Source organism: Vagococcus fluvialis (assembly GCF_048815235.1).
GTDB lineage: Bacteria > Bacillota > Bacilli > Lactobacillales > Vagococcaceae > Vagococcus.
The window spans coordinates 115,344-158,148 of record NZ_JBMEAO010000005.1 but is presented as its reverse complement, the minus strand read 5'-3'; the positions used below and the strand labels follow the sequence as shown (position 1 = coordinate 158,148).

The following is a 42,805-nucleotide window of genomic DNA, read 5'->3' as shown; positions in this document are numbered from 1 at the left end:
ATATAATAAAATTGGCTGTAAATCAGAAAAATAAACCAATAGATAACAAAAAAGAATCGGAATCCAAAAATCTTTTTAAGATTTTCGAATTTCGATTCTTTTATTTAAGAACTGTAACTACTTATGTCACAGCCTCTTTTTGTTAATAGTTCTAGAAAGTAGCGCCTAAATCATAAGCCCAAGGATTATTTGTGTCCATTAAATTAGTTAACGTATCTGCTTCTTTAATAAATGATTCAGGAGTCTTTTCATACTCTTCAAAGTAAATAGACTCAATTTTATGTTCTTCATTTAACCCTATAAAAAGATATTCGTTATCAAAATTAGTTAGTAAGATAACTGGTTGTGTCTGATTTTTTAGAAGGACTGGTTTAGAGTAGCTAAACTCAATTAATGTTAAAAACTGTTCATCTGTTAGTTGACTAAGCCTTTCATAGAGCTCATCTGTTAAATAATCTGAATAAAGTTTTTCTAAATCTGATAAATATTGGTTGAAATCTTCACCATATGATAATAAATCATTTGTGAAAAAAAGTGTGGCATCAAGTGTCCCTAAGGATGAATTAAAAGGTGACTCATCTAGTGTTACTTTCTCTAAATTGATAATTTCATTTTGATTGTTTGTAACAGTCTTTAAGTACCAATCTTGATTGCCATTAAACTCAGAATAGGTAATGACAGTATCTTGTTCTGTCAGGTTGTGAATTTCCTTAATATCTTCAAACATGTCTACAATCAGTAATGAGTCTAAGGATTCTTGTTCAGTTGATTTTAAGGCATCTAGTGACTGGATACTTTTTTCAGAAAATGCACCGTATTCAGTATCAAGTTCTTCATCATAAAATAACCAAGCGTAGACAGTTGGATTTACTTTAATATGATTCTCTCGAGTCGTTAATTTGTATTCAACTTCATCAAAATCAAATGATTCCTCATCAAATTCAGTTAAGTCGTTAAAATTATCGAAAAAAGATTGGTCAGAACGGTCACTGTAAGAAACAAAACCAATAACAGCCGAAATAAAAGTAAAAAATAGAATAGCACCAGCGATTAATTTCCACCATTCTATCGGTTTATAACCAGTTTTAGGAATAGGAGCCACTTGTCTTTTTCTTTGAGAAGGTTGTTTCGTGTTGACTAAATGGCGTCTTATCTCTTTAAGTCTACTCATTAACATCTCTTTAGTTGAGTCAGATACCCAACTGAGTCCGATAATATCAATATTAGAGACCATTGGAGCAGTAGAATCTTCTAGTAAGTGTAAAAGATTATTAAAGACTTTGATATCATGTTGGTATTTTTCATTTTCGATAGCTGCAAATAGTTTATAGGTTTCTTTATTTTCTAAGAAGTTAGGTGTGATTAATGAATATACCCCAAGTAAATAACGTAAATCATCATCCTTAAAGGTGAGTTCCATTAAACTAGTAAGAAAAGGCTTATCAAGATTCTTTTCTTTTTCTGAATGAGTTAAATAAGAAAATAAAAGATATCGATTGTAAAAATAATCATTTCTTTCAGTTGATGGAAGAGTTTTGTAAAAAGAATAGTCCAAAAAGTTTTTTACTTTTACTTGTTGATTGAACAAATCTTGCTTTTCTACAGTGGAGAAGTCACTCTCTTTAATTTTTAACAGATTAATCAGTTTTATTCTGACGTCATCTTGCAACAACATATAATGGTCTATTAAAAAAGATTCAATCTCTTTTTTTATCATATCTGCTTTTGTAGCATCCGTTAAAAAGGGGGATAACAAATGTTGCCAAGTTTCAAAATCAGTGTAAAAATGAAATTGATTTAAAAACATGCTAAATGAGTTTTCCCAGTTATTTTCTAAAGAAGGTGTTGAACTTTTCTCGACAGGAAAAATTTCAATAGATTGTTTATTTGGAATTTCCTCAATAATACTATCTTGTTCTAAATTAATTGGTATTTGTTGATTGTTATGATAGTTTTTAACAGCTTGATTATAGGCATCTCTTAATTTTTGGTAATCTTCCATGTGACGAAGCATATCAATTTCTTTTAATCGTTCTTGATAGGCTGTTCTAATTTCGTCAATATGAGCATCGGGTTTAATGTTTAATAAGTCATAGATTGTCATATTTATCTCCCCTAATTCATCTTTAAACTCCTAGGATAATTATATCACAGCCAGATAAACTATTTGATAGTATGTTTTTTTTAATAAATCAGTTACAATACAAGTAATGACAAGGTTAGGGTGATAAATGATGGGAAAAAAAGTGACGATTAAGGATGTTGCAAAAGCTTCTGGTGTATCAATAGCGACTGTATCCCAAATATTAAATGGTAATACTAAAAACTTTAATATTAAGACCATTGAAAAGGTCCAAAGAATAAAAGAAGAAATGAACTATGAAGCAGATTATTTTGCTAGAAGAATGGTTGTAAAAGAAAGTAAAACGATTGGTGTTATGGTACCTGATATCACTAATCCTTTTTTCTCAACATTTGTAAGAGGAGTAGAGGATGTTCTTTATCAGCAAAATTTTATTCCTATGTTTTATAATGTAGATCGTGATGATGAAAAAGAAAGTGATGCTTTAGAAGAATTGAGTCGTAGAGGTGTAGATGGCTTTATTATTGCTAGTTCAGCCATTAGTAATGAGGAAATAGACCGAGTTCTTAGAAATAAAAAACATCCATTCATTATATTAGATCAAAAAAACTTTGATGAAATGAGTGACACTATTGGTACTGATGATTTTTTAGGTGGACAATTAGCAGGAAAACATTTCACAGAATTAGAGCATCAAGAAGTGTCGGTTGTTGTACCAAAAAGAATGACACTAAATATTGAAAACAGATTAAAAGGATTCAAAACAACTTTTAATGGGCAAATAAATGTGATTTCAACAACTCTTTCTAAAGAAGGAGGAAAAGAAGCTGTTGCACATATTTTAAAGACTGAGTCGACAGGTATTTTTGCTTTAAATGATGAAATGGCTTTTGGTTTGTACTATGGATTAAAAAAAGCTAACAAAAAAATACCAGAGGATTATAGCATTATTGGTTATGATAATGTTGAGATGGCTGAATATGTGACGCCTGAGTTGACAACTATCGGACAACCTATTTTTGAATTAGGTCAAGAAACAGCTCATATGCTGTTAAGCCGAATTGACATGCCAGACCAAGAGTGGCAACATAAAAAACTGCCAGTAACATTAATAAAAAGATTTTCTACGACACATGCTTGAAATTGCTTTCAACATGTGTTATATTTTGGTCAAGTTATTAAAACGTTTTAATAAAAAACGGTTTAATTTAAAAAATAATAATTAATAAGCTGGAGGGACTAAAATGAATACGATTACAGTTATTGGAAGTATTAACTTAGACACAACTCTTAGAGTGAAAGAAATGCCAAAACCAGGTGAAACGCTACATGCAAAAGAACATTTTACAGCTGGTGGTGGTAAAGGTGCTAACCAAGCTGTTGCCGCAAAACGTTCAGGAGCAGACACTTATTTTATTGGAGCAGTAGGAAATGATGGCGCTGGGATGATGATGAATGAGCTACTAACTCATGAAGAAATAGACATTACAGGTGTTAGTACATTAGACAATCAATCAACAGGCCAAGCCTTTATCACGGTAGATGATTCAGGGGAGAATAGTATTATGATTTTCTCAGGAGCCAATAACAGCTTTACACCAGAACAAGTAAAAAAATCTTCAGAAACAATTATTAAAAGTGATTTTTTAATTTCTCAATTTGAAAGCGCTATGGATAGTACAGTAGTAGCTTTTAATATTGCAAGAGATAACCAAGTTAAAACGATATTAAACCCAGCTCCTGCAATAAGTGAAATGCCAAAAGACTTATTATCTGTAACAGATATGATTATTCCTAACGAAACAGAAACAGAAATTTTAACAGGCATTAAAGTAACAGATGAAGCTAGTTTAAAAGAAGCAGCTAAAGCTCTTCATGAATTAGGAATTGAAGCAGTCATTATTACAATTGGAAGTAAAGGTGCTTTTTATGATGTGAATGGTAAATCAGGAATTATTCCAGCCTTTAAAGTGAAAGCAGTAGATACAACAGCTGCAGGAGATACCTTTATTGGTGCATTAAGTAGTGTATTAAAACCTGATTTTAGTAACATTGAAGAAGCTATCACTTATGGAAATAAAGCATCATCATTAACTGTTCAACGTTTTGGAGCACAACCCTCAATTCCATATAAAAATGAATTAGTTTAAGAAAGGACTACTAATAATGAAAAAATCAAAAGTTATTAATTCAGATATTTCAAGAGTTATTTCTCAGATGGGACATTTCGATAAGCTAAGTATTGGAGACGCTGGTATGCCAGTTCCAATGACGACTGAAAAAATTGATTTAGCTGTGGATAATGGTATTCCAAGTTTTATGGAAGTTCTAAACAATGTATTGGAAGAATTAGAAGTCCAAAAAGTTTATTTAGCGGAAGAAATTAAAGAAATGAATCCAGAAGTTCTTAAACAAATTCAAGAACGTTTACCTGATACAGAAATTGAATTTATTCCTCACAATGAGATGAAACAAGAACTAAACAATTGTCATGCTTTTATTAGAACAGGAGAAATGTCTCCATATGCCAATATTTTATTAGAAAGTGGCGTCGTATTTTAATTAGAAAATAAAAGGAGAAGTTAACATGAATACAACAGCTTTATTAATCGGTTTAGGACCATTACTCGGTTGGGGACTTTATCCAACAGTTGCCTCAAAAATTGGAGGAAAACCAGTTAATCAAATTCTCGGATCTACTTTAGGAACTCTAATTTTTGCCATTGTGTTTTCGATGACTCAAGGAATTAGTTTAGCAACAGGATCAGATTTATTATTAGGAATGTTATCTGGTATTGGTTGGGCATCAGCACAAATCATTACGTTTTATTGTTTCGGACTGATTGGCTCATCTAAAGCAATGCCTGTTACAACAGCCTTCCAATTATTAGGAGCTTCACTTTGGGGAGTTATCGCTTTAGGTAACTGGCCTGGAGCTAGTGCGAAATTATTTGGTGGTTTAGCATTGATTCTTATTATTGTAGGAGCAAGTTTAACTGTTTGGACTGAAGAAAAATCAGCTGAAAATTCAAGTGTTCTCAAAAAAGCTGTCCTAATGTTAGCTGTGGGTGAAATTGGTTATTGGGGATATTCTGCAGCTCCTCAAGCAACAAATTTAAGCGGACAAGAAGCATTTTTACCTCAAGCAATAGGAATGGTTTTAGTCGCTGTTGTATATAGTCTTGTGTTAACTATAAAAAACAAAGAAAAATCAGCTTTCACAGAAGTAGTTTCTTACAAACATATTTTCTCTGGTTTCTTTTTTGCCTTTGCAGCTTTAACCTACTTAATTTCAGCACAACCTGATATGAACGGGTTAGCAACTGGTTTTATTTTATCTCAAACTTCAGTTGTCTTAGCTACTTTAACTGGTATTTGGTTCTTAGGTCAAAAGAGAACGAAAAAAGAAATGACTATGACTGTTATTGGTTTAGCATTAATCATTATTGCTGCGACAGTTACAGTTATGCTATAAAAAAGAAAAACTGTTCTTCTAAAAATGGAAGAACAGTTTTTTTATATTATTCTGCTTGGTCGTAGTCATTCCAAACTTTATTGGCATAGATACTATTAAATAATAGAGCCGCTTGTAGAGCTACTTGCGATAAACTGCCGCCTAAAGTCCCAAAGTCAGATGTACCAGTGAAAATACGATAAGTTAATAAAGACCAGTAAAATAGATTGGCAATATTAACAAAAATCCATAAAGACCAATTTTCTTTGTATTTAAAAATATAAAGAGTTTGAGCAATTAAAGAAATAACAAGATTGACGCTATCAATATAAGGTAATTGTCCTCCTAAATTTGCTAGCACTAACCAACCAATTCCCCAAGCAATGAAAGCTCCAGCAAATATTTTTTTCTTCACACCGGGACTAAAACTATTTACAGCTTCGTCATTTCCCCATAAAAACCAGCCAATAGGTTGAGAAATAACGTAAACAATATTCATTGCAAAAGAACCGTAAGCATGTGATTTATAGGCAATATAAGTCATAGCTAAACATTGTACTAATCCAAAAATAAAGGTGATTTTTCTGCCTTTCATACCATAAACAAGACAGATGACACCTGCTAAACCACTAACCATACCAATAATAGAGTCAGGTGCTATTAGATAGACACCAACTTGGAGAGCTAATAAAGCAATGATGTAACTTATTTCAAATTTTTTCCATCCAGTAAAGAGTTGCTCATAGAGCCAAGATTTTTTTTCAGTTGTCATTTAGTTATCTCCTTTTAATAGTTTTAGAGCAAGTTCAATAGAGTCACGTTCCCCTTTTGATACAATTGTATCTTCGTTAACTAAACTGTTAACTCCTTCATTCAAATCTGCTTCATAAAGGACAACATTATTTAAAATAGATAAGGTACTTATTCCTTTTAGAGAGCCTAAAACATATAAAGTACTGGTTTCCATGTCGCCACCTAAAATACCAAATTCAGACCAAAAAGCTTCAGTTTCAGTATTTTTTGGCATATAAAAGCCATCATGAGAACGGGTAATGCCAAAATAAGCATTAGGAACTAAGCTTTTAGCCTTACTAATTAAATCAGGATTAGGGATAGCCGGAAAATCAGCAGGAACATATTTTTTAGTTAAGCCTTCATCTCGAACAGTTCCTGTTGAAATAACTAATTTACCTAGTTGAATGCCTTTTTGCATAGCACCACAACTACCAACACGAATAATAGTAGTGATGCCAATATTAGTAAGCTCCTCTATGGCAATTGCTGTAGAAGGGGCACCGATGCCTGTAGAAATAACAAGGATTTTTTCTCCTTCAAATTCTCCTGTAATTGACTTATACTCTCGGTTAAAAGCAAGATCTGAAGTGTTGCTTAAAAATAATTTGATTGTATCAACTCTTTTGTGGTCTCCGACAATAATAGCTTTAGTCACATCTGCTAGTGGAGCAAGTTGAATATGTGCTTGAATTTCCATTAAAGTTTCTTCCTTTCGATTAATAATTTTTCTTTGTTTAATATGGTAATTGTTTTTGGATTAACACTAATCAGTTGTGAATGTTCCAATTCATTTAAAATGCGATAAACACTACGAGATGTAGCTGAAATAGATTCTAATAACATCTTTTTATCAATATCATTATTAGTTAAGTTTAAATCAATAATGGTACTAATCACTTGTTCTTTAACAGTTGCTAAACTATATTTGGCAGCTCGATTGGTTAATTCATCCATTTGTTCACACAAAGAATGAATAAGAAAATAATTGAAAGAAGCGTCTTTTTGAGCCCATTCTATAAAGATTGTATTAGGTATTTTTATCAGTAAACAATCAGTTATATTCTCAATAGAGGCGCTGTACGGTTTATTAATAAATGCTTCTTGTTCTCCAATCAAATTACCCTCTGTATAGATGTCTAAAAGAATTTGTCGGCCATTTTTTTCAGAAACGAAGACTTTAATGTCTCCGCTTACAATAATGTATACATATTGATAAGAAGAACCTTGAGACAAATGTAGTCTCTTAGATTTCATATGAACCAGTTGCATTTGGGATAAAATATAATAAGGGCAATTTTGGAGCATTTTATTAATTGTGTTATTAGATTTCACAACTGCTAAGAGTTCATCCATTGTTAAAACCTCCTACTTTATTAGTCTAACTTTTTTTAAGATGAAACAAAATGACAAATGTCTGATAACGATAAGAAAAGGTTTTCAAAATATAAATATTTACTGACATTTGTCCCAATAAGTTATTTTAGCTTGTCTCAAGATGAAAAGTAAATATCTTGTTTATTGATTGAATAAAAAAGGAATTGTGAAAAAACGAACTAAATGAAAATCCTATTTATTATTTTTAATAAATAATAGCCAATAGACGTAAGTTTGTTTGTAATAAATATCACTTTCAATGTAATTTTCATTTGTGAAAGTTGTTTTTAAAGGTGTTTTAATTGTAAAAAACATCACAATGTATTGAAAAAACAAAGGTTTTGAATTATAGTAGTTACTGTAGTAGCTACTAATTAAATAAGGGTGAGAAGAATGGATACGATAATACAGATAATGAAAAAATACGATTTTTCTGAAATGGAAACATTGGTGTATACAACTTTACTTGAAAAAGGCGTGATGACTGGTTATGAAGTTAGTAAACAATCAGGCGTTGCAAGATCAAAGGTTTATAACGTTTTGGAAAAACTAATTAAAAAAAATCTAGTAGTTGTCAATAAGTCAGAGCCCAAATTATATTACGCAATATCATCAGAAGAGTTTTTAGAGCGTTTAGAAAAAAATGTTAGTCATGATTTAGAAGTACTAGAAAATCATTTGGGAACAATTAAAACCAAAGAGGAAGAAGACCTATTATGGAAATTAGATGATTTTGATTCTGCCTTAGACAAAACAACTCATTTAATCAATCATGCTAAGGATTCTCTACTTATACAAATTTGGGAAGATGAACTAACGCCCAAGATGATTGACATTTTACAAAAAGCTGAAAAGAGAGTTGAAAGGTTTGTCTTAGTTTTATTCAGTAATGAACATCGTTATGATATCCCATTAAAAAAATATTATATCCATGGTTTTGAAGAAGAAAAGTTGAAAGATTTTGGTTCTAAATGGATTAATGTAGTAGCAGATGAAAAGGAAGTTGTTTTTGGAACTTTAGATAAACAAAATCATATAATTGATGTAACTTGGACTAAGAATAAAGCGATGGTTAATTTAGCTAAAGAGTACATTAAACATGATGCCTACACATTAAAAATTATTCAAGAAAATTCTGAGGTATTGAGAGAACAGTATGGTCAAGAATTTGAAAAAATCAGATTGATTTATCAGGAGGATTAAACTAATGGTTAAGACAATTTTATTAAGTTTGATTGTTATCGTAAATGGTTATTTTTTATTTGTATTTGTGAAAGATTTATTAAGTCATAAAGAAGAGTTTAAAGCAGAAAAAGCTGATACTAAGTGGTTACCTTTTACATCGTTTTTTATGTTTTTCTTATCGACATTTGGTATTTCTGACTTTGCAATTGGAACAGTCTTATATCCTAAGTTAGAATGGACAACGATGAAAAAATTACCTGGAACACTTAACACTCAATGTGTTATTCCAGTAGCAGCAATGGCATTATCATATATTTCTTCAGTAAATGTTGGGATTAAAACATTAGGTGTTTGTATTATTGCTCAAGTGATTGGTGCTTATATTGGCCCTCGCTTTGTTGTTAAATTACCTGAAGATACTATTAAGAAATTTGTTGGTGTTGGTTTAATTATTGCAGCCTTTTTAATTTTTGCAGGGCAAGTTAACTGGATTCCTTCAAACGGAACAGCAACAGAACTTTATGGAGGGAAATTAGTAATAGCTGCTGCATTACTTTTCTTGTATGGTGCATTAAACAACATTGGAATCGGATCATACGCTTTAACAATGGTAACTGTTTATCTATTAGGAATGGATCCAATCGCAGCATTTCCAATTATGATGGGTGCTTGTACATTCTCAGTACCAATTGGTAGTGTTCAATTTATTAAATTGGACCAATATAGTCGTAAAATAACACTATTCACAGCTACATTTGGTGTTTTAGGTGTACTAGTAGCAGTCTTTTTAGTGAAATCATTAAATACTTATTTATTAAAATGGTTAGTTATTATTGTGTTACTTTACAGTGCATACACAATGTTAGCAGCTCAAGTAAAACAAGCTAGACAAAATGCTTAAATAGGAAAGGTTGAGATGATATGTTAGTACTGACAAAAGAACAAATTATGGAAAGTTTTTCAATGAGAGAAGCAATAGATGCTTGTAAAGAATCTTTAAAATTGTATTCAGAAAAAAAAGCTTCAGTGCCTTTAAGAACTAATATCAACATTGCTAAACAAGAAGGACAAAGTTTATACATGCCAGCTTATGTTGAGGGTAATGAAGAAGCACTTGGAGTTAAAATAGTTTCTGTTTATCCTAAAAACATTGAAAAAAATATACCTAGTGTTCCAGCTACCATGGTAACGTTGGATGCTGAGACTGGAATGGTGTCAGCTATTCTTGACGGTACGTACTTAACTCAATTAAGAACAGGAGCTGTTCAAGGAGCTGCTACAGAATTATTATCTCGTAAGGACTCAAAAGTTGGTGCCCTGATAGGAACAGGTGGACAAGCAGAGTGTCAATTATGGGCGATGTTAACAGCTAGAGAACTTGAAGAAGTTAGAATTTTTGATATCGATTTTGAGAGAGCAACAGGATTTGCTAAAGAGATGGAAGCTAAGTATAGAGTTACAATGGTTCCAACAAAAACTTCAGAAGAGTGTGTGACAGGGGCTGATATTATTACAAGTGTAACAACTTCTAAACGTCCTACATTCTCTGCTGAGTGGGTGAAAGAAGGAGCTCATATTAATGGAGTAGGAGCTTATACAAAAGAAATGTGTGAGATTCCACAAGAAATTATTAAACAAGCAGAAACAGTTATTTTTGATACTGTCGATGGCGTGATGCAAGAAGCAGGTGATTTTATTCAACCTATTGAATCAGGTTATCTAACAGAAAGCCATTATAAAGGTGAACTAGGTCAACTAGTATTAGGAGATATAACAGGTAGAGAATTGGAAGAAGAAATTACGATTTTCAAAACTGTTGGCTCAGCTGTATTAGATGTTTTTGTCGCTGATCAAATTGTGAGAAGAGCAAGAGTTAAACAAATTGGAAATGAAATAAATATATAATGAAAAAGATTGAGCGATTGGTATCCAATACAATGGCTCAATCTTTTTGCTAATTAATGGCTCTTAATTACTATTTTTGTTAAGAACATAATCTAAAAAAATATGAAATGGTATAGAGGCTGTTTTATAAAAAAAGAGCCAATAAAACACAACGAAAAACTGTTCGAAAATATCCCTGTTTTTTTAATTAAAGACAGAAGAAAAAAAGAGCTGTAAACACAGTGATAAAGCGCTTTTATACCAGTTTGTAGAAACGGTTCGATGTTATATTAGATAAACACATGTAAAAAGTATGTTGAAAACGATTTATTTATATGTTATTATCTGTTTGTCGAAACGTTTCACCAAAAACTGGAAGGAGGCTTTATTTTGGCTAAATCAAAGTTTCATCGCTTTTTATCGCAATGGCAATTGCAATGGATGATCTTACCAGGAATTGCATTTATGATTGTTTTTAACTACATTCCTATATATGGTATAATCATCGCTTTTAAAAACTATACGGTTGTAGATAGTATTCAAACTGCTGATTGGGTAGGATTAGAGAATTTTCGAATTATTTTTGAAGATGCTTTTTTCTGGGAGGCTGTAAGAAATACATTAGCAATTAGTTTGTTAAAACTAACTTTAGGATTCTTCTTACCGATTGCTTTAGCTATTATGATTTTTGAAATGAAAGACGGGAGATTAAAGAAAACGATTCAAACTATTTCTTATGTACCCCATTTCTTTTCATGGATTGTACTAGGAGGTATGTTGATTAGTTGGTTATCAACTTCAGGATTCCTAAATCAAATTTTAATGTCCCTAGGTGTCATGGACAAAGGGGTAAACCACCTGTTAGAAGCAGATAAATACTGGTGGATTGCTGTATTCTCAGATCTTTGGAAAGAAGTAGGTTGGGGAACAATCCTCTACCTTGCAGGGATGTCAAAAATTGATCCAACTTATTATGAGGCAGCTCGTATGGACGGAGCTACTAAGTTAACACAAATTAAAAAAATAACCTTGCCATTATTAACACCAATTATTTCTCTGAATTTAATCTTGGCAGTAAGTGGTATTTTAGGGTCTAACTTAGATCAAACTTTAGTTTTAATGAACACACAAAATCAAAATAAATCTGAAGTTATTAACTCATTTGTTTACCGTATGGGTATTACTCAAGGAGACTTCTCATATGCAACAGCAGTTGGTTTAGGCGTATCAGTTATCTCAATTATTCTATTGTTAATTACTAATAAAGTAACTAAGAAAATGAATAATGGTCGATCAGTCATTCTATAAAAGCGGAGGTGAAATTTGTGCAAAAGGAAAATAAAGTCTTTAACATTATTAATACAACCTTACTAATCTTGTTTGCATTAATAATTGTCGTTCCTATTTGGAACATCTTAGTTACTTCTGTGAGTGGCACATCGGGAATGAGTTCTTCAGGAATGGTATTAGTTCCTCATGACTTTACCTTAGAGAACTATAAAAAAGTTTTAACAGATGAAAGTATTCCAAGAGCTCTTTTAATATCAGTTCTTAAAACGGTCATTGGAGCTTTTACTCACGTAGCTTTTTGTTCGATGGTAGCTTATGCATTAAGTAAAACAAACTTAATGGGACGAAGTGTTTACACTATGATGGGTGTTATTACAATGTACTTTAGTGGTGGGATGATTCCTACTTACCTATTGATTAAATCTTTAGGTTTACTAGATACATTTTGGGTATATATTATCCCAGCTTTATTTAGTTACTATGATGTAGTTATATTAATGAACTTCTTTAGAGATGTTCCTGTTTCATTAGAAGAGTCGGCTAAAATTGATGGAGCAACTGAATTTACGATATTTAGAAAAATTTATGTGCCACTATCAAAACCGGCTTTAGCAACAATTCTTCTATTTAATGGGGTAGCTCAATGGAATGATTTCATGACAACTAAACTTTATGTAACAAATGAAAAATTATATCCATTACAAATGAAGATTTACGAGATTATTGTTCAATCAAATATGAACTCAATGGCTAACAGTGGTAGTACAGATATCATTGTAGAATCAAGTACTAAAGGGATTCAGTTAGCAACTATTGTTATTACAACAATACCTATCCTGATTATCTATCCTTTATTACAAAAATACTTTATTGGTGGCATGATGGCGGGAGCCGTAAAAGAATAATCTGAAAAAAGAAAGGTGAAAATATAAATGAAAAAAGTGGCTTTAGGTCTTTTAACAGCAGGTTTAGCAGTTGGATTAGTAGCATGTGGTGGCGGAGATAAAAAAGATGCTAGTAAAGATTTTAGCATTAAAGATCGTTATGAATTAGATAAAAATACACCAGCTTGGAAATTAGACAAAAAAGAAGAAACAACAGAGTTAACTTGGTATATCAATGCTGATTGGAAAATGAATCCATTTGGAGATGATGTAACAACAGCAAAAATCAAAGAAGATTTAAACATTGATGTTAAATTTATTACTGGAGATGACGCGAAGTTAAACGCTCTAATTTCAAGTGGAGATATGCCTGACATCGTTACTTTAATGCAAAAAGATACACCTGCAGGAAATAAAGCTGATAAATGGGCTTATTCATTAAATGAGTTAGCAGAAAAATATGATCCTTACTTTAACGAAGTTGTAACGGAAGATACATTTAATTGGTTTGCATTAGAAGATGGTAAAACTTATGGTTACCCTAACTACTCAAATACACAAGCTGATTACGATAACAATGTGATTCCAGCAAATGATGCATTTATTATTAGAGAAGATGTTTACAACAAATTAGGTAAACCATCTCTATCTACTCCTGCTGATTTTGAAAAATTAATGAATGATATTAAAAAAGAATACCCTGAAATGACACCATTTGGCTTTGGTCCAGTTAAAGACGATAGCTATGCATTCCAAAGAATTTTACAAGACTACATTGGTGTTCCTTTAGAAACTGAAAACGGTGAATTCTATGACCGTAATTTAGATCCAGAATACAAAGAATGGTTAAAAACAATTAACAATGTTTATCAAGATGGTAACATCAACGATGATAGCTTTACTGATGATGGCGATACTTACAAAGATAAACTTAAAAAAGGTCAATACGCAGTTGTTTTCGCAGCAGGATTTAACGGTTCTGTAGGTGAATTACAAGAGTTCAAAAACAACAGTGATTCTCAATACATTGCTGTAGATGGTCCTCAAAGTACAAGTGGTCGCGAAATCACATTAAACCAAACAGGTATCTCTGGTTGGTTAGTTAACCACATTTCTAAAAATGCAAAAGACCCTGCAAAAGCAATTCAATTATTCACTTACTTAATTAGTGAAGAAGGTCAAATGTTAACTAAATTTGGTGTTGAAGATGTAACTTATAAATTTAATGATGATAAAAAAGTTGAAATTTTACCAGAAGTTAAAGAGTTAGAACAAACAAAACCAGAAGAATACCGTAAAAAATATGGTTTATCAGCATTTAACTTCTTTAACAATGACCGTATGAACTTATACAAACAACCAGAAGAAAGCTCAGTAACTCAATTACAAGCTTGGGGTAAAGGTAAATTAGTTCCTCACTTTGTTATTGAAAATATTGCTCCTGATGCAGGAACTAAAGAAGCTCGTGCTGAAGATGGTATGAAAACTAAATTTGATACAGCTGTAATTTCTCTAATCCGTGCTAAATCAGATGATGAATTTGAAAAAACATATAAAGAATATGTAGATTTCACTGAGAAAAATAATGCTGAAGATGTTTATAAAGCTAAAACTGAAAAAATGAAAGTCAACAAAGAAAAGTTAGGCCTAAAAGACTAGAAAGGAGAGGTGAGGAAGTCTAAGCTTTCTCACCTTTTAGTATATTATGAAAAATTTATTATCAGTAGATGGTTGGTACTTTAGAGTATTTTCTAAACTAGCCAATCTAATCATCCTTAATTTAATATTTATTGTCTCACTTGTTCCAATTTTTACATTAGGTGCATCTTTAAGTGCATTGATTTTGTCATTAAATGATTTAAAAGTTGATGGAACTTTATCAGCTGTTAGAGTTTTTACCACTCATTTTAAACAAAATTTTAAAAAAGGCATGATTTTATTAGGTGTTGAATTAGTTGGGTGGATCGTTCCTGCTGGAGTGATTTACGTGAGTTTAAGATTTATTCCTCTATTAAGTACGTTATTGATGATTATTTTTTCATTCTTTTTACTAGCGCTAATTGTTTTTCCTTTTGTGTTTACTCTAAAGGATTTGACTTTGAAAGAAGCTATTAAACAATCATTTGGATTTGTGACATTGAGAATTCCTTATGCTATTGCTAGTTTTGTGTGTTTAGTAATGATTGTCTTTTTAAGTTTAAAATATTCGATTATTTTCTTGTTTTTATTAGGTATCTCTCTTGTGTTTTATTTACAACTAGACTTAATGTACAAAGGTGGCATGTTAAATGAAAACTAAAAATTACTGGTTAAAAGAGATCATAAAATCAAATGAATTATCACTTGATTTGAAGATGGAACAAGTAAGTTTCCCAAGTGAAAAAATAACTTTGTATGAGGTTAGTTATAAAAGTCTTTATGATGAAGTGATTCATGGGTGGTTTATTGAGCCTAAGGGAGAAAAAAATTATCCCCTAGTTATAGATTTTATTGGCTATATGAATCATTTAGTTTCACCATTACAATTTTCAGAATGGTTGCACGCTGGATGTGCTGTACTAGTAACAGACTCAAGAGGTCAAGGTGGCAAAACACTAGACAGTCATCCTTATGAAACGGTTGAAGAAGAAAGATTAATGGCGTGTGGCATATTAGATAAAGATGATTTTTATTTACGTCGTTTATATTGGGACGCTCTACGTTTAATTGATGTATCTCAAGAGCTCCCCTTAGTGGATAAAGAAAAAGTATTTATTCATGGAACTAGTCAAGGTGGCGGTGTGGGGATTTTCGCCAATAGTATGACACCACATCAAATTAAGTATGGCTTTTACGATGTCCCTAGCCATAGTAACTTATCTCACCGAGTAGAAAAAGGAACTGGTTCCTATAGAGGGATACATGATTATTTAGAAATAAATCCTGATAAAAAAGAAATGATAGAAGAATTATTAAGTTACTTTGATGTGAAGGAAGTAGTTGATCAAATAAAAAACCCCATTTTAGTCTCAGTAGGAGAAGCCGATCCTATTTGTCCTAAAGAAGATTTTTATCCTGCTTATGAAAGAGTTGAATCATTTAAAGAAATTGATGTGTATGAAGAAGCTGGCCATGGTGGTGGTGGACATAAGCACATTGAAAAAATTCTGACGTATTTATTAAAGGAAGTTGATGGTGAATAACATGAGAGAAGTACAAATTGCCACTTACAATGTTCGTGTCGATACAGATGCTGATAAAAATTGGGCTTGGGATTACCGAAAACAAGAAGTTCTTGATTTAATTCGTTACCATAGTTGGGACGTTTTTGGTGTTCAAGAAATTAGACCTAATCAAGTAAAAGATTTATCTATTTTAACTGAATTTGATAGCTATACAGAAGAACGCGAAGGAGATAATCAGGGAGAAGGTTTAGGCATTTACTATAAACCAGATTTGTTTGATTGTCTTGATAAAGGGTATTTTTGGCTTTCAAAAACACCAGATGTACCAAGTATTCATCCTGAAGCTGGGTGTAAACGAATTGCTTTATGGGTGATATTAAAAGATAAGCTGACTCAAAAAGAGTTTTTAGTTATTAATACTCATTTAGATCATATTTCAGAAGCAGCTAGACAAGAAGGTATGTCTGTATTATTAGAAGAATTAAAGGATAAAATTGAACAATTTAATACCGTGATTTTAGGTGATTTTAATTCAGAAAAAACAGAGATTTTACATCACGAGTTAAAGAAACAATTTAGTTATCCAGAGGAAGACGAGACTGTATTTAATTACGGTCCAAAAGGGACTTTCCAAGATTTTAATTACGATATTAGTTGGAATGAACTAGAACAAATTGATTATGTTTTGTTTAAAGGAATAGAGTGTCTAAAATATGGCGTTTTAACAGATTCTTGTGACAAACGATTTCCATCAGACCACTTTCCAGTTGTAGCAACAGTTAAAATTTAAGAAGAGTAAGGGAGATATTAAAATGAAACAAACTGAATTATTAGCGATTATAGAAAAAATGTCACCAAAAGAAAAAGTGGATCAACTATTACAATTAGCAGCTGATTTTTATACAGAAAATGCTGAAGATCGTACAGGTCCAATGGAAAATTTAGATATTACGGAAACAACAATTGATAATGCTGGTAGTATTTTAGGCGTTTCAGGTGCTCAAAAAGCAATTGATATTCAAAAGAATTATATTGAAAATAACCCACATAATCTACCAACTATTTTAATGGCAGATATTATTCATGGATTTAGAACTATTTTCCCAATTCCTTTAGCTTTAGGATGTACATGGAACAAAGAAGCAGTTGAAGAAATGGCTTCTGTATCAGCTTTAGAATCTTCTGTATCAGGTCTTCATTTAACGTTTTCACCAATGCTTGATTTAGTACGTGACCCAAGATGGGGACGTGTTTTAGAATCAACAGGGGAAGATCCATATTTAAACAGTGAATACGCACGTGCCATGGTTCATGGTTACCAAGGTGATAACTTAAAAGAAGACACAACTAAAGTAGCAGCTTGTGTGAAACACTTTGCAGCTTACGGTGGAGCAATCGGTGGTCGTGATTATAATACAGTAGACGTTTCAGAAACAACTTTACGAGAAAAATATTTACCAAGTTACCATGCTGCTATTGAAGCAGGTGCAAAACTGGTTATGACGGCTTTCAATACCATTGAAGGAGTTCCGGCAAGTGGTAACAAAAAATTATTCAGAGATGTTTTAAGAGATGAATTTAAATTCACAGGTCCTGTTATTTCTGACTGGGCAGCGATTAAAGAGATGATTAATCATGGTGTTGCAGCAAACGAAAAAGATGCAGCTAGACTTGCGATTGAAGCAGGTGTTGATATTGAAATGATGACAACTTGCTATGACAAACATTTACTTGAATTAGTTGAAGAAGATGCGCGTTACATGGATTTATTAGATGAGTCAGTTCTTAGAATTTTAGAGTTAAAAAATGATTTAGGCTTATTTGAAAATCCATACCGCGGAGCAGATGTAGAAAAAGAAAAAGAAGTTATTTTATCTGATAGTCACCGTGAATCGGCAAGAAAAATCGCTGAAAAATCAATGGTTCTTTTAGAAAATAATGGCGTTTTACCATTAGCTAAAGAAACAAAAGTTGCTGTGTTTGGACCAAAAGCGACTACAGGGGATTTAATGGGAGCTTGGTCATGGCAAGGAAAATTTGATGAAGTGATTACGATTGCTGAAGGTTTATCAGCTAAAGGTTCTAATGTAACAACTTCAACAGTTGAATATGATTTATTTGAAAATTCTACAGAGAGTTTAGCTGATGCAGCTTTACTAGCAACTGAGAATGATGTTGTTATTTTAGCATTAGGTGAAGCAGATTGGATGAGTGGTGAAGCTGCAAGTCGTAGCGATATTAAATTACCACAAAGTCAAATTGAATTATTCAACGAAGTTAGAAAAGTAGCTAAAAAAGTAGTCGTTGTATTAATCAATGGTCGTCCATTAGATTTAAATGATATCAACGAAGCGGATGCTGTTCTTGAAGCCTGGTTCCCAGGAACTGAAGGAGGAAATGCGATTGCTAATATTCTGTTTGGAGAAGTTAATCCAAGTGGACGTTTAAGTATGTCATTCCCTGAAAGTGTTGGACAAGTACCAGTTTATTACAATACTGAAAATACAGGTCGTCCTTATGAATCTGCACCAGATGAAAAATATGTTTCTAAATATTTAGACGTATCTAACTACGCTAAATACCCATTTGGTTATGGTTTATCATATAGCGAAGTTTCTTATGATGAAATGACTTTAAACAAAGAGCATGGAGCTTTGGAAGATACAATTGAAGTAAATGTGACAGTAAGTAACAAATCAGAAGTAGCAGTTACTGAAACTGTTCAACTTTATATTCGTGATTTAGTTGGTGAAACAGCTCGCCCACTTAAAGAATTAAAAGGATTTGAGCAAGTTGAATTACAACCAAATGAAACGAAAGATGTAACGATTGTTCTTGAAACGAAAAAATTAGCTTATGTTCATCAAGATTTATCATGGGCAGTAGACGCTGGTGAGTTTGACTTAATGGTTGGACCAAATAGTCGTGAATTAAAATTAGTTAAAAAATTAATTCTTGGATAATGGAGTGAAATCAATGGTAGGTAAATTATATACAGGTAAAAATGTGAACTTCACATTTTTACCTCATGGTGATGTAAAAGAAATTTCAGCAGGTAATATTATTATCAATCAATTTGTAGCAAATGAATTCGATGTAAGTGTTAATAATTTATTTTTAAGAATTCATTCTGAAGGAACAATTACTTCATATCCTTTAGTCGGAAAAAAATCAAAGAGTACAGTTGAATTTTTCGAGAATGGAATTCGTTTTGAAGGAAATATCGAAGGAATTAGTTATCAAGTTGACTTCAAGTTAACAGACCAAGATGTTTGGTTCTGGGAGACACGTCTTTCTGGTCAAGGTCAATTAGTTGATGTGGTTTACGGTCAAGATTTAGGACTTGCTAATTACGGAGTTGTATTAACAAATGAAGCGTATAACTCTCAATACTTAGATCATTCAACTTACAAAGGGAAAAACGGCCATGTGATTTGTACAAGACAAAATATGCCACAAGGAACAGTATTTCCTTATTTACAACAAGGGTCATTAACGAAAAATCGTCATTTTTCAACTGATGGCTATCAATTTTTCAGTAAAAATGATCAAAACGATATAACAGATTACTTGAATAACAATTCTGAATTAGAAAGCGTTGTTTATCAGTATGAAATGGCTTATACAGGTATCCAATCTGAATTAATCACTCTATCAGATGAAAAACAAGAAGTTGTCTTCTACGGAGCTTATTCAGAAGATCACCCTACAGCAGTAACTGCAATTGCAATTGATGAGAAAGAAATTGAAGCAACTTATTCTAAACTAGAAAAGTTATCAAATTTAGTGACCAAAAATGAAGCTAGTGATGTGATGATTTCTGATTTATCAGGAATGGCATTATCTTTAGAAGAAATCAACGAATTGTTCCCAACTAGAAAAGTTGAAGAGTTTGCAGAGTCAGGTGAATTATTATCTTTCTTTGATGAAGAAGACTATCATGTTGTGTTAAAAGAGAAAGAACTTTTAATGGAGCGTTCACATGGTCACATTATCATTAGTGGAGAAGAAGACACGATTGATAATCCAGTTATGGCAAGTACACTTTATATGAATGGGCTATTTAACTCTCAAATTGTTTTAGGTAACACAACTGTTAATAAATTTATCAGTAATTCAAGAAATGCCTTAAATTTATTGAAAAAATCAGGTCAAAGATTATTTGTGAAGCAAGACGGAGAGTGGGTACGCTTAGGATTACCATCTGCCTTCAAACTAGGCTTTAACTTTGCTACTTGGTATTACAAAACTGCTGATGACATGATTCAGGTGACAAGTTATACGGTTGCTGAATCAAGAAGTGTGCAATTTGAAGTAGTAAGTAAAAATAATCGTCAGTATGATTGGTTGATTAGTTTTGATATCGTAATGAATGATAGCGAAAATAAAAAAGACTATACAATGACTCAAACTGCTAATGTATTGAGCTTTGAGCCAACAAGTGAATCTGCTATTCATTCGAAATATCCTGAGTTAAAATATCACTTAAATGTAGAACAATCATTTGATTTAGTGTCAGCTAAAGAATTATTTGATATGACAACAGATGAAAACTTATTACTATTAGAAGTTAAAGAGATGGATAAAGTTAACCTAACCATTCAAGGAACATTATCTGCAGAAGACTTTAGAGTTGAAACAACTGAGTTATATGAGGCTACAACTTCTTATAATAAGTATATTGCTGAGTTAAGTAATCAATTTGCTTTATCTCATTCAAATCAAAAGCGAATCGATAAAATGAATGTTCTTGTTAAATGGTACACTCACAACATGTTAGTGCATTACTTGTCACCACATGGTTTAGAACAGTATGGTGGTGCAGCATGGGGAACTCGTGATGTTTGTCAGGGACCTGTGGAGTATTTCTTTGCGATGAACAAACCTGAAATTGTGCGTTCTATCATTTTAACAATTTACTCAAATCAATTTGATAATGATGGTAACTGGCCACAATGGTTTATGTTTGATAAATTTGAAGAGATTAAAGCAGATGAAAGTCATGGAGATATCATTGTTTGGCCATTAAAAGTGGTAAGTGATTATTTAGCGATGACAAAAGACTTTTCAATTTTAGAAGAGCCATTAGCTTATTCTAGTCGAGAAACCTTTACACAAACAAAAGAAAAAGAAACATTGTTACAACATATTGATAAACAAATCACTTATATTGAAAATAACTTCTTAGAAGGAACGTTCCTTTCTTGTTACGGTGATGGTGATTGGGATGATACACTACAACCTGCTAACCAATCACTTAAGAAAAATATGGCAAGTAGCTGGACAGTAGCTTTAACGTATCAAACATTAAAATTATTCTCAGAAGTAATGAGTGAGAACAATGAGGCATTCTCTAATAGAAGTAAAGACTTGTACGAAGGTGTGTATAATGATTTCCACAAATACATGCTCAGTGATGAAGTGATTCCAGGATTCTTATTTATGGGAGAAAACAACCAACCAGAGCTTGTTATTCATCCAAAAGACGAAAAAACAGGAATCAACTATCGCTTGTTACCAATGACTAGAAGTATGATTTCTGAGTTAATTGATAAAGAAGAAGTTGAAAAACACTTTGGAATTATTCAAGAGCATTTGACATTCCCTGATGCTGTTAGACTAATGAATAAACCTGCAAATTACGCTGGTGGCGTGAGTCAAATCTTTAAACGTGCGGAGCAGGCGGCTAACTTAGGTCGTGAAGTTGGTTTAGCTTACATTCATGCTCATATTCGTTATATTGAAGCAATGGCTAAAATCGGGAAGCCTGAAGAAACATGGATTAATTTAGAGAAAATTAACCCAATAGGTATTAATGACGTTGTCTCTAATAGTAGCTTGCGTCAAGCAAATGCTTACTTCAGTAGTTCTGATGGTGATTTTAATACAAGATATGATGCTCAAGATAACTTTAACGAATTAAAAACGAAAGAACGCGATGTTAAAGGTGGTTGGAGAATCTATTCAAGTGGTCCTGGTATCTATATTAATCAATTGATTAGTAATGTATTAGGTATTAGAAAAAATAGTGAAACATTGACATTTGACCCAGTTCTTCCAGAAGACTTAAATGGTTTAGAATTAAGCTATCAATTAGAGAATAGATTATTAAAAATCAAATTTAACTTAAATGAACCTATTAATGAACTGAAGATTAATGGTACACTAGTTGAAGTTGCTAAAAATAATAATCGTTATAGAACTGAAGGGCTATCTATTGATTTAGATACGTTATATAGTTTAACGACAGTAGAAGGAATTAACGAGGTAGAACTATTTATTGGAGAGGTGTAAGATGGTTGGTATTAGAGATATAGCTAAAGAAGCTGGCGTGTCTATCTCAACTGTTTCATACGCATTAAATGGAAGTGACAAGGTTACAGAGGAAACAAGAAAAAGGATCAAAAAAATTGCCGATGAAATGAATTATGTGCCTAATATGGCAGCTAAAGCATTGAAGAGAAGAGAAACCAAAATAATTGGAGTTTACTTATCTGACTATTTAGGGAGTTTCTACGGCGAATTATTAGATGGTATTAAGCATGGCTTACAATCTTATGATTATGAGATGATTGTATGTAGCGGGAAAAGATCTCATTTATTTATCCCTGAACGCATGGTTGATGGCGTTATCATATTAGATTGGACTTTCGACACGGAAGAAATTCAAAAATACGGGGAGTCTGGTTACAAATTAGTAACATTAGACCGAGAAGTAGAAGGGAAAAATCTATGTCATGTGTTACTTGATAATGTTGGTGGTGCGACTTTAGCCGTTGAAAAAATGATGGAACAACCAGCAACAGCTATACATCTAGTAACAGGTCCTGAAAATTCATTTGATAGTATGCAACGTTTAGAGGCTGCAGAGAACGAACTTAAAAGATATGGTAAAGACTATACCGTTCATCAAGGAGATTTTGATGCTAAATCAGGGAGAAAAATTGCAGAAGCGATTTATTTAAGAATGACGAATAAACCAATTTCTATCTTTTCATTTAACGATGAAATGGTAATTGGGATGTATGACTTCTTTAAACGAACTGAGCTTGAAATTGGAAAAGATGTTAATATTATTGGTTTTGATAATGCTTATTATGGCAATATTATTTCGCCAACAATTGCCTCGATTAGTTTTTCTAAAAAACGTTGGGGAATGGTTGCGGTAGAAAAATTAATGCAATTAATCAATAATGAAGAAACTGATAATGATTTAATTTATACAAGTTTTGTACCAGGAAAATCATTCGCAGAATAATAATGCATAAGTGTTAAACACGGAAATTAGTGATAATTTCTGATGTTTAACACTTTTTTAGTGAATATGTTAATAAAATATTAAGAAATAAAAGAATGTATTGGTTGAATGTTACAGATGTGTTACAATTATTACATAAGGAATGGAGGAAGAGTTAATGAAAAAAATAAGATTTATTTTTTTATTAAGCTTAATAATTGGTGTTGGAGCACCATCATATTCATTAGCAACAGAAAAAAGTTTAGAATCTTCAGAAATAGTGGAAGTCATTAAAAAAGATAATGAAGTCTCTGATACTGAGGAAACAGTGACTGAAGAAACAGCTCAAAGTGAAGTAGAACAAACGAATGAAACTACTTCCAAAGAAGTGGTACCTGAAGAAGTAGTCCCTAAAATTGAAGAAGGATTAGACAAATTGATTGGTGAGAAAAAAGGTGAAAATGTGCCAGTTGATGAAAAACCTTCTCCATCACAAATTAGAGAAACTTTATTATCAGGTGATTTTGGTGTGTCAAAAGAAGAATTGGATAACTACACAGATGAGCAACTAGAACAAACAATGACGCTATTTACACGTTATAATTACGATGTGACAGGTATGGACTATGGCGCTTATGGAAGACTTCTTAAGACCTTATTTAATGATAAAACGGTTAATGTAAATGATGCTTTAACGCAATTAGCATTTGATCCGTCATCATTTTCGAGTTTCTCTAGTATGATTCCTGAAGTCGAACGTTTAAAAACATATTTAGATACGTTGTATCCAGTTAATAGTAGTTTTATCCCAGGGCTTGGATTAAGCACTAATCAGTTAGTAGAGCGATTAAATGAGTTACAAAAACTTGAAGATAAGTTAACAGCAGAAGGGAAACAGTTGCCTTTTGGACGAATTGCGCCTTTAATCTCAACTAGTGTCACTCCAACAGAAGAAACAGGGGAGAGTACAACTGATTCTACTAGTCAAACGAAAGAAAGTGTTTCTGAGAGTAAAGTAATTAACTCTTCTGACAAAAAAAATGATAAATCTTTACCTAAAACAGGCGAAGCATCCACTGGGGTGATTGGTATTTTAGGTTTAGGATTAATGGCTTTAATAGCAGTACCTTTAAGTAAAAAATTCTAATTGACCCATATAAAAACTGAAATAGAGAGATTAATCTATTTCAGTTTTTTGTTATTTTTAAAATATCTTTTGAAGAAAGTGTTTACATTAATTTGAAAGGATGTTATTATCCATGTAGACATATAAGGATTGTGACTGTGCGGCAGGCAAAACCTAAATTGAAAGAAAATATATTAAGAGCGGCTATTTTTGTAGCTAATTCTAATATATTTCTCTCAGTTTGGGTTTTTTTGTTGTTCTGGAAATGAGACAAACAAATTAGGAGGAATTAACATGTCAAAAGAATCAAATAAACAACTAGCAAGTGATGTACTTGAATTAGTTGGAGGAAAGAAAAATGTTAATAGTGTGGTTCATTGTGCGACACGATTAAGATTTAAACTTAAGGATGAATCGGTTGCTAAGACAGAAGAAATCAAAAAGCATCCTGGCGTGATTCAAGTTGTTCAAAGTGGCGGTCAATATCAAGTTGTTATTGGTAGTCATGTAAATGAAGTGTACGCAGAATTAACAGAGATTTCAGGTTTAGGTGAATCTTCATCAGATGCAGAAGGACCAAAAGGAAATATTTTTAATCAGTTTATTGATATTATTTCAGGTATTTTTACTCCTTTCTTAGGTGCTCTTGCTGGTGTTGGGGTTTTAAAAGGATTATTAACGTTATTAGTTGTAACTGGTTTACTTTCTGCAGAATCAGGAGCTTATCAAATCCTATTTGCAGCTTCTGATGGCTTTATGCAATTCCTGCCTTTTGCTATTGCTTTTACAGCTGCTAAAAAATTCAAAGCAGATCCGTTTATTGCTTTGGCTGTATCAGGAGCTTTATTATATCCTGCAATTACAGCAGTGGCTGGTGCTCAATCAGGATTAGATTTCTTTGGAATTCCAGTAATCATGGGTCCTACAGGCTATATGCAAACTGTTATTCCAATTATTATTGCTGTGTGGATTCAAACTTATGTAGAAAAATTTGCTAAAAAAATCTCACCAGGTTTCTTACAAATTATTTTAGTTCCACTTATTACTGTATTAATCATGGTTCCACTTGCGTTTGTTGCGATTGGACCTTTAGGAACAATTATTGGTGCTGTTTTAGGTAAAGGTTATAGTGCTATCTTTGGCTTTAGTCCAATTGTAGCTGGAGCTGTTATGGGTGGTTTATGGCAAGTATTTGTTATGTTTGGTATGCATTGGGGATTCATTCCAATTGCTTTAGTTAATTTAACAACAAATGGTTATGACACAATGACAGCAATGTTACTTGGAGCAGTTATTGCTCAAGCAGGAGCTGCTTTAGCAGTTGCTATTAAAACAAAATCTGAAAAAAGAAAAGCATTGGCTATTTCAGGAACTTTAACAGCAATTTTTGGTATTACAGAACCAACTGTTTATGGTGTAACGTTACCACTTAAAAAGCCATTTTATGCAGCGTGTATTGGTGGAGCTGTAGGTGGAGCAATCATTGGTGGAGCTGGTGTTAAAATGTTTGCTGGTGGTTTAATCAGTTTACTAAGTATTCCAGGGTTTATTAGTAACATTGATGGCGTTGAATCAAGTGTTGTTATGGGAATTATTGGAACAGCAGTTTCATTCGTAATCGCATTTGTTTTAACTTTAGTATTAGGATTTGATAAAGAAGAAGAACTAGAAGCAGAAGTTACAAAGACAAGTGTTGAAAATAAAGGGCGTGAAATTTTAAAAGCGCCATTAACAGGAAAAATTGTTTCAATGAATGACGTTCCAGATGAAGTATTTGCCTCAGGAGCATTAGGAAAAGGAATTGCCATTGAACCAACCATTGGAGAATTAAGAGCTCCAGCTAATGGAGTCGTAACAACTATTTTCCCAACAGGACACGCAGTAGGTTTAACAACTGAAAGTGGAGCTGAAATTCTAATGCATATTGGGATGGATACAGTTGAATTAGAAGGTAAAGGATTTGAAAAACTGGTTTCTCAAGGAGATTCAGTTAAATCAGGAGATTTACTAGTTAAATTCGATATTAAAGCTATTCAAGAAGCTGGTAAGCCTGTAGTTACACCTATTGTTGTAACAAATCATACTGATTATTTAGATGTGTTAGATTTCAATCAATCAGAAGTGATTGAGGGAGAAGATTTCTTAACTCTAGTTAAATAAAGAGGGTTACAAAAAATATAAATTACGCTAGAATAGAGATAAAGATGATAGGATCTAAAAAAGGAGAGATAACACGTGATTATAAAAAAAATATTAAATAATAATGTTGTTATCTCTGAAAATGATCGTTCCGAAGAGATTATTGTGATGGGGAAAGGATTGGCTTTTCAAAAAAAAGTTGGTTCTGAGATTGACATGGATAAAGTAGATAAGATTTTTGTTTCAGGAGCTCAAACTGAAGTGAGAGAAATTGAAAAAATGATTATGACTGTTAATCCAGCTGTGCTTGATATTGCGAAAGAAATTATTCTTTATGCTGAAAAAATGACTAATCAAGAATATTCAGATCAGGCTTATATCACATTAACAGACCACTTGAATTATGCCATTGAAAGAGGAAAGCAAGGTGTCTTTATTCCCAATCCATTACTTTTTGAGATACGTAAGTTTTATCCAGAAGAATTCAAGATTGCTTCTCAAGCCATCGAAAGAATCAATCGAAAATTTAAAACCACTTTCCCGATTGACGAAGCAGGTTTTATCGCCCTTCATTTAGCTAATAGCCGAAAAAGTTCAAATGAATTACCAGTGACCATGGAAAGTACTGAGATGGTACGAGACATTCTTCAAATAATTAGCCGGTTTTTTGGAATCATGTTTGATGAGAGTTCACTAAGTTATAATAGAATGGTTACCCACATTCAATATTTTGTGAAGCGAATTCTTGAAAACAAAACGGTAGAGGAGACTGATGAATTTCTCTACCAACTGGTTCAAAGTAAATACCCTGATGCTTTTAATTGTAGCCAACGTATTAAAGATTATTTACAAAAGGTGAAAAAAGTAGAAATTAAAGAACCAGAAATGATTTATTTAGTGATTCATATTAACCGAGTAGTAGAAGATACTAAAAAATAGAGATTGTAAGATAAGTTGTTAGACTTATCTTACAATCTTTTTTCATTAAAACACATGTTTTGTTTTTTTTTATATTGATAAACGTGTTAAAATGGAAGTATTCAAAGGTTTCTCATCGGTCTTTAGGCTGATGAAAGTTATTAATGAGCGTCATATAATAGCTGTATTAGTACTAAATGGTCACGAAAATTAGGAGGAAGAAAAATGAAAAAAAATAAAACATTGTTAATTATTATCGGAGTGGTTGCATTATTTGCTGTATATGGTTTTACAACATATAACGGTATGATTTCAAAAGAAGCTGATGTAGATGCTCAGTGGGCAAACGTCGAATCAAAATTACAAAGAAGATATGATTTAGTACCTAACTTAGTTAACTCAGTAGAGGGTAGTATGAAACAAGAAAAAGAAGTTTTTGGTGATATTTCAGAAGCTAGAAGTAAAATGGCTGGTGCAAGTACTGTAAAAGAAACTGCTGCAGCATCAAATGAAATGGAAACAGCTTTATCTCGTTTATTAGTTGTTATGGAAAACTACCCAGATTTAAAATCAAATGAAAATGTTAAAACATTAATGACTCAGTTAGAAAGCACTGAAAATAGAATTTCTGTTGAACGTGATCGTTACAATAAAGCAGTAAAAAATTACAATGTCTCTATTAGAAAATTTCCAAAATCTTTGATTGCTAATATGACAGGATTTGAACAAAAAGATTATTTTGAAGCTCAAGAAGGAGCAGAAAAAGCACCTGAAGTTAATTTTAATAAATAAGGATCTAGTTGTTTTTAGGAGGTGGAGTAATTGAGAAAGAAAATATCTACATGGTTAATTGGTATTACCTTTATGATGGTAACAGCTTTCTTTGTTGCCTTTCCTAATCTAGGAGTGGCTGAGGTAAATAATATATTTGTTGAAGATAACGCTAATATATTGACTCAAGCAGATAAGGATTATATTAAACAAATTAACGAAAAAACATTTATTGAGTTACCAGGAAATCCACAATATGCTGTTGTGACTTTAAAAAATCTCGATGATTATGGTTCGATTGAAGATTACGCTGTCCATAAATTTGAAAAACTTAAAATAGGACAAAAAGACTTAGATAATGGTTTCTTATTTGTTATTTCTGTTGAAGACAGAAAATATAAACTCGAAACAGGATATGGTGTCGAGGACGTTATTACTGACAGTATGAAAGATAAAGTGGTAACCGATGAAGCAACTGAATTACTACAAGATGAGCAGTATGGTCAAGCTGTTATGGTAGTATCTAAAAATATTGAACGTTTAGTTAATGAAAAATACAGTGATTTAGATGCGGCTAGAGACTATGTAGCTATGGAAAAAGCAAGAGACCAAAAAATATTCAAAATGATTATGTCAGTCTTCTTTGGCTTAATTGCGCTTGTTATAGGAGCTTTTTCACTTTATGGATTAGGCGTTAAGAAAGTTAGAAAAGCAATAACAAAAGAATATCTAGATAAAAATATGTCAGGCTTTATTTATCAAGAAAAAACTAATGAACTATCCGGAAAAATGCAAGGCGTTAGAAAAGTTAATTTATCACAACACCTAGCAAAAACACTGTATCGTTTACCTAGTAAAGGAAAAGTATTAAGTGACTCATCTGAAATGAAGAGATGGTTAGGTCAATATTTATTGGTAGACGGTATTATTGAATATTGGAATAAAGATAAAAAAAATGCACCGTATGATATTTCAATTTATTTAGATAATAAACATCTTAAAAAACTAAAAGATGAGTTATTAGCAGATGCACAAGACTTTAATTATCCAATCGAAAGTAATCCTTATCTTGTGGGAGACAGTGTAGGAATTATCGCTCAGTATGTTTTAGTAACAAGTCAAAAGCATAAAGAGAATTTAAGAATTTCTAAGCAAAATAAAGAGTACGTTGAACGAGTAAGTGAGTTGTATTTAGAGCAAAATGGGGCACGCTTAAGAAAAATAGATCATGAATTACAGATTGCTTTAATGGTTTATTATTTCTTAAAAGATAAAGATTTATCTGATCCTCAATTATTAAAAGAAATAGAAATAGATAATACGTCTTTAAATAAAGCTTATCGTTTTGCTGAAAAACGTCGTAGACAAATTTCAAGTGATCAAAAACGTAAAGCCTTAAATGACTTAACTAATATGTCATTAGGAAATTACTACATGCAAGCTATGATTTGGTCAAGTTACCATAATAGCAGTAACTCTGGTTCCGGATTTGGTGGCGGCGGAGGAGGATCTTCCTTCGGTGGCGGTTCTTCTGGTGGTGGTGGTTTTTCTGGTGGATGGTAAAATTGTATCATTTTTAGAGATTAACGATATTGTAATCGTTAATCTTTTTTTAAAATTAGAAGGGAGTTGTGGATATGGATTTTTTTGAGAGTTTTTCTTTTTTTTCATTGATATTCACATTAATTATAGTAATCATCATTATTCTTTTATGTATTCAGTTAACTAATTTTCTTCTTAACTTGACTGCTGATAAAGTAACGATTGATGCAACATTAATAAGTAAAGACTCGGCCAAAAATTATCACTATAATGACCATGGTGGAACATGGACAACTACTTTTAGTTTTACATTTGAAACAATTAATGGTGAAAGAGTTATTTTAGATGTCTCATACAAAACTTTTCGTCAATATGGGATAAATGATTTTGGAGAACTAACTTATCAGAGAAAATGGTTAAAGGAGTTTAGTTTAAAAAGCTAAACTTCTTTTTATTTAAAGGAAAAAGATGGACAGGTAGATAATAGTTTTCTATAATCGTAGCAATAAGTAGATAGAAGGTAGGAGATAAAGTGAAAATTGAAGAAGGATATATGCCGTTTTTAGAGTATCAAACCTATTACCGGATAGTTGGAGAAAAAACTGATAAAGCACCATTATTACTATTACATGGTGGTCCTGGTTCGACTCATAACTATTTTGAGCTTTTTGACGAATTAGCTTTAGATGGTAGACAAATTATTATGTATGATCAACTAGGTTGTGGTTTATCTTCTATGCCTGATAAACCTGAGTTATGGCAAGGAGAAACATGGTTAAATGAGTTAATCGCATTAAGAGAGTATCTAGGGTTAGATGAGATGCACTTATTAGGTCAATCTTGGGGTGGTATGCTATTAATCATGTACTTATGTGATAAAAAACCTCAAAGAATAAAAAGTGCTATTCTTTCTAGTACATTATCTTCTGCTGAACTTTGGAAAGAAGAACAGCATCGATTAATAAAATTAATGCCTAAAGAAGATCAAGAAGCCATTTTAACAGCTGAATCGATTAATAACTTTACTAGTGAGGCTTATTTAAAAGCTAATGATCATTTTATGGTAAGACATGCAGGGGACGTTCCAACTGACGAATCACCTGAACCACTTAGAAGAAAGAAAAATAGAGGGGAAGCTGCTTATCTTCATGCTTGGGGACCAAATGAGTTTTTCCCAATGGGGACTTTAAAAACATTTGATTATACAAATAAACTAAAAGAAATTGATGTTCCTGTTTTAATTACAAGTGGAGCAGATGACTTAAGCACACCAGTAGTGTCAAAAACAATGTATGACCATATTAAAAATGCCAAGTGGGAATTATTTGCTAACAGTCGCCACATGCCTTTTGTGGATGAGGAAAGGGCTTATAAAAAAATATTAAGAGATTGGTTAGCTAGTCACGATTGATTGGAGAAAAGAGTATGGAATTAAGAGAGATGGAATCAAGCGATAAAGAGGAAGTTAAAGATCTAGTTCAAAAATCTTTAAAGTCTTTAGGATTTGATAAGCCAGGAACAGCTTATTTTGATCCAGAATTAAATGATTTATATACCTTTTATAACAAACAACTAAATGGCCAATATTGGGTAGTTGAATACGAAGGTAAAATAGTTGGCGGTGTTGGAATTGCGCCTTTTAAAGATGCTATCTGTGAGTTACAAAAACTTTATGTGGATGAAGCTTTCCACGGTTATGGACTTGCGAGACAGTTAATGGATAAGGCATTAGCGTTTGCGAGTAATCATTACGAAGCTTGTTACCTAGAAACGCATTCAGATTTAGCTGCTGCATGTATTTTATATGATAAGTATGAGTTTGAATTACTAGATAAGCCTTTAGAAGGCTCACCCCATTCTGCAATGGATAAATGGTATTTAAAAAAAGTATAAAGAGCCTGCCCAAAATGTCAGCCTCTCGTTTATTTATGCGAATCATTTTTAATAGTCAGGGGATAAAAAGTCTGCTCCCACGACAACTGGAACAAAAAGCGAGCAATCGAAAATCACGATTGTTCGCTTTTTGTTCCAGTTGCTCAGAGCAAAACGACTTTTGACCCACCCTGTTTTATTTTTTTAGGATAATAAAACGTTCGTGAGTTCCTTGTCCTACCATATCACCTTCACAAGTAGCTTTGACTGAAAATGTGATTCTTTTGCGATCCACTTCGATTACTTCAGCTGTGATAATGGCTAAATCACCAATGACAATCCCTTTTTCATGAGACACATTAACATGCGTTCCAACAGAAGTCATTTCTTCTGGAATAATTTCTTTTAATAAATGGTAGCAAGCTGATTCCATTTCAGCAATCATATCAGGTGTTGAAAAAACTGAAGGCAAATCTGCCTCAAATTTAGACGCTACATTGTCTTTTGTAACGTATACTTCTTTTGTATAATGAGTTCCTATTTTAATTTCCATAATTAGTCTCCTTTAAAATAAAAATGATTACGTTTTCATGATACATGAAATAAAAAAGATAAACAACTGATAGTGTTTATTCTTATCTTTAAGAACGTAGTTGAGACTAGTAGTTATAAAGTGTATGATGATAAATAAGCAAAGAAAGAAAGGTGTGTCTAACATGTTAGATAATACGAAATTAATCCATGGTTATCCTGTCGTAGACCCACATACAGGAGCCTCAGCGATTCCTAAATATCAAGCCTCAACCTTTAATCAAAAAGATGTTTTTCAAGAACAAGATTACAATTATACAAGATTTGGCAATCCAACTATATCTGCTTTAGAAGAAGGAATTGCAGCGTTGGAAGGTGCTGAATATGGTTTTGCCTTTGCCTCAGGTATGGCAGCTATATCTACTGTATTAATGTTATTAGAATCAGGTGATCATCTAATTGTTCCAAAAGAAGTTTATGGCGGAACCTGTCAGTTTGTTAAAGATATTTTACCTAACTATCAGATTACCTCTTCTTTTGTCGATTGCAGTAACATTGAGGAGGTTGAAGCGGCTATTTTACCAAGTACAAAAGTCCTTTTTATTGAGACCCCTTCTAATCCTTTACTAAAAATTTCAGATATTTCTGCTTTAGTTGCCTTAGCTAAAAAATATGAATTAATAACCATTATGGATAATACTTTTATGACACCTTTATATCAAAAACCGATTGAGTTAGGTGTTGATATAGTGATTGAAAGTGCGACAAAATTTTTGAACGGTCATAGTGATGTGGTAGCAGGTTTAGTGGCTTTAAATAATCCTAATTTAGCTAAATCTTTACGTCTCTATCAAAAATCATTTGGTGCAATATTAGGTGTAGAGGACGCTTGGTTGGTTCTTAGGGGAATGAAAACTATGGGAATTAGAATGGAAAAAAGTTGTGCGAATGCCCAATTAATTGCCGAGTTTTTAGAGAAACATTCAAAAATAGAACGCGTTTTTTATCCTGGATTAAAATCCCACCCCAACTATATAGTACATAAAAAACAAGCATCAAGTGGTGGGGCAGTCCTTTCCTTTGATTTAGGTAACGAAGAAAAAGTCCATCAATTTACTCAGAAATTAACCTTACCTATAATAGCTGTCAGTTTAGGTGGTGTTGAATCAATTGTCTCTTATCCTAGAACGATGTCCCATGCCTGCTTATCTGAAGCAGATCGATTGGAGCAAGGAGTAACGCCAGGACTATTAAGGTTATCTTGTGGTATTGAAGATGTAGCTGATTTAATTCAAGATATTGAGGAAGCACTATCAGTTCTTGACTAATAAAATAAATAACAAAAGAGATAGTGACTTGATTGTCACTCTCTTTTTTTGTGCTAAAAAAATGCCACTTATTAGTATAGAAACTTTCTGTGTTGTATAATAAAAGAAATACTTAATTGCTTAAGAAGGTGATGCAAATGGAAAAAGATATTATGAATTTACTGGATACGCAAAATCAGGTAATGGTCAATATATTAGATTTAATTTCAGATAATAATAGATGGTATACAGTGAATGAAATTAGTATGGAGTTGATGGTAGTTGAAAGAACTGTCCAACGATATATTCATCGTTTACAAGAATTAGTCAATGACTATAATGAAGAAAAACATCATTTAGTAGTGATTCATTATGAAAAATATAAAGGTGTTAGACTTGAAATAGACAGTGGTAGTAATTATATGGAATTGAAGAGTTACATTTTAGAGAATGATGAAACGATGCAAATTTTTAAACTGATTATTTTTGAAGAGTTCGAGTCAATTTCTAAATACGCTGCTGATAATTATGTTAGTGAAAGTTCTATTCGAAAGTCATTAAAAAAAATCAAACAATTTTTAAGTAATTATCAGTTAAGCTTATCAAGAAGTTCCTTCAGAATTGAAGGAGAAGAAAAGCAAATTAGATTGATTATTTATATCACCACATGGATTATTTTTAAAGGTGTGACATGGCCTTTTGATTTTATCAGCCAAAGAAAAATTTACGCTTCGGTAGATAGATTTTCTGAAGAGCTGGATCTAGGTTTTTCTGTCATTCACCAAAAACAAATGGCTTATATGCTGGCAGTAAATATTTTACGATTAAGAAAAAAACATGTCATTACAATGGAAGATGAATGGCGTCAATATGTTAATTTACCTAAATTAATTGAAAAAATACCGATGCTAAACGTGTTTATATCAGACTATAATATTTATATTGAATCAGAACTGTATTTCTATGTTGTTTTACTTCAGTTAAAACCGAAATTTTTTGAATCAGAAAATTATCGTAATAGTGTCTTTAATTACCATCAGAAAATGTCATCTAATATCTATAAAAGTACAGAATTATTTATGGATACATTTAATAAAAAAATAGATGTGATCCCAGAAGAATTAGAGACACGTTTTTTTGTGACTAGTTTTTGTACCCATCTATTTAGTCAATTGTTCTCTAATATTCAAGTAGACATTGATGGTCATATGATTTTTAGGAATTTAGAAGATGATTATCCCAATCTAAATAATCATTTAGAAGAATTGGTAGAAGAGTTACATGAAGTTAGTGGGGAAGTGTTATTTACTAAAAAAAGCTTTTTATTACAGAAGTATATGATGCTTTTTTCTTCCGTTCTTCCTTTAACTTACTATGAATCAGAAATAAAGCTTTATCTAGATACAGACCTCCCATTTTTTGTTAAAACTAATGTGACTAATCAGATTACGGATCGTTTTAAATACGATTTTAACTTACGATTTATTACATCGAATGAAATGGAAGAAGCTGATTTAGTATTGACTAATATTCCTAACCTTCTAGAAGAAGAATTACGTTTTTCTAAACAAGTTCATTTGTTTGATTTTCCATTTAATCACCGTGATTTTATTGAAATTGAAAGAAAAATGAAAGCAATTGTTCATGAAATGAGATAAGTTAATTAAAAATGAATGAAAGCCTATGAGAGGTGACTAAACCTCTCATAGGCTTTTTATTATCTTCTAAAATTCATATGATGATTGTTTCTATTAAAATTATTGTTATTGTGACAATGCCCTTCATAGTTTCGTTCTTTATTCATGTGTCTTTTTGAAAAGTTTTCTTGGTACATAGAGTCTCTGGTATCTGTTACTGTGTTTGACGTACTAGCAAGCGTTAGTGTACTTGTTATTAGAAATAAAGCGATGACACTAAGCAACGTAAAAATAATTGTTTTTTTCTTCATAGCTATTATCCTCCTAAATATTTGATATAGTAAGTATAGCTAAAGATTATGGCAGAATTATGTCATAATAGAAGTAATTAAATATTAGGAGTTTTTTTATGAAATTATTGATTATTGAAGATAATAATGGCATACGAAAAATGCTTACTAAGTTTTTATCTAGCAAAGGGCATCAGGTGTTAGAAGCTGAGTCTGGTGAAAAAGGAATGGCTTTATTTTTTAAAGAATCAGTAGATTTAGTCCTACTAGATATTATGTTACCTGGGATGGATGGATTTGAAGTCTGTCGAGAAATCAGGAAAAAGGCAATGACACCAGTTATTATGATTACAGCAAAAAGTGAAGACCATGATAAAATATTGGGATTGGATGTAGGAGCAGATGATTACATTGTCAAACCATTTTCACATGAGGAAGTAGCAGCAAGAATTAGAGCAGTTATGAGAAGAGTCGATTATTCTGAAGAGAAAGAAAATCAATTTATTGGATTAACTATTGATCCACAAAAATATCAAACTACTTTATTCAATCAAGAGATTCACTTAACAAAGAAAGAATTCGAATTGCTTTCTTTATTTACAAGACATCCTAATCAACTCTTTGCAAGAGATCATTTGTTAGATAAGGTATGGGGAATTGATTATTACGGAGATTCAAGAACGGTAGATAGTCATATTAAGCGTTTAAGAGAAAAATTAAAAACAGAAAAAACTTTAAATTGGCAGATAAAAACAGTTTGGGGAAAAGGCTATTTGTTTGAGGTGAAAGATGATTAAACAAAAAAAAATAGTTCATCGTCTGATATGGTCATATACTATTTTATTAGGGTTATTTACACTTATCATGTTGACTATATTTTTCAGTTTATTTAATAATCAAGGACTTGAGCTACATCAAGAACAAATGAAAGAGCAAGGAGATACCATTGCTGAGACCATTATGTCAGAGGGCTATTTAAATAGTAATGACGAAGAAGCCAGCATGCATCAAAGAATGATGAAAGGCAACTCTCATATGTCTGGGGTGAATAATTTACTTTCACTAATTAGTAAATTATCAACAGATGAGATTTACATTGTTACTCCACAAGGAGAATCATTATTTTCAAGTCATATGATGTCTCAAAAAAATCAGAATGATTCATTGCCAAATGCTGGGCAGAATATATTGAACCTTGTTAAAATGAATCAAACGAATCAATTAGTTGAAATAAATGAAAAGGATGTTCCTTATACACTAGGATACGGTGTACCTTTAACGGATGACAGTAATCAATTAATTGGTAGCGTCATAGTGTTATCCCAAAAAGAACACTCACTAACTAAAACTTTATCAGATTATCGCTTATTAATTAGTAGTGTTGTACTAGCCTTAATTGTAACGATTGTGATATCGATTATGTTAGCTAGACGATTTGTTAAACCGATTCATGAAATGGAGTCCTTTACAGAGACGTTAATAAATTCTAATTATGGTGACTCTATTGAAATAGCCACGCAAGATGAACTATCTAAATTAGGTAATAAACTATCCATACTTAGTAAAAGGTTATTAGAGGCGCAAAAAGAACAAACTAATAAAGAAAAAAATCAAAAATTATTTTTATCACAAATTTCTCATGAGCTTAGAACACCAGTAATGGTTATTAAAAATTCCTTAGAAGGACTTCAAGGTGATTTTTTAAGTGAAGAAGAAAAGGAAGAATATATCAAACATTTGCTACATGAAACAAATCAAATGAATCGATTGGTCAATGATTTGTTGGAATTAACTCGACTGGAATCAACCGATTTTTCAATTCATAAAGAACCACTAAGTTTACCGGATGTTTGTCAGGATAGTGTTAGAAGTTTCCGTGATAGAATAAGACAGAACAATCAGCAAATCGAAATAACAAATGAATTACTCGAAACAGATATCTTTATAGGTGATTATCAGCGTATGTCTCAATTGATAAAAATATTGTTGGATAACAGCGTAAAGTACAGTCCAAATAATAGCCTTATTTCAATTAATTTGTACAAAGATAAATCCTTTATTTGTATTGATGTGATGAATGATATAAAAAAAGCAACTGATTTACCTAATGAAAAAGAGATGTTTAAAGCTTTTAGTCGTGGTAAACATGCGGAAGTGGAAGGTCATGGATTAGGCTTAACAATAGCTGAAGAAATAACGAAAAGGCATAATGGAAAGATTGCAATTAAAAAGACAAATGGAAATCAGTTAAAAGTTAGTCTTATTTTCAATCTTTAACAGGTGTTTTTAAATTCATAAAAAAATCTTAATAAGCACAAAAGAATGAGTGAAAGTCTTTAATTTATTGCTTTTTTCAAGTATACTTGTAAATTGATACGTAATATGATTATCAAGCTTAATGGAAGCTTTTAATATGAGATTTATAATTTAGAGATAAAATGGAGGATTTTTAGAATGTGTGGATTTGTAGGATATATTAATCACCCAACAACAGCAAGTGAAACATTAAAAAAAATGACAGACAGAATTGTACATAGAGGCCCAGATGATGAAGGGTTTTATCAAGATGACAATATCGCAATGGGATTTAGAAGATTATCAATTATCGACTTAAATCATGGGGCGCAACCAATGAATAATCAAGATGATACAAAAGTATTAACATTCAATGGTGAGATTTATAATTACCTAGAGTTAAGAGCCGAATTAATCGAGTTAGGTTATAACTTTAGAACAGACGTGGATTCAGAAGTTTTAATCCATGGTTATGATGCATGGGGAGAAGGCTTATTAGACCGTATTCGCGGAATGTATGCTTTTATCATCTATGACAAAACAAACCAAGAAGTATTTGGTGCTCGTGACCATTTTGGAATTAAGCCTTTATACTACTACAAAGATGAAGAGAACTTCATGTGGGGATCTGAAATTAAATCATTTTTAGACCATCCAGGATTTGTTAAAGAACTTAATGAAGAGTTATTACCAATTCACTTAAGTTTTGAATATATTCCAAGTGCTGAAACAATGTTTAAAAATGTTTACAAGGTAAATCCAGGAAACTTCTTTATCTATAAAGACGGTAAATTATCAATTAAAGAGTATTATCATTTCGAATTTAAAGAAGATAAATCTGTTGATATGGAAACAGCTAAAAAACAAATCGTTGAAACAGTTCAAGAGTCAGTAGCAAAACACATGATTGCTGACGTTGAAGTTGGAAGTTTCTTATCAAGTGGAATTGATTCAAGTTATATCTTAAATGAAGCTTCAAAAGAGCGCGATATCACTTCTTTCTCTTTAGGATTTGATGATGAAAAAATTAGTGAATTACCTTGGGCAGAACAATTTGCCGAAGAAATTAACCAAAAAAATATTCCAATCATGATTGATGATGAAGATTTCTTCAATATTATTCCAAAAGCAATGTACCATATGGATGAGCCGTTATCTAATCCATCAGCGTTACAACTTTACTTCTTATCTAAAGAAACAAGTAAACATGTAAAAGTTGCTTTATCTGGTGAGGGTGCTGATGAGTTCTTTGGTGGATACAATACATACTTAGAAGCAGGTTCTTTTGAAAAATATGAGAAATTTACAACTAAACCAATGAGAAAATTATTTGCTCAAACAGCAAAACGTTTACCTCATTTCCATGGACGTCGTTTCTTAATCCGTGGGGCACAAGATATTAGTGAACGTTATTACCGAGTAAACTATGTCTTTAACCAAGCTGAAAGAGATGAATTATTAAAAGACAGCCGTTACAATGGTCCATCATCAGAATACGTTAAAGATATGTTTAACGAAGCTAAAGGTAAAGATTCAATTACACAAATGCAACATTTTGATATCCATGGTTGGTTAGCTTATGATATTTTACATAAAGCAGACCGTATGAGTATGGCAAACTCTTTAGAGGTTCGTACGCCATTAGTTGATAAAGAAGTTGCTGCAATTGCTCAAAAAATGCCTTCAAACACTCGCGTTAAAGATGGCGTGACAAAAGTTGCTTGGCGTCAAGCATCTGAAAGTCAATTACCTGAGCGTATTGTAAACCGTGAAAAATTAGGATTCCCATCACCATTAGCAACTTGGTTAAAAGAAGATAAATACCAAGCAATGATCAAAGAAGCTTTTAATTCTGATATTGCTAAAAAATTCTTTAATACTGATTACTTAAATAAATTATTAGAAGAACAAAAACAAGGGATTGCAAATATGCAAAAAATATTTACAATTTATACCTTCATCGCTTGGTATCGCGTGTTCTTTATTGAGAACTAATTAGAGAAGGAGATAGATGTAATGACAACGAAAAAGGACTTTATTCCAGTATTATTAGGTGGCGATTTAAATCTGTATGGAATGGCTCGGTCTTTTTATGAGTTAACAGGGAAACCTGTTAGAACAATAGCAAGTGCTGAAATTGCTCCAACTAAACACTCTAGTATTTTGGCTATTGAGTATGTAACAGACTTTGATACAGATCCAACCTTCATCAATAAAATACGTGAAGTGATTAAAGAATATGAAAATAGTGATGTTCCTGTTATTTTAATGGGAATGGGTGACTGGTATACAGAATTAATATCAAGACATATTGATGAATTATCTAAACACTTTATTTGCCCATACATTGATAAGGAATTAGAAAAAGAGTTAGAGAATAAAGAAAGCTTTTATGCTATTTGTGAGAAATATGACTTACCTTATCCTAAGAGTAAAGTCATTACACGAGATATGGTGGAAAACAAAGAAGAACTCCAACCATTTGGTTTCCCAGTTGCTTTAAAAGCTGTTAACAGCGTTACTTGGAATGATTTTACTTCTCCAATCAAAGAAAAAGTGTATATCATTGATAATATGACTGAATTTAATCGTGTCATCCACGGTATCTATAAAGATGGCTACCAAGACAAAATGATTTTACAAGAATTTGTTGTGGGAAATGAAAGTCCAATGCGTGTTTTAAATGCCTATGTGGATAAAAATCATCAAGTTAAAATGATGTGCTTAGGTAATGCAGTACTTGAGGATCCAACGCCGTTAGGAATTGGAAATTACTTAGGTATTATTCCTGATTACAATGAAGAAATCTTTAATCAAGTGAAGTTTTTCTTAGAAGACATTAAGTATACGGGATTTGCTAACTTTGATTTGAAATACGATATCAAAGATAATAAATTTAAGTACTTTGAAATCAATCTAAGACAAGGAAGAAGTAGCTTCTTCTTAACTTTAAATGGTATCAATTTAGCTGAATGGGTAGTTCGTGATTATATTTATGACGATTTAAAAGATAAAGAGTTATTTATCGCTGACATTCCAGAAGACCAAGGTAAATTGTGGTTGAATGCACCAGTTGATGTGTTTGAAAAATACACACCAGAGTCTCCAGCTAAAGAAGTAGCACGTAAAATGATCGCTGATAAAAGATTTGGTTATACTTTCTATTATGAAGGTGATAAAAGCTTTAAGAGATGGTTACTACTTCAACGTATGTTCCGTTATTATAGAAAAGCCTTTAAACAATTTGGGCATAGAGTAGGGAGGTAAGTAAATGGATAATTTCTTTACCATTATTGGTGGAATGGGAACCATCGCAACAGAGTTATATATTAAGCAAATTAATCAAAAAACACCCACTAAAAACGATCAAGATTATTTAGATTATGTGTTGGTTAATTATTCAACGATACCTGATAGAAGTTCTTATTTGATGAATAAAGAAGAGAATGAAAATCCATTACCTTATCTATTAAATATTATTGAAAAACAAGGATCACTTAATCCGAAATTTTTTGCACTCACTTGTAATACTGCTCATTATTTCTTTGATGATTTAGAAAAAGCAACTGACATTCCAATCTTGCATATGCCTAGATTAGCAGTAGAGGAAGCTTCTAAAAATTATTCAAAAGGAACACGAGTGGGCATTATTGGTACAGAAGGTACTATTAAAAATAAAATTTATGATAACTTTATTTTAGATGCTGGATTTGAATTAATTCATCCAACTTTGGAAATCCAACAAATGGTTAGTACGTTGATTTTTGATAAAATCAAACAAAAGAATATTCTTGATGTGGAGTTATATAATGACATCTTAAGAAAAATGTTTGAAGAGTTAAACTGTGAGATGGTTATTTTGGGTTGCACAGAGCTATCTTTAATGGAAGATTTGGCTAATTATCAAAATGAGCATGTAATAGATCCACAAAATATTCTAGCAGAAAAATCTGTTGAATTAGCTTTGGAAAACAGAAAAAAATAAAATGGATAGGTCTTTTAGACCTGTCCATTTTATTTTACCAAATGCCAGATTGAACTAAGTAAGAAAGGAATAAGTAACTAGCTGGAATAGTTAAAGCTAGCAGAGAATATTTGCCAATTAGAATTAATGATTGTTTAAAACTAAGTGTTTCTTTCATAGATTCTTTAGAAGTTCCACCTAAAAATAACGCCCAGAATTCAGTCATACTATCACTTCCTTTTTTATTCATTATATCATAAAATAAAAACTAAGTGTTTTTTTATCATATTTATTATATTTTTTTGAAAAGTTAGAATGATAGGGGTATACTTAGATAAAATTGATGAACGGAGTGTTGTAAAATGTGTACAAGTGTTATTTATGAGAATAAACAAAAAGAATATTTCTTAGCTAGAACCATGGATTTTTCTATACCGTTAGATGCTAAACCAGTTTTTATACCAAAAGATTTTAACTTTTATGCTAACAACTCGAGAAAAACATTTTGTACTAAATTTAACTTCGTTGGAGCAGGTCGTTTGGTTGATGACTATTTATTTGGAGATGGAGTGAATGAAAAAGGATTAAGCATAGCCTCATTATATTTTTCAGACGACGCTGTTTATTTTGAAAACAATCATCCTGAAAAAAAAGAATTAGCACCGCAAGATGTAGTTGCTTGGGTTCTTGGAACCTGTGAGAGTGTTGCAGATGTGGTTACGAAGATAAAAGACATTTCAATAGTTGCCGAAATAGCTCCGATTGTAAATGGAGTACTGCCCCTTCACTGGATAGTTGCTGATAAAACTGGAAATTCAGTTGTCATTGAACCTGTCGAAACTGGGCTAGAGGTTTATGAAAATCCTGTTAATGTAATGGCAAATAGCCCAAGTTTTCCTTGGCATTTAACTAATCTAAATCAATATCCAATGTTATCTAACCAAAGTGCTCAACCGAATAGCTACCAAAACTTTTTAGCAAAAGGAAATGGAGCAGGAAGCGGTGCTTTAGGTCTTCCAGGAGATTATACGTCAATTTCCCGTTTTATTAGAATAGCTTTTAT

39 protein-coding genes (1 of these 39 running past the window's edge) are annotated in these 42,805 nt (G+C 32.0%); 32 read left to right on the top strand and 7 right to left on the bottom strand.

Annotation, left to right across the window (positions count from 1 at the left end):
- Positions 1–151 precede the first annotated feature (151 nt).
- Positions 152–2,104, bottom strand: coding sequence for a hypothetical protein (locus ACODH8_RS04970; protein ID WP_332464556.1), 1,953 nt, complete (start codon positions 2,102–2,104; stop codon positions 152–154).
- 127 nt (positions 2,105–2,231) lie between these two features.
- Here ACODH8_RS04970 and rbsR point away from each other — a divergent pair, with 127 nt between their 5' ends.
- The 4 genes from rbsR to rbsU all read left to right on the top strand — a co-directional run bounded on the left by rbsR (position 2,232) and on the right by rbsU (position 5,558).
- Entirely contained in the window at positions 2,232–3,224 is a 993-nt protein-coding gene (gene rbsR / locus ACODH8_RS04965) for a ribose utilization transcriptional repressor RbsR (RefSeq protein ID WP_332464557.1), read from the top strand.
- 103 nt (positions 3,225–3,327) lie between these two features.
- Positions 3,328–4,233: a ribokinase gene (rbsK, locus tag ACODH8_RS04960; RefSeq protein WP_332464558.1), complete on the top strand. Its 906-nt coding sequence runs from the start codon at positions 3,328–3,330 to the stop codon at positions 4,231–4,233.
- Between the two features lie 16 nt (positions 4,234–4,249).
- The gene (rbsD, locus tag ACODH8_RS04955) at positions 4,250–4,645 is read left to right on the top strand and encodes a D-ribose pyranase (RefSeq protein WP_332464559.1); all 396 of its coding nucleotides are present in this window, start codon (positions 4,250–4,252) and stop codon (positions 4,643–4,645) included.
- 25 nt (positions 4,646–4,670) lie between these two features.
- Positions 4,671–5,558 (top strand): ribose/proton symporter RbsU, encoded by an 888-nt coding sequence (rbsU, locus tag ACODH8_RS04950; protein WP_332464560.1) that lies wholly within the window; start codon positions 4,671–4,673, stop codon positions 5,556–5,558.
- Positions 5,559–5,604: 46 nt separating this feature from the next.
- Here rbsU and pnuC read toward each other — a convergent pair whose 3' ends face one another.
- Genes pnuC through ACODH8_RS04935 form a run of 3 tightly spaced genes read right to left on the bottom strand, consistent with a single transcriptional unit; the run spans position 5,605 to position 7,685 of the window.
- Positions 5,605–6,309, bottom strand: a complete 705-nt coding sequence (pnuC, locus tag ACODH8_RS04945) for a nicotinamide riboside transporter PnuC (RefSeq protein WP_332464561.1) — start codon at positions 6,307–6,309, stop codon at positions 5,605–5,607.
- The gene (locus tag ACODH8_RS04940) at positions 6,310–7,029 is read right to left on the bottom strand and encodes a nucleoside phosphorylase (RefSeq protein ID WP_332464562.1); all 720 of its coding nucleotides are present in this window, start codon (positions 7,027–7,029) and stop codon (positions 6,310–6,312) included.
- The gene (locus ACODH8_RS04935; RefSeq protein WP_332464563.1) at positions 7,029–7,685 is read right to left on the bottom strand and encodes a Crp/Fnr family transcriptional regulator; all 657 of its coding nucleotides are present in this window, start codon (positions 7,683–7,685) and stop codon (positions 7,029–7,031) included. Before ACODH8_RS04935 ends, ACODH8_RS04940 begins: the two co-directional genes overlap by 1 nt.
- Before the next feature lie 414 nt (positions 7,686–8,099).
- Between ACODH8_RS04935 and ACODH8_RS04930 the strand changes: the two genes are divergently transcribed.
- The 20 genes from ACODH8_RS04930 to ACODH8_RS04835 all read left to right on the top strand — a co-directional run bounded on the left by ACODH8_RS04930 (position 8,100) and on the right by ACODH8_RS04835 (position 31,739).
- The gene (locus tag ACODH8_RS04930) at positions 8,100–8,909 is read left to right on the top strand and encodes a TrmB family transcriptional regulator (RefSeq protein ID WP_332464564.1); all 810 of its coding nucleotides are present in this window, start codon (positions 8,100–8,102) and stop codon (positions 8,907–8,909) included.
- A 4-nt stretch (positions 8,910–8,913) separates the two neighbouring features.
- Positions 8,914–9,792: a sulfite exporter TauE/SafE family protein gene (locus ACODH8_RS04925; protein ID WP_332464565.1), complete on the top strand. Its 879-nt coding sequence runs from the start codon at positions 8,914–8,916 to the stop codon at positions 9,790–9,792.
- A 20-nt stretch (positions 9,793–9,812) separates the two neighbouring features.
- Positions 9,813–10,796, top strand: coding sequence for an ornithine cyclodeaminase family protein (locus ACODH8_RS04920; protein ID WP_332464566.1), 984 nt, complete (start codon positions 9,813–9,815; stop codon positions 10,794–10,796).
- A gap of 420 nt (positions 10,797–11,216) precedes the next feature.
- Positions 11,217–12,083, top strand: a complete 867-nt coding sequence (locus ACODH8_RS04915; RefSeq protein WP_332464805.1) for an ABC transporter permease — start codon at positions 11,217–11,219, stop codon at positions 12,081–12,083.
- 8 nt (positions 12,084–12,091) lie between these two features.
- On the top strand, positions 12,092–12,970 hold the full coding sequence (locus ACODH8_RS04910) for a carbohydrate ABC transporter permease (protein WP_332464567.1): 879 nt from the start codon (positions 12,092–12,094) through the stop codon (positions 12,968–12,970).
- Positions 12,971–12,997: 27 nt separating this feature from the next.
- Positions 12,998–14,608, top strand: a complete 1,611-nt coding sequence (locus ACODH8_RS04905) for a sugar ABC transporter substrate-binding protein (RefSeq protein ID WP_332464568.1) — start codon at positions 12,998–13,000, stop codon at positions 14,606–14,608.
- 46 nt (positions 14,609–14,654) lie between these two features.
- Entirely contained in the window at positions 14,655–15,248 is a 594-nt protein-coding gene (locus ACODH8_RS04900) for a DUF624 domain-containing protein (RefSeq protein ID WP_332464569.1), read from the top strand.
- Positions 15,238–16,131 (top strand): acetylxylan esterase, encoded by an 894-nt coding sequence (locus ACODH8_RS04895; protein ID WP_332464570.1) that lies wholly within the window; start codon positions 15,238–15,240, stop codon positions 16,129–16,131. The genes ACODH8_RS04900 and ACODH8_RS04895 overlap by 11 nt, the downstream gene beginning before the upstream one ends.
- Position 16,132: 1 nt before the next feature.
- A complete protein-coding gene (locus ACODH8_RS04890; RefSeq protein ID WP_332464806.1) occupies positions 16,133–16,903 on the top strand; it encodes an endonuclease/exonuclease/phosphatase family protein in 771 nt (256 codons plus the stop codon).
- A 22-nt stretch (positions 16,904–16,925) separates the two neighbouring features.
- The gene (gene bglX, locus ACODH8_RS04885; protein WP_332464571.1) at positions 16,926–19,076 is read left to right on the top strand and encodes a beta-glucosidase BglX; all 2,151 of its coding nucleotides are present in this window, start codon (positions 16,926–16,928) and stop codon (positions 19,074–19,076) included.
- A gap of 13 nt (positions 19,077–19,089) precedes the next feature.
- The gene (locus tag ACODH8_RS04880; RefSeq protein ID WP_332464572.1) at positions 19,090–22,407 is read left to right on the top strand and encodes a GH36-type glycosyl hydrolase domain-containing protein; all 3,318 of its coding nucleotides are present in this window, start codon (positions 19,090–19,092) and stop codon (positions 22,405–22,407) included.
- A 1-nt stretch (position 22,408) separates the two neighbouring features.
- Entirely contained in the window at positions 22,409–23,371 is a 963-nt protein-coding gene (locus tag ACODH8_RS04875) for a LacI family DNA-binding transcriptional regulator (RefSeq protein ID WP_332464573.1), read from the top strand.
- A gap of 157 nt (positions 23,372–23,528) precedes the next feature.
- A complete protein-coding gene (locus ACODH8_RS04870; RefSeq protein ID WP_332464574.1) occupies positions 23,529–24,497 on the top strand; it encodes an LPXTG cell wall anchor domain-containing protein in 969 nt (322 codons plus the stop codon).
- Positions 24,498–24,770: 273 nt separating this feature from the next.
- Complete coding sequence (locus tag ACODH8_RS04865; RefSeq protein WP_332464575.1) at positions 24,771–26,636, top strand: beta-glucoside-specific PTS transporter subunit IIABC; 1,866 nt, start codon at positions 24,771–24,773, stop codon at positions 26,634–26,636.
- A 75-nt stretch (positions 26,637–26,711) separates the two neighbouring features.
- Positions 26,712–27,554, top strand: coding sequence for a BglG family transcription antiterminator LicT (gene licT, locus ACODH8_RS04860; RefSeq protein WP_332464576.1), 843 nt, complete (start codon positions 26,712–26,714; stop codon positions 27,552–27,554).
- A 204-nt stretch (positions 27,555–27,758) separates the two neighbouring features.
- A complete protein-coding gene (locus tag ACODH8_RS04855) occupies positions 27,759–28,325 on the top strand; it encodes a LemA family protein (RefSeq protein ID WP_420517583.1) in 567 nt (188 codons plus the stop codon).
- Between the two features lie 30 nt (positions 28,326–28,355).
- A complete protein-coding gene (locus ACODH8_RS04850; protein ID WP_332464578.1) occupies positions 28,356–29,867 on the top strand; it encodes a TPM domain-containing protein in 1,512 nt (503 codons plus the stop codon).
- 74 nt (positions 29,868–29,941) lie between these two features.
- Positions 29,942–30,289 carry a DUF2500 family protein gene (locus ACODH8_RS04845; protein WP_332464579.1) on the top strand — a complete coding sequence of 116 codons (348 nt, stop codon included), beginning with the start codon at positions 29,942–29,944 and terminating at the stop codon, positions 30,287–30,289.
- An 89-nt stretch (positions 30,290–30,378) separates the two neighbouring features.
- Entirely contained in the window at positions 30,379–31,257 is an 879-nt protein-coding gene (pepI, locus tag ACODH8_RS04840) for a proline iminopeptidase (protein WP_332464580.1), read from the top strand.
- Positions 31,258–31,271: 14 nt separating this feature from the next.
- Positions 31,272–31,739 (top strand): GNAT family N-acetyltransferase, encoded by a 468-nt coding sequence (locus ACODH8_RS04835; protein WP_332464581.1) that lies wholly within the window; start codon positions 31,272–31,274, stop codon positions 31,737–31,739.
- Between the two features lie 175 nt (positions 31,740–31,914).
- Here ACODH8_RS04835 and ACODH8_RS04830 read toward each other — a convergent pair whose 3' ends face one another.
- On the bottom strand, positions 31,915–32,271 hold the full coding sequence (locus ACODH8_RS04830) for a thioesterase family protein (RefSeq protein WP_332464582.1): 357 nt from the start codon (positions 32,269–32,271) through the stop codon (positions 31,915–31,917).
- A 163-nt stretch (positions 32,272–32,434) separates the two neighbouring features.
- Between ACODH8_RS04830 and ACODH8_RS04825 the strand changes: the two genes are divergently transcribed.
- Together ACODH8_RS04825 and ACODH8_RS04820 are read left to right on the top strand one after the other, a co-directional pair.
- Complete coding sequence (locus ACODH8_RS04825) at positions 32,435–33,577, top strand: PLP-dependent aspartate aminotransferase family protein (protein ID WP_332464583.1); 1,143 nt, start codon at positions 32,435–32,437, stop codon at positions 33,575–33,577.
- A gap of 137 nt (positions 33,578–33,714) precedes the next feature.
- Positions 33,715–35,214: a helix-turn-helix domain-containing protein gene (locus tag ACODH8_RS04820; protein ID WP_332464584.1), complete on the top strand. Its 1,500-nt coding sequence runs from the start codon at positions 33,715–33,717 to the stop codon at positions 35,212–35,214.
- 59 nt (positions 35,215–35,273) lie between these two features.
- On the opposite strand, the gene ACODH8_RS04815 is transcribed toward ACODH8_RS04820, so the two are convergent.
- The gene (locus ACODH8_RS04815) at positions 35,274–35,504 is read right to left on the bottom strand and encodes a hypothetical protein (protein WP_332464585.1); all 231 of its coding nucleotides are present in this window, start codon (positions 35,502–35,504) and stop codon (positions 35,274–35,276) included.
- Between the two features lie 98 nt (positions 35,505–35,602).
- Between ACODH8_RS04815 and ACODH8_RS04810 the strand changes: the two genes are divergently transcribed.
- The 5 genes from ACODH8_RS04810 to ACODH8_RS04790 all read left to right on the top strand — a co-directional run bounded on the left by ACODH8_RS04810 (position 35,603) and on the right by ACODH8_RS04790 (position 41,763).
- Positions 35,603–36,280: a response regulator transcription factor gene (locus ACODH8_RS04810; RefSeq protein WP_420517582.1), complete on the top strand. Its 678-nt coding sequence runs from the start codon at positions 35,603–35,605 to the stop codon at positions 36,278–36,280.
- Complete coding sequence (locus ACODH8_RS04805; RefSeq protein WP_332464587.1) at positions 36,273–37,760, top strand: HAMP domain-containing sensor histidine kinase; 1,488 nt, start codon at positions 36,273–36,275, stop codon at positions 37,758–37,760. The genes ACODH8_RS04810 and ACODH8_RS04805 overlap by 8 nt, the downstream gene beginning before the upstream one ends.
- Positions 37,761–37,937: 177 nt before the next feature.
- On the top strand, positions 37,938–39,773 hold the full coding sequence (gene asnB / locus ACODH8_RS04800) for an asparagine synthase (glutamine-hydrolyzing) (protein WP_332464588.1): 1,836 nt from the start codon (positions 37,938–37,940) through the stop codon (positions 39,771–39,773).
- A gap of 21 nt (positions 39,774–39,794) precedes the next feature.
- Positions 39,795–41,045, top strand: a complete 1,251-nt coding sequence (locus ACODH8_RS04795) for a carboxylate--amine ligase (RefSeq protein WP_332464589.1) — start codon at positions 39,795–39,797, stop codon at positions 41,043–41,045.
- 4 nt (positions 41,046–41,049) lie between these two features.
- Positions 41,050–41,763 (top strand): amino acid racemase, encoded by a 714-nt coding sequence (locus ACODH8_RS04790; RefSeq protein ID WP_332464590.1) that lies wholly within the window; start codon positions 41,050–41,052, stop codon positions 41,761–41,763.
- A 34-nt stretch (positions 41,764–41,797) separates the two neighbouring features.
- Here ACODH8_RS04790 and ACODH8_RS04785 read toward each other — a convergent pair whose 3' ends face one another.
- Complete coding sequence (locus ACODH8_RS04785; protein WP_332464591.1) at positions 41,798–41,968, bottom strand: hypothetical protein; 171 nt, start codon at positions 41,966–41,968, stop codon at positions 41,798–41,800.
- A 136-nt stretch (positions 41,969–42,104) separates the two neighbouring features.
- Here ACODH8_RS04785 and ACODH8_RS04780 point away from each other — a divergent pair, with 136 nt between their 5' ends.
- Positions 42,105–42,805: the 5' portion of a choloylglycine hydrolase family protein gene (locus ACODH8_RS04780; RefSeq protein WP_332464592.1), read on the top strand. 286 nt of this gene lie beyond the right edge of the window; the window shows 701 of its 987 coding nt (coding positions 1–701); it begins with the start codon at positions 42,105–42,107; the stop codon falls past the right edge of the window.

Coding starts and splice junctions, on each gene's coding strand:
- ACODH8_RS04875 (WP_332464573.1), top strand. CDS start 22,409: ATGGTTGGTATTAGAGATATAGCTAAAGAAGCTGGCGTGTCTATCTCA.
- ACODH8_RS04930 (WP_332464564.1), top strand. CDS start 8,100: ATGGATACGATAATACAGATAATGAAAAAATACGATTTTTCTGAAATG.
- ACODH8_RS04920 (WP_332464566.1), top strand. CDS start 9,813: ATGTTAGTACTGACAAAAGAACAAATTATGGAAAGTTTTTCAATGAGA.
- ACODH8_RS04915 (WP_332464805.1), top strand. CDS start 11,217: ATGATCTTACCAGGAATTGCATTTATGATTGTTTTTAACTACATTCCT.
- rbsK (WP_332464558.1), top strand. CDS start 3,328: ATGAATACGATTACAGTTATTGGAAGTATTAACTTAGACACAACTCTT.
- ACODH8_RS04890 (WP_332464806.1), top strand. CDS start 16,133: ATGAGAGAAGTACAAATTGCCACTTACAATGTTCGTGTCGATACAGAT.
- ACODH8_RS04805 (WP_332464587.1), top strand. CDS start 36,273: ATGATTAAACAAAAAAAAATAGTTCATCGTCTGATATGGTCATATACT.
- ACODH8_RS04935 (WP_332464563.1), bottom strand. CDS start 7,685: ATGGATGAACTCTTAGCAGTTGTGAAATCTAATAACACAATTAATAAA.
- ACODH8_RS04880 (WP_332464572.1), top strand. CDS start 19,090: ATGGTAGGTAAATTATATACAGGTAAAAATGTGAACTTCACATTTTTA.
- ACODH8_RS04855 (WP_420517583.1), top strand. CDS start 27,759: ATGAAAAAAAATAAAACATTGTTAATTATTATCGGAGTGGTTGCATTA.
- ACODH8_RS04870 (WP_332464574.1), top strand. CDS start 23,529: ATGAAAAAAATAAGATTTATTTTTTTATTAAGCTTAATAATTGGTGTT.
- asnB (WP_332464588.1), top strand. CDS start 37,938: ATGTGTGGATTTGTAGGATATATTAATCACCCAACAACAGCAAGTGAA.
- ACODH8_RS04785 (WP_332464591.1), bottom strand. CDS start 41,968: ATGACTGAATTCTGGGCGTTATTTTTAGGTGGAACTTCTAAAGAATCT.
- rbsR (WP_332464557.1), top strand. CDS start 2,232: ATGATGGGAAAAAAAGTGACGATTAAGGATGTTGCAAAAGCTTCTGGT.
- ACODH8_RS04820 (WP_332464584.1), top strand. CDS start 33,715: ATGGAAAAAGATATTATGAATTTACTGGATACGCAAAATCAGGTAATG.
- ACODH8_RS04845 (WP_332464579.1), top strand. CDS start 29,942: ATGGATTTTTTTGAGAGTTTTTCTTTTTTTTCATTGATATTCACATTA.
- ACODH8_RS04865 (WP_332464575.1), top strand. CDS start 24,771: ATGTCAAAAGAATCAAATAAACAACTAGCAAGTGATGTACTTGAATTA.
- ACODH8_RS04795 (WP_332464589.1), top strand. CDS start 39,795: ATGACAACGAAAAAGGACTTTATTCCAGTATTATTAGGTGGCGATTTA.
- ACODH8_RS04830 (WP_332464582.1), bottom strand. CDS start 32,271: ATGGAAATTAAAATAGGAACTCATTATACAAAAGAAGTATACGTTACA.
- ACODH8_RS04790 (WP_332464590.1), top strand. CDS start 41,050: ATGGATAATTTCTTTACCATTATTGGTGGAATGGGAACCATCGCAACA.
- rbsD (WP_332464559.1), top strand. CDS start 4,250: ATGAAAAAATCAAAAGTTATTAATTCAGATATTTCAAGAGTTATTTCT.
- bglX (WP_332464571.1), top strand. CDS start 16,926: ATGAAACAAACTGAATTATTAGCGATTATAGAAAAAATGTCACCAAAA.
- ACODH8_RS04825 (WP_332464583.1), top strand. CDS start 32,435: ATGTTAGATAATACGAAATTAATCCATGGTTATCCTGTCGTAGACCCA.
- ACODH8_RS04925 (WP_332464565.1), top strand. CDS start 8,914: ATGGTTAAGACAATTTTATTAAGTTTGATTGTTATCGTAAATGGTTAT.
- ACODH8_RS04810 (WP_420517582.1), top strand. CDS start 35,603: ATGAAATTATTGATTATTGAAGATAATAATGGCATACGAAAAATGCTT.
- rbsU (WP_332464560.1), top strand. CDS start 4,671: ATGAATACAACAGCTTTATTAATCGGTTTAGGACCATTACTCGGTTGG.
- ACODH8_RS04815 (WP_332464585.1), bottom strand. CDS start 35,504: ATGAAGAAAAAAACAATTATTTTTACGTTGCTTAGTGTCATCGCTTTA.
- ACODH8_RS04970 (WP_332464556.1), bottom strand. CDS start 2,104: ATGACAATCTATGACTTATTAAACATTAAACCCGATGCTCATATTGAC.
- ACODH8_RS04905 (WP_332464568.1), top strand. CDS start 12,998: ATGAAAAAAGTGGCTTTAGGTCTTTTAACAGCAGGTTTAGCAGTTGGA.
- ACODH8_RS04835 (WP_332464581.1), top strand. CDS start 31,272: ATGGAATTAAGAGAGATGGAATCAAGCGATAAAGAGGAAGTTAAAGAT.
- ACODH8_RS04895 (WP_332464570.1), top strand. CDS start 15,238: ATGAAAACTAAAAATTACTGGTTAAAAGAGATCATAAAATCAAATGAA.
- ACODH8_RS04900 (WP_332464569.1), top strand. CDS start 14,655: ATGAAAAATTTATTATCAGTAGATGGTTGGTACTTTAGAGTATTTTCT.
- ACODH8_RS04940 (WP_332464562.1), bottom strand. CDS start 7,029: ATGGAAATTCAAGCACATATTCAACTTGCTCCACTAGCAGATGTGACT.
- pnuC (WP_332464561.1), bottom strand. CDS start 6,309: ATGACAACTGAAAAAAAATCTTGGCTCTATGAGCAACTCTTTACTGGA.